The sequence below is a fragment of the Zavarzinia marina genome (assembly GCF_021568905.1).
Lineage (GTDB): Bacteria > Pseudomonadota > Alphaproteobacteria > Zavarziniales > Zavarziniaceae > Zavarzinia > Zavarzinia marina.
Map to the genome: position 1 here is coordinate 1,125,721 of NZ_JAKGSB010000001.1, position 55,677 is coordinate 1,181,397.

Genomic DNA, 55,677 nt, shown 5'->3' on the forward strand with positions numbered 1-55,677 from the left:
CGACATTTCACTCTATTCGGGCATGAAGGGCCGGCACCGGCGTGAAGGGTGAATTCCATTTCGGCGAAGGCTTCGCGGTCTATGTCGCGCCGCCGACGAAGGTCGGCCGCACCGCCATGCCGCCCATCGGATCGCCGTGGCGCGGGACGTTTCGATCAGCCTGAGCCGTGAGAGCATCCATCACGAAACGGCAATCGCCTTTCGCGCGGTCGCCGGTGACGCCAGTCCGAGCGCCATGTTCGGCATGTCGCCGGGCACCGCCGCCCGATTTCCGCGGACGTCCTGAGCCCCGCATTCACCAGCGGGCGGTATCGCCCCCAATCACGCGAGCAGGCAGGGGCGACCCCAGAACGACATTCTCCACGCCGAGCGGCATCGCCAGCCGCTTTGCCGGGCCCCACCCGGTTTCCTCGACGGCCGGACCGAAATCCCCCTCTCCCACCCGGTCGAACGCCGGGCCGACCTCTTCGACCGGATGCGCCAGCAGGAGATGCGCCGTGCGGGCCAGCGACAGGCGTGCCTGCATCGCCCGTCCCTCCCGCCGACGGGCCGCGAGCGCCGTCAGGGCGGCGAAAGCCATGAGATAGCCGGTCGCATGATCGAGAGCCTGGACCGGCAGCGGGAACGGGCGATCTTTGGCGTAGTGCCGCATGCCGGCGTCGGCGATGCCGGTGCTCATCTGCATCAGACTGTCGAAACCGCGCCGCCCGGCCCAGGGCCCGGTCCAGCCATAGGCATCCAGCGTCACCTCGATCAGGCCGGGGCGAAGGGCCCGGCGCGCCGCGGCACCGAAACCGAGACCGTCGAGTGCACCGGGGCGATAGCCGTGGACCAGCAGATCGGCCCCCGCCAGCAGGCGGGCGAAGATGGCCCGATCGCCCTCGTCGCGGAGATCGAGCCGGACGCTGCGCTTGCCCAGCATCACTTCGAGCAGGGCCGCCGGCTCGTCCCAATCGGGTGGGTCGATGCGCAGCACGTCGGCGCCGAGACAGGCGAGGAAACGGGTCGCCACCGGTCCCGCCAGCACCCGCGTCAGGTCGAGGATGCGGACCCCCGAAAGTGGCCGAACCGGATCGACCGGCCCCTCGGGCATGGTGGCAGGGCCTGTATCGCGCCAGTCGATCAGGGGTTCCGCCGCCACGGCCTTGCCCTGCGGGCTTGCCGCCCAATCCGCCGGCGTTCGCATCGCCGCCGCGCAGCCGCCGGCCGCGACCACCGCCGTCTCGATTTCGGCCGCCGACCGGCGCGCGACCACGCGGGCCACAGCGTCCCTGTCGGCCCCGACCCCCAGCACGCCGAGGGCGGCGCGGCGGTGGTGGGGCGCGTTGGTATGGAGCCGGATCCAGCCGTCCGCCGCCCGATAGTCGCCCGCCACCGCGTCCCAGATGGGCGGCGGATCCCAGCCGAGCGGGAACAGCGACGCCTGGAACCAGAAGGAGGCCAGGCGCCGGTCGACCGTCACGGCCCGGGCCGCGCCGTCGAAGGCCGCCAGATAGTCGGCCACCCCGACCCCGGCCGCCGCCACCGACGCCGCCGCCAGATCGCTGACGGCAAAGGCCGAGGGCAATTCGCCGCGGCCGGCGAAGGTCACGGTTGCCTGGGGGCCCAGAATCTCGGTCAGGATCCGTCGGCTGCCCTGAAAGGTGGCGCTGTCGTCCATGATGTCCTCACATCAGCAATTGACCGTCGTCGACATTCACGATGGCGCCGGTCATGAAGCCGGATCGGGGATCGAGCATCAGGGAAATGATGCCGTCCAGATCCTCCACCTTGCCGACGCGGGCGCGGGGGAAGCGGGCGATGGATTTCTGGCCGGCTTCGGTCCTGAAGAATTCGCTGTTGATCTCGGTCTCAATATAGCCGGGACAGATGGCGTTCACATTGATGCCGTGGCGCGCCCATTCGATTGCCATGGTGCGCGTCATCTGCACCACCGCCGCCTTGGAGATGCAGTAGATCGACAGTTTCGGCAGCACGCGCAGCCCGGCGATGGAGGCGATGTTGACGATGCGTCCCTCGGTCTTTCGCTCGATGAAGCGGCGCGCCGCCGCCTGGGCCATGAAGTAGACCGCCTTCACGTTGGTGTTCATGATCCAGTCGTAATTCTCGACCGTCTCCTTCTCGATCGAGGTACCGCCGCCCACGCCCGAATTATTGACCAGACCGTAGAGCGGACCGAGGGCGCTTTCCGCCGCGTCGAGCGCCGGGGCGATGGCCGGAAGATCGGTAACGTCGAGCGGCACGGCGAAAGCCTCGATCCCCTTCGTCTTCAGGTCGGCCACCAGGGCGTCGAGCCGTTCGACGCGCCGGCCCGCGACCGAGACCCTGGCGCCCAGCCCGCCGAGGACATGGGCGAAACGATTGCCGAAACCCGACGTGGCCCCGGTGATGAAGATGTGGCGGCCCGAAAGCGGCTTATCGGAAAGCGGTTGGCCCTGCGTGGAATCAGTCATGTCTCCCCCCTGTTGTTGTGGCTTGCCGCCCGGCATAGCAAAGGCGACCATGCGCCCCAACGATAAAAGAAGGGAGAGAAACGAATGAGTCTCGAGGAATTGGCCGCCGTGCGCGCGGCGCTGGATGCCGCCCCGGACCGCACCGAGATGACGGTCGACGAGATCCGCGCCTTCTACGAGATGATCGCGCCGCCGGTGGCGGCCGACGACACGACCACGGTGGAGACGCTGGAGATCGCGGGCCGCGCGGCGGAATTCTCCGTGCCGCCGGGCGCCGATACCGGCGCGGCCATCCTCTATTTCCACGGCGGGGGCTATGCCATCGGCTCCCTCAACACCCATCGCGGCCTGGCGCGCGGCCTCGCCAAGGCAGCCCGGGTGGCGGCGCTGGCGATCGACTATCGTCTCGCACCCGAGAACCCTTTCCCGGCGGCGGTGGAGGATGCGGTCGCGGCCTATCGCCACCTGATCGCCATGGGCATTTCGCCCGCGCGCATCGCCTTCGCCGGGGATTCGGCAGGCGGCGGTCTGACCGTCGCGGCCATGCTGGCGGCCAGGGCGGCCGGCCTGCCCCTGCCCGGCGCCGGCTTCTGCATCTCGCCCTGGGTCGATCTCGCCAATGCCCTGCCCACGATCACGGGCAAGGAAGCGGAAGATCCCATCATCTCGAAGGAGGTGCTGGACAATTTCACCGCCCTCTATCTGGGCGGGCGCGACACGGCCGATCCCCTCGCCTCGCCCCTTCTCGGCGATCTTTCGGGCCTGCCGCCCATGCTGATTCATGTCGGCTCGGCCGAATGCCTGCTGGACGACGCGGTGCGTCTTGCGGGTAAGCTCGGGGCGGCGGGGGTCGAGGCGCGGCTGGAAGTCTGGCCGGCCATGATCCACGTCTGGCATTTCTTCGCGCCCATGCTGTCGGAAGGCCGCGACGCCATCGACAATGCCGGGCGCTGGATCGGGGAAAGGTTGCGACCATGAACCAGCCCATTTCGATCGAAATCGTCTCGGACGCCGTCTGCCCCTGGTGCTGGATCGGCAAGCGCCGGCTGGACCGGGCCATGGCGGCCCTGCCCGACATCGCGGTGGAACGCCTGTGGCGCCCCTTCATGCTGAACCCGGACATGCCGGCGGAAGGCATGCCGCGCGACGATTATCTGACCGCCAAATTCGGGGCGGAGAAACTGCCGCGCCTCTACGAGCCCCTGAAGGCGATCGGACAGGAAGAAGACCTGCCCTTCGATTTCGCCGCGATCGAGACCATGCCGTCCAGCCTGAACGCCCATCGCCTGACGCGCTGGGCCCATAGCGCGGGCGTCCAGGCCGACCTCGTCGAAATCCTGTTCCGCCGCTATTTCGCCGAGGGCGAGAACATCGGCGACGACGCCTCCCTGCTCGCCGCCGCCGACGAAGTCGGCATGGACATGGAGATCGTCGGCCAGCTCCTCGCCGGCGACGCCGACGTCGAGCGCATCCGGCGCGAGGATGCGCTGGCCCGCCAGATCGGCATCTCGGGCGTTCCCACCTTCATCATCCAGGGCAAATGGGCCCTGGTCGGCGCCCAGCCCGCCGAACAATGGGCCGAAATCCTCACCCGCGTCGCGGCGGGGGAGGATCTGGCGGGCGGCTGATAGCGGGCCGACACCGGCGTCTTCGGATCGAGACGGCTCCGGGCCGGCGGGCTGTCGCGCTTCGCTTCACCCGTCCAGGCACAAGGTCCGGGCGGCGTCAGGGCTTGCGGGTCCAGTCCTCGGTGCCGGCGACGTCGGCGCCGAAGGGGGCCCAGCGGCCCTTCAGGCCGCCGTCGGGCATGACGATATAGACCGCGATGGCGCTTTCCTTGGTTTCCGGGTCCTGCCAGGTGACCGCCAGCGTATCGCCCAGGCGGAGCCCGACGCCGAGCGACTTCTGGCCGCCGCTGGTCCATTCCAGGTGATAGACCTCGCCCACCAGCTTCACGCTGATCTCGGCGCCATAGGTGCCGCTTTCGCCCGGGTTCTGGCCGCGCACCGTATAGTCGCCGGTGGCGTCGAAATCGAGGGCGCGGGCTGCCGGCATGGCGGCCGCGAGGCTCAGCGCGATGCCGGCCGCGAGGGCCACGAGGCGGCGTTTGGGCCTGTTCCTGGTTTTGGATCCGGCGATCATCTCTCTCTCCCCTTGAAGGCCACGTTCAATCGTGGCCGCGTTCCTGGTCCAGACTGCGTTCGAGCACCACGAGGTCGAGTTCCAGCCGGGACAATTCGGCCGCCGCCGCCGAATCGGCATGGGCGGCGAATGCGGCGGCCACCTCGTCCAGCATCGCGCAGATTTTGGCAAGAGCAGGGTGGCGTGCCCCTTTCAAATCCCGCAGCCGCGCATCGTGTTCCGCGATGCGCAGCGCGAGGTCGAGCCAGAAGGTCAGCAGCCGGCGCGACTCCATGGCCCGCTCGGGATGCGGTTCGAGATCGGCGACCAGCAGCGCGGCGGCCCTCACCACCGTCTCGATCCGCTGCGCGACCATGGGCACCGCGGCGAAACCCAGGGCTTCGAGGCGGCGCAGCCGTTCCGTCGCCGAGACCAGGAGGTCATGGGCCGCCGTGCCGCTCTCAACGGCCGAGGGCGCGAGGGCGCGCCAGATCAGGCGTATGGCGCCGTAAGCCCCGCCCGCCGCGAGCAGCGCGAGCGGGACGCCGGCGTCGATCCCCAGATGGAACAGCAGGAAGGCGAGACCGCCGGCCGTGCCGGCGAGAACATGGCCGCCGGCGGTGCTGGCAAGAACGTGACCGAGACGCGTCATGACACCCCGAACCGCCCGCTCACGCCTTGGTCAGCCGGGCTTTCAGCTCGGTCTCGATCCGGGCGAGCTGGCCTTCCGCCGCCTGGCGCTTGCGCCGCCCCTCGGCCTGGATGCGCAGCACGTCGTCGATGGTGGCGATGAGATCCCTATTCACCTCCTGCAGGGTCTCGACGTCGACCAGGCCGCGCTCCGTCTCCTCGGCGATGCCGACGGTGCCTTCCTTCAGCATGCGGGCGTTCTTCCGCAGCATCTCGTTGGTGGTGTCGGTCACCGCGCGCTGGAGTTCCAGGGCGCCCCGGGCCCGCGCGATCGAAATGGCGATCACCATCTGGTTCTTCCAGATCGGGATGGTGTTCAGGATGGAGGACTGGATCTTCTCGACCAGGACCGTGTCGTTCGACTGGATCAGGCGAATCTGCGGCATGGTCTGCAGGGTGATGGTCTTCGACAGGCGCAGGTCGTGGAGCTTCTTCTCGAAGCGGTCGAGGGCCTGGCGCGCATCGCGCAGCTTCTGGGCATTGATCTGCGCCAGGGTCGGATCCGGATCGGCGGCGGCGGCCGAAAGCGCCGGCAGCAGGCTGTCGCGGGTTTCCGCCAGCACTTCCTCCCCCGCCCTGATGTGCAGGTTGAGGAACCTGAAATTCTCGAGGTTCCGTTCGAACAGCATGTCGAGCATGACGACGTCGCGCATCAGCCCGTCCTTCGCTTCCTCCAGCTTCAGGACGATGCGGTCGATCTGGCCCGAGACCGCCTCGTACCGCCCGAGGAACTTGCCGATCTCCGCCTTGGCGGAGCCGAACAGGCGGTCGAGGAAGCCGGGCTTCCGCGACAGGGCTTCGGCGTCCAGCCCCCTCACCTTCATGAGAAGATCGGACAGGGTCTCGCCCACCATGCCCGAATCCTTGGCCATCACCGTTTTCAGGATACCGTCTGCGAAATCGGCGATGCCGTTCTGGACTTTGTTGCCGAACTGGAGCACGGCGGCACTGTCGGTCAGGTCGAGAGACGCCTTGATGCCCGCGACCGTCGCCGCCTCGCCGGGATCGAGGGCCGCGTCGGGCGATGTGCTCGCCGCCAGCGCGGCCTCGGCCTTCTCGATCACTTCGGACGTCTTTCTTCCCGGCGCCGGATCGGACATGCGCACTCTCCCTCGACTGACCCCGCCATCATGCGGGCGCGTCCGGCCGCAACTCAAGCGGCGGCGAAACGGGACGGTCCGTCCGGCCCGGTCGGCCGCCCATCCTCGGCGGCAAGGCCGGCGTCGACCAGCAGGCGGAGGAAACGGGCGAAATGGCGCGCGGCCGAGGGGCGATGGGCGCCTTCCAGCCAATTCTGCTCGAGGAAGGCGAGGATCCCCGGCTGGCCCAATTCGACTTCCCACAGCACTCCGAGCAGGGAAGCCAGGGTCTCTTCCCTCTCGCGGGTGGCGAAATCGGTGCTGGCGGCGGCGTCCGCCTCGGCCACGCGGCCGGTCTCGGGCCCGGCACCCAGGCCGAAGTCTAGGGTATGGCGGCGTTCCGGCGGCGCGACCAGATAATGGGTCACTTCATGGACGATCACGCTCGCCTCCGAGCGGGCGCGGAGCACGCGACCGTCCCAGGAGAAGGCGGCCTGGGGTTCCTCGTCCAGGGTCTCGATCCCGAAGGCATGGGCAAGGCCGACCGCCTGGGCCCGGTGTTCCGGCGTATCGACGCCCGCGACGATCGACGCGGCACTTTCGATGATGCGCGCGAAAGCCGCGCGGGCCCAGGGCGCCTCACGCGCGAGATGGGCATCGAAGGCGGCGGCCAGCGCCGGCACCTGGCCCGGATCGACTTCGGTCAGAATCATGCTGCGTGCTTATGCCATGGCGCCATGCAAGTGCAAGTCTGGTCGCCGTCGCAGTCGCCGCCTATCTTGTCGCGGCACAGAATGACGGGAGGAACCATGGCGCTGCCGGCCCAAGCCGTAATGACCACGGAAGAAGTTCAAAGCTTTCTCGACAAGGTCTTCGAACAGGCGATGCACATCAGGATCGAGGCGATCGGCCCCGGCACCTCGCGCTGCCGCCTGCCCTTCGACGCGCGCCACTTGCGCCCGGGCGGCACCGTGTCGGGCCCGTCCATGTTCCAGCTCGCGGATTGCGCGCTCTATGCCATGATTCTCGGCACCCTCGGTCCCGTGGCGCTGGCGGTGACGACCAATCTGAACATCAACTTCCTGCGCAAGCCCGGCCCCCGCGACCTCTTCGGCGAATGCCGGTCGCTGAAGTTCGGCAGCCGCCTGGTGGTGGGTGAAGTCGCGCTCTATTCCGACGGCGACCCCGAAATGGTCGCCCATGCGACCGGAACCTATTCGATCCCGCCGCGCTGAATTCGGGATCAGCGGAACAACCGCAGCAGGGCCCAGGCCCCGACCACGATACCGGCGATGACCACGATGCCCTCGGTGGTCTGGGCCTGGTCAACACCGTATTTGAAGAGGCCGTAGAAGTCCGGCACGTCGAGCGCATGGACCTGGATACGGCTGGTCAGGGCGGCAAGAAATTCAATGCTCTGCGCCATCGTCGGCTCCCGATTCCCGAGCACGCGGCCAAGGGTAATAGGCCCTTCCGCAATGCGCCAGCGGTTGTTCTCCCATTCGCCGAGGGCGAGGATTCCCCTGCGTCAACTTTGCTCATACCAAGGTCGAATGGCATCCAAAGAAGAATCGGCTTCATATGCGGGCACGCCGATGGGCGAAGCGATCTCTCCTCCGCTTGCTTAGTCGGAATGGCCGCAGCGCAACGTCTGGTGGTGCCCGCCCGGTTCAACCACGGGTTTCCGTCAGGACGCGGCCTCACTCGATAGCCCGCCGTTCACCCTGGCCCTCGAACGGCGGGCTTTTTTTTGGCGGTTATGTACTTTGCAAACTGGCCGCCCCTCGCGCCGCGCATTCCACATCCCATATATGGACTAAACCGATCCCGCCCGCCGGCGTGCCGCGCCGGTCCCTTGGAGATGCGCCATGCCCGCCGCCCGTGCCGCCGACCGGCTCACCGTCTGTCCCCATTGCGCCACCGTCAACCGCCTGCCGAGCGACAGGCCGGCCGCCGAGGGCCGCTGCGGCCATTGCAAGGGCGCGCTGTTCGACGGCCATCCGGCGGATGTCGCCGGCGCCGCCTTCGAACGCCACTTGGCGCGCAGCGCCCATCCGGTGGTGGTCGACGTCTGGGCGCCCTGGTGCGGGCCGTGCCGCATGATGGCGCCGGCCTTCGAGGCGGCGGCGCGCGAACTCGAACCCGAGGTCCGCCTGATCAAGCTGAACAGCGAGGCGGAGCCGGAAATCGCCGGCCGCCTCGGCATCCGCAGCATTCCGACCATGATGATCTTCGCCGGCGGCAAGCGCGTGGCCCAGGTTTCCGGCGCCATGTCGGCCGATCAGATCGTCGCCTGGATCCGGCGCGAGGCCGCCCGCGCCGCCTGAGCCGACGGCCGCCGTCAGTCGTGGTGGTGCTGGGCGGGCGCCGACGCCTCCGCCTCGTCCAGGGGCACCACCACCAGGCGGCCGTGGCGCACGCCGCGCTCCGCCGTCAGGTGGTCGGCGAAATGGCGGATTTCGCCCGCCTTGCCGCGCAGCAGAGCGACCTCCAGGCATTGATCGCTGTTCAGATGGACATGGGTCGTCGCCAGCGACATGTCGTGGTGATCGTGATGGGCATGGGTCAGGCGGTTGGCGAGGTCCCGGCGGTCGTGATCGAAGACATAGACCAGGGCGGCGACGCAGGCGCGATCCCCGTCCGCCGCCGGTCCGGCCGCGCCCTCGCTGCTTTCGGCGAGGCCGGCGCGCAGGAGGTCGCGCACCGCTTCCGAGCGGGTGGCATATTGCCGCGTCGACATGAAGCGGTCGATTTCTTCGATCAGGCCGTCGTCGAGCGTGATCGTGACACGTTGCATCGGCTGCGCCTCCGGCTCTCGCCCGCGGGAACATCGGGCAGGACGACAGACTAGGGGGCCGCCGGGCCGCCGTCGAGAGACCCCATCCCGAGAGACCCTGCTTCTGGCGGCCGCCGCTTTGTGGCAGGATCGCGCCATGGCCCGCCCCGTCCCCCTACCGCCTGTCGACAGGATGCGCCGCCGCCGGCGCACATGGGGCGTCGCCCTGCTGCTGTTCGGTGCCCTCGTCGCCCGGCCCGCCGCCGCCCAGTATCAGGAACGGCCGGAAGACGGCGAGGCGCGGGCGCGCTACAATCTCGAGCCGCCGGTCGACCCCCTGGCCAATCTGCGCGCCTATTGTCGCGACCGCGTGCCCAACGGGTGGTGGTGCGATGACCCGGTGCGTCTCAGCTATGGCTTCCGCCTCCTGGTGACCATTCCCGAGGGATGGCGGGGCAACCCGTCGGGTGCCATGCTGGATTTCTGCCCCCAGCGCAGCGACCCCGTGTGGAAGGATGTCCCCCGCATCGAATTCCAGTCGCGCAACGGCAAGACCAAGCACCTGGGCGCGCCGATCACCTGCTGGCCCCCGTGATATGGCCCAATTCCCCGCTTTCGGGACCGATTCGGCCGCGCCGGTGCTTGACCGAATCCGTATAAGCGGGCCCACTTGGCCGAGAGCACAGGGGGTAGTCTCGGTATGATGTTTTGCGCGGCACGCAGGGGGCGTTGCCCATGATCGTCTGGACCCACGGTCTGATCAATCGCCTGGTCCGGCTCGGTGATCTCGTCGCGCTGACGGCGGCATCGGCATTCTCCTGGACCCTGGCCTGGCCCGAGCCGGTTCCCCTCAACATCCTCCAGAGCCTGTTCCTGCTCGCCCTGGTCCTGGCGCTGTTCAATCGCGCCGTCATGGAAATGAACGCCTATCGGGTGGAGCATTACCGCAACGCCGTCCGCACCATGGTGGAACCCCTGGTCGCGCTGGCGCTGTCGACACTGGCCGCCGCCTTCCTGATCGTCATCTTCATGCCGGCGGCCTTCGCGCAGCCGGCACCGTTCCTGGCCTGGGAAATGTGGATGGCGCTGTTCCTCTTCGGCCATCGCATGATCGCCCGCGTGCTGGTCGCCCGCGCCTTTCGCAACGCCCTCCTGCGCCGCCGGGTGGCGATCATCGGTGTCATCGACCGCACCAACGAGATGGTCCAGAGCCTGATCGACCCGAGCCAGCACAATACCTACGAACTGGTCGGCATCTACGACGACCGGGGCCCCGACCGCCGGCCCGAGACGGTGGCCGGCGTCGCGGTGACGGGCACGGTGGACGACCTGCGCGAGGCGGTACGCGACGGCCGGGTCGACATGGTGGTCATCGCCCTGCCCTGGACCGCCGCGATCCGCATCCAGCAGATGCTGGAACGCCTGCAGGGCTTTTCCGCCGACGTGCTCATCCCCTTCGAAGGCGACGATTTCCGCCTGAACTTCTCGAACGTCGTGCGCGTCGCGGGCATGCCCTCCCTTCAGGTCGCGCATCGGCCGCTGAAGGGCAGCCAGGGGCTTCTCAAGATCGCCGAAGACAAGGCGGTCGCCGCCCTCGGCCTGCTGCTGGCGTCGCCCCTGCTGCTCGCGGTCGCGATCGCGATCAAGCTCGATTCGCCGGGGCCGGTGCTGTTCCGCCAGCCGCGCGTCGGCTTCAACAACAAGAATTTCGACTGCTTCAAGTTCCGTACCATGACCGTCGATCCCAATGACGACGGCACGCGCGGCACCACGCGGGACAATCCGCGCATCACCCGCATCGGCAAGTTCCTGCGCCGGTCCAGCATCGACGAACTGCCGCAGCTCATGAACGTGCTGCGCGGTGACATGTCGATCGTCGGCCCCCGGCCCCATGTGCCGAACATGCTGATCGGCAATCACACCTATCTCGAGGCCGTGCGCGAATACGCCTATCGCTGCCGTGTGAAGCCGGGGATTACGGGCTGGGCCCAGATCAACGGCGGGCGCGGCACCATCACCACGGTCGACAAGGCGAAGCGGGTCGTCGCCTACGACATCTTCTACATCGAGAACTGGTCGCTCTGGCTCGACATCAAGATCATGGTGCGCACCCTGGTCGCCGGCATGTTCGGCAAGGACGCCTACTGACCGGGCCCATCCTGCCGCGGCCCGGGATCAGGGGCGGCGCGGCAATTGGCCCTGCGGATGGACGGCGACCAGATTGCCCCAGGCGTCGGGCAGGCTGTCCACCTTGTCGAGGCGGCCATCCATGGTCCAGCGGAAGATCTCGTAACCCAGCGCGACCAGGGCGCCGAAGGCATCGTCGGTGGCATCGCCCTTGCGCTCGAGCAGGCTGGTGTTGATCTCGAACAGGACGATCGGCTTGAAGCGTTCGATGGTCTGCCGGCCGCCGGCGATCAGCATCGGCTCCGCCCCCTCGACGTCCATCTTGACGCAGGCGAGGCTCTGGAAGCCGAATTCGGCCGCCACCGCGTCGAGCGTGGTCAGCGCCACCTTCTCGCTCTCGGTGTCCGAACCGTCGGTCAGCAGGGAGAAGGCCTGGGGATCATTGCCGATCTCGATGTGGTGCAGCACCGCCTCGCCCTCGCTGTCGGAAAGCGCCTTCTTCAGCGGCCGCACCTGGGTGAATTCGGGGTTCAGCGCCAGATTGGCGGTGAGCGCGGCAAAGGCCACGGCGCCCGGCTCCACCGCGACGACGATGCCCTGCTGCCCGACCAGGGGCGCGCCGCGCAGCGTGTAGATGCCGATATTGGCGCCGGCGTCGACGAACGTGTCGCCCGGGCCGAGCAGGCGGTCGAGGAAATGGAGCTCCGGCTCCGTCCAGTCGCGCATCAGGAAGGCCGAGACCGAGGTATAGCGCAGATCCGGCGGCACCCGCAGCCGGCCGCCGCCGGGTGCGATGCGAAATACCGGGCTCTTGCGGAACAGCACGCAGAAGAACCAAACGCCGGCCCGGAACAGGGTGCCCAACGGATCGGCGCGGAACCCCGGATGGGTCAGCAGCTTCCTGATGCGACGAAGCATGATCTCTCCTTGCGGTCCATGGACCCGGTCAGGTCGGCTGCGGCACCGTCCGGCGCGCCTGATCCCGGCGCAACTGGTCCTGGCGCAGCTGGTCCTGGCGCAGCCTGTAGAGGTAGATGGACAGGGCGGTGGCCGTCGCCGGCTCGCCCGGTGTGAACATGATCGAATAGACGACGGTGATGAGGATACAGTAAAGGACCATGTCGTGGAGCGCGAGGAGCAGCGGATCGCCCGTGCCGGCGTTCTTGTGGGTCACCCGCAGCGAGACCACGGAGGTCGCGATGATCAGCGCCGAGCCGATGGCGCCATATTCGAACAGCACGCCCGGCCAGCCCAGGTCCGCCAGATAGAAGTGCTTGTAACCGAAGAGGTCGAACATGGTCACGGTGCTGAAGCGCGTGATCGAGCCGATGCCGAAGATGAGGCGCAGGGGATCGGCGATCAGATAGTCGACCGCGAGCGCCATGGAATTCTGCCGCACCGTCAGCGAACCGCCGAAGGTATTGGTGAAGCCCTCGGTCAGGGCGCCGGAGACGATGACGAAGACGAGGGTCGCGGCAAGCGCGAGCCCTGTGGTCCAGGCGAGGCCGCGCAACCCCTTCGGCAGGCCCCCGACCACGCCGAGCCCCATGACCAGGAAGGCGCAGCCGATCGCCGTGCGCTGCTTGAAGATCCAGACGTCGAGCAGCAGGCAGGCGAAGGCGACCCCCAGCAGCCAGCGCCGGCGCGCGTGGGCCATGGCATAGCGCACGCAGAGGAACAGGAACATGTTGCCGAAGAACATCGGCATGAAGATGCGGAATCCCCGCTCCTCGTCGAGGACGAAGAGCTTGCTCGAGATCATGTCGTTGGCGTACCAGCCGGCCGGCACCACGAGCCAGAGCAGCAGCATGATCACGAAGGTGGCGATGCCGAGACCGAAGAGCAGCCGCTCCACCGTGGCGCGCGACGGCCGCAGCAGGAGAAGCAGCGCCGAGAACGAGAAATAATAGGTCATCGGCAGGGCCTTGGCGGTGGTCGCCAGGGCATCGAACACGCCGTTGCCGAGATTGATCATGGAGAGCAGCGGCGTCACCGCCAGCACATAGGCCAGCATGAAAAGGAACAGCGGCGTCGCCGGCAGGCGCGCCCTCGAGAGCGCGATCAGGACCAGCGGCGCGGTCAGCCCCGGCCAGCCCTTGGACAGGAAATAGAGCGGCGCCACGTCGAAGATGTAGTGGAAGGTCTGCCCGAACATGGGCAGCACCACGAGCAGCACCAGGGTCTTGCCCAGACTGTCCACCGCCGCGCGCGGGCCCTCCAGGGTCCCGGGAATCGGGATTTCGGGCGTTTCCATGTCGGGAGCGCGGGCCGGCTGTGCCCGGTGCGGCCGCAGGACGCGGCCGCGCCGATAGCCGTCCGGAACCGCGCGCTCGCTCATGCCCCCCGGCCGGGACCGTCGAGGGCGCGCACCGCGTGGCCGCGCAGGCCCAGCCGGGTCTTCACCGCGATCCACAGCATGGGCGCCGAATCATAGAAGATGCGGCGGATCTGGCGGCGCGGGTTGATGACAAGCCGGTGCAGCCATTCGAGGGTCAGGCGCTGCATCCAGAGCGGCGCCCGGTCGACGAGGCCGGTGGCGAAGTGGAGCGAACTGCCGATGCACAGCCCGGTGCCGACCGCCCCGCCCCGCTCCAGGGTCTCGAGCGCGATCAGTTCCGACTGCGGATAGCCGCAGGCGATGAAGACGTAGCGCGCCGGATGAGCGACGATGAAGTCGACGCAGGCGGCCCGCGCGCCGGGATCCTTCAGCAGCCCCATGGGCGGCTGGAACTGATGCAGGGCGGCAAAACGGAACTGGCGGCGCAGCTCCGTGGCGAGGACGTCGTCGCCGCCGATCACCGAGATCGTGTCGTCCGCGCCGATGTGGTGTTTCAGCAGGTCGACGGTCAGATCGCTGCCGCAGGTCACCGGCATGTCGCGGCGACCGAACAGCACGCTGCCGATCAGGCGCAGCACGCGGCTGTCGTTGGTGCGCAACCAGGCCTTCAGATGGGCCCGGCGCAGGCCCGGGATGACACCCCGGTCCATCCAGACGACATGCTGCGCGTTGGACGTGCTGACATAGGCGAAGGGAGCGTCCGGGGCCCGCGCCACGATGGCGGCGGCGCTTGCCGCCACGTCCAGCGGCATCAGGTTCAGGCCCAGGAAGTCGTAGGTCGGATAGGGCGTCGTATCGGTCGTCATAGGGGGGGCAATGTCCGGCCGGTACCCGTCGTGTAGGTACGGTTGATGGTGTAGTCGAAGCTGGGGTCGAGCGGCAGCACGTTGTCGATGTATTGCTCCACCCAATGGCCGACCTCGCCCGCCAGGCTGCGTGGCACGAAGATCACGTCCCCGGCGAAAACCTTGACGTCGTCGCGCGGATCGAGGCGCTGGATGAAATTCTGCAGGTCGACGGTACGCATCATCGGCTTGCCCTGGGGATCGCGGCGGATCAGGACGACTTCGTCCGCCCGCGCCTCTTCACGGAAACCGCCGGCATTGACCACGGCTTCCAGCATGCTGACCGGCCCGTAGATACCGTAGACCCCGGGCACCGACACCATACCGCCGATGAAGATGCGGGACGAGGCATACTTGGTGACCTGGACCGACACGATGGGTTCCGCCAGATAGCGTGCGGAGGCGACGCGGATCTTGTCCTCCGCCTCCTTCGGCGTCAGGCCGCCCACCTCGATCTGGCCCGTGGCGCGCAGGCCGACGTTGCCGTCGGGGCTGACCACCAGGGATTCGTCCATGTCGGGCGTGACAAGATATTTCACATCCAGCTCGTCGCCGGGGCCGATGCGATAGACCGGCTTGGCATCCACCCAGGGGGTGAACATGGCGGGCGCCTGCATGTCTTCCTGGATGTAGATCTCCTGGCCGGTGCAGCCGGCCAGCAGCCACAGGCCGGCCATAAGGACCGGCAGGGACGGGCGGCGGCGGAAGCGGATCAGAGCCATTTGTAGATCCTGGACGGAATGTGGAACCTGCGCCCCGTCATGACGAAGCCGAGAAGATCGCCGCCGGCGTCGAGCACCGCCTCCCGCGTCCAGGTCGCCGCCGGGCTGCGGGTGACTTCGGCCCGCATCATCAGAACCGTGGCATCGACCACGGCGGCGACCCGGCGGCCGGTATGGCTGCGTGCCAGGGTGGACGAGACGACCAGCACGATACCGAAATTGTCGCGCAGGTCGGCGATGTTTTCGACCGCTTCGCGCAGCGAACAGCGCATGTCGAACACGGCGCCGTGCAGGGGATCGATCAGGTGATAGACGCCGGGACGCCCCGGCACGGCGGCGAATTTATTGCCGCCCACCTCGCCTTCCGGCTCCACAGCGCCGCGCACGCCGAGACCGCGGGCGACCGTCGAACCATCCGACAGGTCGACCAGAAGGGCGCGCAGCCCGCGCCGGTCGGCGCATTCGGCGAGCAGCCCGGCGATCACGGCGATGTCGCCGTCGTCGGCGCTGATCGGCAGCATCTGCACGGTGTTCATGCCGCGGTCGCCGATCCGCGTGTCGAGGATCTGCGAGGCGAGGAAGCTGAGTTCCTCGTCCGAGGCGCGGTCGCCGGGCTTCGGCTTGCCCATCATGAAGCTGGCGAGCGCGGGCAGGTCGAGGCGCTTCTCCGCCTCGCTCGGCAGCAGGAAGACCTGGCGGTTCCAATTGGCGGCGAGCCCGCCCGCGAGGCCCATCATGATCGAGCCGAAGATGCTGGCGGCGAGGAAGCTCCAGGCCATGGTGGTGCCGGTCACGGGCACGTCCGGCAGTTCGACCACGCGGACGTTCGACGAGCGTTCCTGGGCCGCCTTCTCGTCCATCTTCACCGCCTCGGTGCGCAGCGCATATTCCTTGTAGATGTCTTCCTGAACGGTGCGCGAGCGTTCGAGCTGATGGAGGATGAGCTGGGCCTCGCGCAGCATGTCGATGCGCGCGATCGCCTCCTGGTGCAGGCGCTCCAGCTCGATGATCTGGTTGTTCAGCGCGTCGCGCTCCACCCGCAGTTCAAAGAGGCGCGACTGCATGTAGTCGAGGGTCGGGTTGCGAACCTCGCGCTGGGAGTAGTATTGCGGCGCCGCCTTGGCCGCGATCGAGGCCTTCAGCCGGTCGATCTTGTCCTGCACCAATTTGGTGCCCGGATAGTTGGGACCGTAGTTCTGCCGCAGGCTGAGCAGATCCTGCTCCAGCTTGGTCAGCAGGTTCTTGTCCTCGTCGTTGGTGATCTCGTTGGTGATCTCGCGGAAATCGAACAGTTTTTCCGGAAGCTGCGTGATGCGCTCCTGGGTCTGGTCCGCCTGGGTGCTGACGGTGGCCAGTCTTTCCTGTGCCTGGCGCTTTCGCTGCAGCAGGATGTCGGCCTGATTGACCGCCATGTTGATGTCCTGGTCGATGTCCAGGATGCCGTAGCGCTGCTTGGTGTCGCGGATCTGCTCGTCGATCTCCTGCAGGTCGGTGCTGAAGCGCGCCATTTCCTCGGTCAGGAGGGGCGAGCGCGGCACGTCGTAGACGCTGCGCCGGTGCTCCTGATAGGCGGTGATGACGGCGGTCGCCATTTCCGCCGACAGGCGGGGATCGACGTGGCGATAGGTGACGCGGACGATGCTGCTCTCCTCGCGCACCTCCGCCTTCAGATCCTTGCGCAGCAGTTCGACGGCGCGCTGCTGGCGCTCGTCCACCGGCACGGGCGGCAGCAGGCCGAACAGCCGGCGCTTGGCCACTTCCGGATAGAGAACCTCATAGCCGACCTTGCGCAGCGCGCGTTTCAGTACGCCGTCCGACATCACGATCTCGGCCTCGGACTGCACGAGATTCAGGCCCTCGACCGAGACCACGGCCGGCCCGGTGGTGCCGACGCCGTCGCTGCCGCTGTGCTCGCGCGAGACCAGGACGAGAAGAAGGCCGGTCGAATTATAGTATTTCTTGGCCGTGATCGCCGCGGCGCCGCCGATCAGCAGGGGCACGAGCGCGGCGACGACGATGGTGCGCCAACTGTAGAAGGCAAAGATCAGCAGGTCGCGCAGGGTATAGCCTGCGCGGACAGACGCCGTCGGCCCCGATCGCCCATCATGGCCCATGGTTGCCGCCGCTGCCGGCATCATTCCCCTGTCTTCAATGCGCTAGCCCACAGTGGCTAAAGTACGATCACAACTCAAGGGGCTAACGTCCATTCGGGGAAAGGCACATTGTCCTTTCGCGGGATCGTGTTCCCTATCGGAGCCCGATCCCCATCGGGGCTCCCCTACTGGAAACCTAGGGCGAGCTGCAGCGAACCGGCGAGGAAGCCGGTGATGGCGCCGAGCACGAAGAAGATCCATTCATCCTCCTGAAACGCCGGGCGCAGCAGATCCTGGAACTCCTCGGCCGAGAGGGCGCGCGTGCGTTCGGCCAGGAATTTGGACAGGAACTTGGCGCGGTCCTTGTTGAAGGCTTCCTCCTCGAGGGGGTCGAGGGCCATCGCCGTCGACTTCTTGGCGATCGAGCTCTTCAGGCCGGCATAGCCGTCCGGCCCCATGGCGAGTTGCAGGGTGGTGCGCACCACTGGCGCCTCCAGCATGGGCGAGAGATGCTTCTTGATCAGGAGGCCGGTCTTGTGGGCCTGCCTGCCGACCAGGATTTCCCGCGTGATGCGGCCGATGGTCAGCATTTCGGTCGCGGCCAGATCGGCGAATTTGTCGGCGATCTCGTTCTGGCGGCGCAGGAACACGCCCTGGAAGCGCCAGGGCCCGAAGCGGACCGGGTGCAGCGGCCGGAACACCATGGACAGCGCGATCCAATTGGTCAGGAAGCCGAGCACGGCTGCATAGGCCGGCAGCATCCAATGGGCCGGGATGAAATAGAACAGGATCATCTGCAGGACGCCGAAGGCGAGCCCGATGAAGAAGCTGACACGGATGACGAAGGCCAGTTCCTTGTTGCCGACCTCCATGAACATGCGCACCACCAGGTGGCGGTCGGCCTCCACCTGATTGCCGATCATCTCGCGCACGTCGACCAGATCCTCGGCATTGTCGATGATGTCGTCCATCAGCTTGCCCATGACCTTGGACAATTGACTGCGCGCATGGTTGTAGACGCGGTTGCGCACCACGCGCGGCAGATTGGCCCAAAGGACCGGGCTCTGCTCGGACATCAGATCGTCGACGTAATCCTCGATCCGGACCTCGACCGCCTTGGCGACATGTTCGGAAATGCGCTCCGGCTCCATCTTGCGCATGAAGTCGCTGAGGGTGCCGATCTTGGCCAGCGTCTTGTCGACGAGGATGTTCGACATCTTGCGCGCCTTGCGCGGCACGATGCCCTGCCAGCCGAGGAAGGGGTCGAGAACGCCGACGAAATGCACCGGATAGAAGACCATCTGCATGGCCATCCAGACATGGGCCCAGGTCACGACGGCGGCGACGATCGGGATGCTGATGAACCCCCAGAAATCGGGCCGGCTGGTCAGCTCGGCCCAGAAATCAACACCCCCCATCCACGGCTCTCCCCTTCGATTGCCGATCTGCGCCGGCAGGTGTCGGATTATTCAGGCTGCACACGCCCCGAGGAAGCGGGAAACCGCCGTATTCGGGGCCAAATACCATCACGGCGCGTCCCGTCAGACCGCCGCGGCGACGAGGCCGACCGCGAGCACGAGGCCGATCACCAGGGAATGCATCAGCGGCAGTTCCCGGCGCAGGACCCGGCGCTGGACCTCCAGGAAGGCGCCCGGCTCCAGCGCCTCGAAACGGTCGGTCACCCAGGTGCGCAGGCGCCCGGCACAGCGCACCGACAGTTCGGGATCGCGCGACGCCTCGGACAGGAGCGCGACGAGTTCGTCGGTCGCGGCCTCGACCATGCCGCGCATGGCGCGCTGGGGAATCACGAGGTCCAGCAGGGGGCGGCCCGGCAGACGCGAGAAGATCGCGCCGACGCGGCGCTCGATGATCGCGCGGACGGCGATGCCCGGACGCCCGTGGATCAATTCGTCGATCACGACATCGAGGCGGAAGGCTTCGTCGGCGACGGTGTCGGCGTAGAAATCGGTGATCTGGCGCCGTTCGAACAGAAGCGGCGTGACGCAGCGTTCGGGCAGGCGTGCCAGGGACGGCGGCGGCGCCAGGAACAGCCAGCGCAAGGCGGCGGCCGAGGCGGCGAAGGCGAGGACGGCGCCCGCCACGAGCCCGCCGATCCCCGGCGCGCAGACGACGACGAGAACGGCGGGCAGCGCCAGCACCGGCATCAGGATGCGGAGCGAGCGAAACGCCGGCACGGTGACCGTGCCGATCATCCGGGCGAGATCGGTCGGACGGGCACCGAAATAGCGGGTCTGCATGGCCGGCACATCCAGCAGGTCGCCGATGGCGTCGATGATTTCCACCACCGCGCGATCGACGGCCTTCGGCACGCTGCGCGCCAGATAATCCTCGAACTGAACCTTGGCCGCGCCCGGCAGGCCGCGCCACAGGACGCCGAGCTGCTTCTGCGCCACGCGGTCCAGCAGGGCGACGCGCTCGCGCTCGAAAAGGCGGTTGACGGTCTCGGCGATGTCCTCGGGACCGAGGGCCTGGGCGATGTCGGGCAACGGGCCGACCACGTCGAGAGTCAGGACGCCGATGCGCCCCCCGATCTCGCCGCTGCGCGTGGCGACCAGCGGCGCCACATGGCCCGAGGCCCGGATGGCGCGCGGCACGGACAGGCCGGTCAGCAGAAAGCGGGCGCTGACGACGGGAACCGCCGCCATGGCGGCGGTGGCGAGCAGGATGAGAACGATCGCGATCACGGATACCCCGCCGCGCCCCGCCACCGCGAGACGCCGATGCCATCGGCGCCGTCCTGCATGTCGCCTCCCCTCTTGCCGCCTCCCCGCCGGCGGCTCCGGCCGCCCTTCCCCCGGATCGGCTTTGCCAGGTCCCGGGTCGTCAGGCGACGGTCGCGAAAAGACGCCAGTCCTTGTCGCCCGTCAAGTTATATCGAATCCTTGGTGAATGATCGGTTAACCTAGTTCACAATAGGCGGATAACAGTCCGGCGCGTTCGATTCCACGCGTCAGGAAGCTAAGGGCTCAACGGTCGACCGTGTTCGCCAGTCGGGAAGCCGTACCCGTTGCGGAAAGTTTGTTCGACGATATGCCAGACCAATTGGACAAGACCACGAAGCGCAAGAGCGCCGCGAAAATGCCGACCGGCCGCGAGGAGCGGACCCGCGCCCTGCGTCAGGCCATCATCGAATCGGCCGCCAGCGAATTTGCCGCCCAGGGCTATGGCGGCGCCTCGTTGCGCTCGATCGCCTCGCGCACGGGAATCGAACTCGGCCACCTCGGCTATCATTTCTCGACCAAGATGGAACTGTGGCAGGCGGCCGTCACCCATATCTTCGAAGCCATCCCGAAGGCATCGGAAATTCCGCTGGCCGAGGACGAGGACGAAGCCCGGTCCTCCATCGCCCGCATGGCCATGGACTACGCCGCCTATACCGAGGCTCATCCCGAACATATCCACATCGTGTTCAGCGAGTCCGCGGCCGGCGGCGAACGGCTCGACTGGCTGGCGGACCATTTCCTGAACGACGTCGTGCGCGGCCTGCGCGGCCACATCGAGAGAGCGAGCAAGCTGGGCGTGCTCGCGGCGACGGATGCGTCGATCGTCCTGGCGGCTCTGGTCGGCGTCTCGGCGATCAACTTCGCGTTGCCGAAACTTCGTGACATACTCTTGGGCGGCGGTGTTACACTTGAAACGCTGAACAATTTTCTGGATACGCTTTCAGCGTCATCCATGACGGACGAACCGCCCAAATCCGGCGATTGAGTTCGATATTGCACCCATAGTGCATATTTTGACGAATGACATAATATAATCTGCGGGTTAGCTTCCTTCTCGCGTGTGAGCCCTTATGCACGCTGTTCGGGGAGCCATCCGCCGAACTGACTTTCGGGCGCCGGGGCCCCTTCTGCCGCCCCGGCGCCCGCTTTTTTCTCGAAATCCGACGATCCCCGCCCCGGCACCGAGAACCGCCCGTTCAGGCGGCGCGCTTCCGTTCGGCCCGGCGCGAACGGCGGCGGCCGCCCAAGCAAAACGGGCGGCCCGAGGGCCGCCCGTAAAGTGGTTCGCGAGAACCGCCAGGGATCAGGGCAGAAGACCGCCCAGCAGACCGCCCAGGCCGGGGATCTGTTCGATCTGATCGGTGATGTCCGACGGATCGGTGCCGCCGCTGAGACCCTGCAGGATCGTGTTCAGGGCGTCGGTCAGCGGGGTCAGCGCCGAATCCTCGGTACCGGCCAGCGCCTGCACCACTTCGGTCAGGGCGCCGAGGGCACCGTCCTCGTCGGTCAGCATGGCGAGCTGGTCGGTCAGCGCCGCGAGCGCACCATCGTCCGGATCGACCAGCGTGTTCACGAGATCGGTGATCGGATCGAGCAGGGTGTCGTCGGTGATGCCTTCCAGCGTGTCCTGAACCGTGCAGATCAGGTCGGTGCAGGGCACCTCGTCCTCACCGTCGGGATCGTCGCCCAGGTCGCCGAACGGATCACCACCGTTCAGGGCGCCGCCGGCGCGGCTGATCTGACGCAGACCGAAGCCGATCGGATCGCTGAGGAAGAAGTTCGGACGCAGCAGACGGCGATGGATGTCCATCAGGCTCGGCTCTTCGCCGTACTGCTTGGTACGGTCGGCCCCCAGCAGGGAGGAACCGCTGCCGAAGTAGAAGCGGACGCCGCCGTAGCCGGTGGCGCCGGCCTCGTCGAAGGCGCCGGTGGCGAAGAGCGCCATGCCGGGAATGTCGGTCAGCAGGGTCTCGAGCTGGATGTCGCCGCCGAGGCCGACCTCGTCCGAATACACCAGGCCGCCGCCCAGGCGCAGGTTCGGATTCGGATAGATCGCGATGCCGCCACGGCCGTAGAATTCGTCCGGCACCACCTCGCCCATGGTGTAACCCACCGTGGCCTCGAGGGTGATGTTGTCGATGTAGAACTCGGAAATGCCCGACACCGCGTACTGGCTGTAACCTTCGAGGTAATAGCCGGCACCGACGACGCCGATGAGATAGGATTCGGGATCGCGGGCGAAGAGCTGGGCCGCGCCGCCCGCGAAGCCCACTTCGTCGGCGACGAAACCGGCGATGCCGTCGATCTGCAGGCCGACGCTGTCGCCGAGCGGAATGGTGAGGCTGGGCGCGCCGCCGTAGAGGCCGCCGTTCTCGTCACCGCCGCCGAAGATGCTGAGCTGGAAATTCGTCTCGGCGACGGCCTTGCCGTAGCCGAACTGATCGTCCGAAACCGGCATGGCCTCCTGCGCGGAGACGAAGGACGTCGCCGCGATCACGGATGCCAAGGCGGCGGATGAAAGAAATGCATTCATCTTCATGATGTCGATTGCCCCTTATGCTCTAAAGTCCCCCAGTCGCCGGTCAAGGTGGGCGCCGCCTGAACTCCTTGCAGACGCGCACGATGCAGGCACGCAAGATGCAGGCATTCGCGGCGCAGCGACGGATCACGTACGGAGCCGACCCGCAACACGCCCACGACGACCGTTCCGGCGCGGCGTGGCGGCGGGTGGATCCCCCTCCGACTCGACCACCACGGCCGAAAACGACATCTGTTAGAGACTTTGCTCGAAATCTTTACGAATTGAGCGGGAGTTTTACCCCGTTTTTAAATCTCTTGCGTTCATATTGGATAATATTACACGTCGATATGACCGCATCGACCCGGTTCCCGCGGAACGAAACTCGCCCTCCGATGTTAGTATCCGCCTGTTTCCGCCAATTCGTGCTGCAACGCACGCAAATTGACACATTCCTTCAAATCGAAGTTACCCCAATCCGGACACAATATCCGGGGCGGGAGCGTTCTCCCCCCACCCCGGCCCGCCGATCAGCCGCCACCGGCCATGCGCGCGATCAGTGAACCGAGGCGCGCGATGCCTTCGTCGATCTGTCGAGGGCTCGAAAGGGAGAACGACAGGCGCAGCCGATCATCCCGCCGTCCCTCGCCGTAGAAGGCGCCGCCCGGCACGAAGGCGACCCGGCATTCCGCGACGGCACGGGCCAGGACCTCGGCACCGTTCAGGCCCGCGGGCAGGCCGACCCAGACGAACATCCCGCCCTCCGGCCGGGTCCAGGAGACGCCCGGCGGCATATGGCGTTCGAGCGCCGCCAGCATGGCGTCGCGGCGCACGCGATAGACGGCGCGGTTCGAGGCGACCTGGGCGGCGTAGCATTCCTCGGCCACGCGATGCATGACCATCTGGTTGATGGTCGCGCAATGGAGATCGGCCGCCTGCTTGGCGAGGACGAGCTTGGCGATCGCCGCCGAGGCGCCGCAGACCCAGCCGATCCGCAGCGCCGGCGCCAGTGTCTTCGAAAAGGTCCCGCAATAGAGCGTGCGGCAATGCTCGATCCCGCCCCGGCGCGCCGCCTCGATCGCGAGGATGGGCGGCACGGCTTCGCCGTCGTAGCGCAGCGCCTGATAGGCCGCGTCCTCGATCACCGGGACGTTCAGGGCATCGGCCAGGTCGAGCACGGCTTCCCGGGCCGAGAGGGGCACGGTCTCGCCCGACGGATTGGAAAAATCGGGCACCAGATAGGCGAGACCGACCCGCCCGCCCTTCGCCGCCGCCGCTTCGCGATAGCTGTCGGGCGTGCGGTTGCCGTCGAGGGCGAGCGTGTCGTAGCTCGGCTCATAGGCGCTGAAGGCCTGAAGCGCGCCCAGATAGGTCGGGGCCGTCACCAGGGCGGTATCCCCCGGCGAAAGGAACAGCTTGCCGATGAAGTCCAGGGCCTGCTGGGAACCGGCGGTGATCAGGATGTTGCTCTCGTCGCAGGCGACGCCCAGCGCGGCCATCTGGCCGGCGATCCAGCACCGCAGCGGCGAATAGCCTTCCGACACCGAATATTGCAGGGCCTGAGCCGACTTGACCGGATCCGCCATGATTTCGGCATAGGCGCGGCCGAAGGCTTCGGTCGGAAACTGGGCCGGATCCGGAATGCCGCCGGCATAGGAAATGATGTCCGGCTGGTCCAGCAGTTTCAGGAGTTCGCGAATTTCGGATGCATTCATGCGACTGGCGCGGGTCGCGAAACGATCTTGCCAGTTTTTTTCTTCCAAAGTCATTTCATTCCAACCTTTCGGGGGCTGGCTGCAAGAATGCGACTTTTCGATAATTAGGTCAATAGTGCTGTCGTAAAATCGACATGGCCGGCGGCGCCGTATCGGTTGATTAACCGCCCCACGCCCGCTATGCCCCTTGGCCGTCAAGCACATGCGGACCCGATGGCGGCACCTCTTCTCACTCTTCGCGACATTCACGTCGGTTATGGCGGACATCCCGTCATCGACGGCGCCGACCTGATCGTCGGCCCGGAGGACCGGATCTGCCTGGTCGGGCGGAACGGCTCCGGCAAGTCGACCCTGATGAAGATCGCCGCCGGCCTGGTCGAACCGGACCGGGGCAAGCGCATCCTGCAGTCCGGCACCACCGTCCGCTACCTGCCGCAGGAACCGGACCTGTCCGCCTTTCCGAGCGTCCTCGCCTATGTCGAGGCCGGGCTGGCGCCAGGCGACGACCATCACCGCGCCCTCAGCCTCCTGCAATCCCTCGGCATGACGGGCGACGAGGATCCGAAGGCGCTGTCCGGCGGCGAGATCCGCCGCGCCGCCCTGGCCCGCACCCTCGCCCCAGAACCCGACGTCCTGCTGCTCGACGAGCCGACCAACCACATGGACCTGCCGGCCATCGAATGGCTGGAGGCGGAATTGAAGCGCAGCCGCTCAGCCCTCGTCCTGATCAGCCACGACCGGACCTTCCTGACCGCCCTCTCCCGCGCCACGGTCTGGCTCGACCGAGGTGTGGCGCGGCGCACCGAGCGCGGCTTCGGCGCCTTCGAGGACTGGCGCGACGACGTCCTCGAACAGGAAGAGAAGGAACGCCACAAGCTCGACCGCAAGATCGTCGCCGAGGAAGACTGGGTGCGCCACGGCGTCTCGGGCCGGCGCAAGCGCAACATGCGCCGCCTGGGTCAGCTCCACGCCATGCGCAAGGACCGGCGCGAGGAGCGCAAGGCCGTCGGCACGGTGAAGATGACGGCGGGCGAAGGCGATGTCTCGGGCAAGCTGGTGATCGAGGCGCGCGACGTCTCCAAGGGTTTCGACGGCCGCGCCATCATCTCCCACCTGGACCTGCGCCTGCGCCGGGGCGACCGTCTCGGCATCGTCGGCCCGAATGGCGCCGGCAAGACCACACTGATCAACCTGCTGACCGGGGCGCTGGCCCCGGATTCGGGTGACATCCGCCTCGGCACCAATCTCGAAATGGTCACCCTCGACCAGAAGCGCGAATCCCTGGCGCCCACCACGACCCTGCAGGATGCCCTGACCGGCGGCGGCAGCGACCGGGTGGAGGTGGCCGGCAGCTACAAGCATGTGATCGGCTATATGAAGGACTTCCTGTTCGGGCCGGAACAGGCGCGGACGCCGCTGGGCGTGCTGTCGGGCGGCGAGCGCGGCCGGGTGATGCTGGCGCGTGCCCTGGCCAAGCAGTCGAACCTCCTCGTGCTCGACGAGCCGACCAACGACCTCGACCTCGAGACCCTGGATCTGCTCGAGGAAATCCTGGCCGATTACGGCGGCACCGTCCTCGTCGTCAGCCACGACCGCGACTTCCTCGACCGGGTCGCCACCTCGGTGCTGGCCTATGAGGGCCCGGGGCGATGGACCGAATATGCCGGCGGCTACAGCGACATGGTGGCCCAGCGCGGCCACGGCGTCGAAGCCCGGGAAGACGATACGCCCACGGCACCGAAGGCCGGCCCGAACACGGCGGAGGCGGCGCCGCGCGCGGCCCAGAAGCGCAAGCTCTCCTTCAAGGAGAAACATGCGCTGGAGACCCTGCCCGCCCGGATCGAGGCGCTGGAGGCGGAAATCGCCGATCTCCAGGCCAGGCTCGCCGATGCCGACCTCTTCGCCCGCGACCCCGGCGCCTTCCAGAAGACGGCCGACCGTCTTGCCGCGGCCGAGGCTGAGCGCGCGCGCGCCGAGGAAGACTGGCTGAACCTCGAACTGCTGCGCGAAGAGCTGGAAGGCTGACGCGATCTCGACCACTGCGGGGCGATAGTTTGCATTGCGGTGCAGAACGCACTATGCGCAAGGCGTCGGTCGCCCCACTATCATCCCACTGAACCGGAGTATGCGATGAGCAACGCCGCCATGGCCAAGCCGAACGGTGAGCAGGGACAAGAGCCCGAGACCGCCGCCAACGGCAAGCGCCAGTTCTGGGCTTTGACGCTGGGCAGCGTGGGCGTCGTCTATGGCGACATCGGCACCAGCCCGCTCTACGCGTTCCGCGAAGCCCTCGCGCATACAGCCAGCCGGGAGGCGATCACCGAGCCCATGGTGCTCGGCGTGCTGTCGCTGATCCTGTGGTCGCTGATCCTGATCGTCAGCATCAAATATGTCGCCATCGTGCTCCGCGCCGACAACAACGGCGAAGGCGGCGCCCTGTCGCTGATGGCGCTCGCGCGTCGCGCCATGGCCAAGCGCAGCTCCATCGTGCTCGGCCTCGGCATCCTCGGCGCCGCGCTGTTCTACGGCGACGCGGTCATCACCCCGGCGATCTCCGTGCTGTCCTCGGTCGAGGGCCTGAAGCTGGTGACGCCGATCTTCGATCCTTACGTCGTGCCCATCACCATGGGCATCATCCTGGGCCTGTTCCTGGTGCAGAGCCGGGGCACCGCCAAGGTGGCGAAATTCTTCGGGCCGATCACGGCGGTCTGGTTCGTCGCCCTGGCCGTCACCGGCGCCAGCCACATCGCGGACGAGCCGACCGTGCTGCTCGCCTTCAATCCGGTCTATGCGGTCGAATTCCTGATCGAGCATCAGGTGGTCGGCTTCATCGCGCTGGGCTCCGTGCTGCTGGCCGCGACGGGCGCCGAATCCCTCTATGCCGACCTCGGCCATTTCGGCCGCAAGCCGATCCAGGTCGCATGGATGGGGCTGGTCTTCCCGTCGCTCACCCTGAACTACCTGGGCCAGGGCGCCCTCGTCCTGTCGAACCCCGAGGCGGCGGAGAATCCCTTCTTCCTGCTGGCGCCGGACTGGGCGCTGGTGCCGATGGTGCTGCTGGCGACGGCGGCGACCACCATCGCCTCCCAGGCGGTGATCACCGGTGCGTTCTCCCTGACCCGGCAGGCGATCCAGCTCGGCATCATGCCGCGCATGGAGATTCGCCATACCTCGGGCGAGCATGCGGGCCAGATCTATCTGCCGCGCATCAACCGGCTGATGATGATCGCCGTCATCATCCTGGTGCTGGCGTTCCAGGAGAGCGGGCGCCTGGCGGCGGCCTATGGCATCGCCATCACCGGCTGCATGGTCGTCACCTCCATGCTGCTGTTCATCGTCATGCGCTGGCGCTGGCGGATCCCGCTGGTCGCGGCGATCCTGATCATGACCCCCTTCGTCGCGGTCGAACTCGCCTTCATGACCGCCAATCTGCTGAAAGTGCTGGAAGGCGGCTGGGTGCCGCTGGTGATGGCGCTCAGCCTGATCGTGGTCATGCGCACCTGGGTGACGGGCACCCGCATCCTGGCCGAGAAATCGCGCCGCGACAGCCTGCCCCTGCTGGACGTCGTCGCCATGCTGGAGAAGAAGCTGCCGCATCTGGTGCCCGGAACGGCGATGTTCCTGACCTCGACGCCGAACGTCGCCCCGGTCGCGCTGATGCACAATCTGAAGCACAACAAGGTGCTGCACGAGCAGAACGTGATCGTCACCATCGAGGTGGCGCAGGAACCCTATGTCGATCCGGAGTCCCGGGTCTCGGTCCAGTCCCTCAGCCCGCACATGATGCTGATGCGCGTCTCCTACGGCTATATGGAGAGCCCGAACCTGCCGAAGGCCCTGGCGGCGGCGCGCAAGCTCGGCCTCAAGTACGACATCATGTCGACCTCCTTCTTCCTCGGCCGGCGCTCGCTCCGCCCCAGCATGAAGAGCGGGCTGCGGCCGTTCCAGAACCGGCTCTACATGTCGCTGGCGCGCAATGCCTCGGACGCCACAGAATTCTTCCAGATCCCGTCCGACCGCGTGATCGAGCTGGGCACCCAGATGACCATCTGACATGGCGCGCGCGATCGCCATCGACAGCGCCCGGAACGAACGCTTCCGGACCTGGGAGCAATTGCTGGAGGGCAAGGGCATCCGAAAGCACGGTGCCTTCCTGCTGGCCGGGCGCAAGACGGTACCGGAGGCCCTGGCGGCCATGCCCGGCCGTTTCAGCGCGGTGCTCGCGCCCGACGAGGAGACGCTTGCCGCCCTCGAGCCCCTGCTGCCGGACAGCGTGACCCGGCATCTCCTGGCGCCGCCCCTGTTCGAGCGCCTGGACGTGGCGGGCACGCGCCTGCCGATCCTGGTCGGGCGGGTGCCGGACATGCCCCCGGCCGACCTGCGCCTGCCGCCCCAGGGGCTGGAACTGGTCTGCGCCCTGGGCGATCCCAGCAATCTCGGTGCCCTGCTGCGTTCCGCCGCCGCCTTCGGCGCGCGCCGCATCCTGCTGCTGCCGGACGCCGCGCACCCGTTCCATCCGAAGAGTCTTCGTGCCGGGGCAAATGCCGCCCTGACCCTCGATTTCGCGCGGGTGAGCGGCTGGGCGGCAGTCGCCGGTGCCGCCGGGCCGCTCTTCGCCCTCGACGGCGGCGGGGCGGATCTGACGCGCTTCGACTGGCCGGCCGATCTTCGCCTCGTCCTCGGGGAGGAGGGTCAGGGCCTGCCGGCGGATCTGGCGGCGACCCGCCTCGCCATTCCGACCACCGGCGTGGTCGAATCCCTGAACGCCACGGTCGCCGCCGCCATCGCCCTCCAGGCCTGGTTCAGTCGCCGATCCGCCGGCTGATCACGGCGCCCGGCGGCACGCGATCGGCGAGATTGCGGCGCATCCGGTAGAGCAGGCGCAACACCCCGAACGCGACCACCAGCGGCACCAGGCCGAAGAGGACGCCCAGCAGGGCCCGCCCCGGCCAGGCCGCGAGCCGCGCCGCGCCCGCCCCGTCCGGCGTCGCGGCGACGGTCGCGCCGATTTCGAGGGGCGGCGGCGGTGCCGCCTGCCCCGGCTTCAGGACGGCGCCGGCAAGGCCGCGCAGGGGCAGGGCCGCGCCGCCATCCGCCATGCGCACCTCGACCGCCGGGATCAGCAGGGCGATGCCGTCGCCATCGCCGGTCACCGCCAGACGGTCCCAGCCGGCCGCCGTCACCACCGCATCGCCGGTCGCGCCGACGAGCCGGTCGATCAGGGGCGTCGGGCCCACGCCGGCCCAGGCCGTCACGACCCGGATGCCGCCCGCCGCCAATACGACGGCGAGCACCAGCATGTATCCGTGAACGACGCCACGCAGCAGCGGCGATCCCTTGCGTCCCTCCCGCCTGGGCGCGAAGCCGGCCACCACCGCGACCAGGCCGACCGGCAGCAGGCAGAGACCGACGATGCCGATCGCCATGCCGCCGCCCATGAAGAAGAGATCCGGATCCGCGCGATAGGCGATATGGGGATCGTCCGGTGCCAGGCGGACGGTCATCCGGCCGCTCTCGACCTGGGCGGCGACGGTATCGGCCGCGCCGGCGAGATCCCGCACCCAGTCGAAGCCGCGCACCGCCGTCTCCACCGTCTCGCCGCCGACGGCATAGCGGACGGTGATGCCGAGATCGGTGGTGAAGTAATTCGCCTTCTGCCGGGTCCGGGTCACATCGACGGCGACGACGTCGGCACGCACCGCCGGTCCCAGCAGGGCCGACGCCGGGGCCGTCGCCGGCCCCGCCCGCAGGCCGTGCAGGAACATCCAGCCGAGGAACAGGGCGACGCCCGAGATCAGCAGTGGAATCAAGGTCATCAATCGGATCACGGGGGCCCTCTTCCGTCATTCGCCGCCGGGGCGGCCGGTATGTGCCAGCACAACGTCATCGGTCTGCCATGCAAGGCTGGTGCTTGCGGGCGGCGCCGACATCGGCCAAACCACTTCGGGCATTCTATCCGCTTCGAGACTCGAAGGATGTGAACATGAGCACGGCGCCGATTCCCTTCATCGACCTGAAGACCCAGCGGGCGCGCCTCGGCGCCGCGGTCGACGAGGCCATCCTCAAGGTCGTCAATCACGGCGCCTACATCATGGGGCCCGAGGTCGCGGCGCTGGAACAGGATCTGGCGGACTTCTGCGGCGCCAAGCACGTGCTCTCCTGCGCCAACGGCACCGATGCGCTGGGCCTCGTCCTGATGGCCAAGGGGGTCGGGCCGGGCGACGCGGTCTTCGTGCCCGCCTTCACCTTCGTCGCGACGGCCGAGGTGGTGGCCTGGGTCGGGGCGACGCCAGTCTTCGTCGACGTGCGCGAGGACGATTTCAACATGGACCCGGCCCATCTGGCCGCCTCCATCCGCTGGGCCCGCGACAACGACCTGCGCCCCGTGGGCGTGATCCCCGTCGACCTGTTCGGCCAGCCCGCCGATTATCCCGCGATCATGCCGGTCGCCGAGGCGGAAGGGCTGTGGGTGATGTCCGACGCGGCGCAGAGCTTCGGCGCCAAGCTGAACAACCGCGCCGTCGGCACCTATGGCATCGCCACCTCGACCAGCTTCTTCCCGGCGAAGCCGCTCGGCTGCTATGGCGACGGCGGCGCCGTCTTCACCGACGACGACGATCTGATAGAGGTTCTGCGCTCGCTGCGCGTCCACGGCCAGGGCACGGACAAATACGAGAACGTCCGCATCGGCATCAACGGTCGCCTCGACACCATCCAGGCCGCCGTGCTGATCGAGAAACTGAAGATCTTCCCGGACGAGATCGAGGCGCGCGACCATGTCGCCCAGCGTTACAATGCGGGCCTCGCCGACGTCGCGACCGTGCCGCGCGTGCGTTCCGGCGCCACCAGCGTCTGGGCTCAATATACCCTGATCCTCGAGAACCGCGAGCGCGTGGCCGCCGCCTGCCGCGCCGCCAACATCCCGACCGCGATCTATTATCCGATTCCGCTGAGCCATCAGCAGGGTTACAAGCATTTCCCGACCGGGCCGGGCGGCGTGCCGGTGTCCGAGCGCCTGTCGGCCGGTGTCCTGAGCCTGCCCATGCATCCCTATCTGGCGCCCGAGGTCCAGGACCGCATCATCGAGGTCGTGCGCGCCGCCGTCTGAGACAATTCCGGCTTTCGGGAAAAATCCGCTTTCGGGAAAAATCCGCTTTAGGGGAAAATCCGCTTTAGGGGATAGCCCCGCCCCGACGGCCCTGGCCGCCCCCTGCGGCCAGTCCCGTCCGACACGGGGCATTGCATCGGAACGGGATTTCACCGTCTCGGGCACCGGACCGCGCTTTTCCGGGCCCCCCGGCACCGGAAGAGTATCGTCGCGGCGATGCCCTCGCCAGGCGAAAGGGCACGTCGAAGACGGCGCCTGCCGTCGGCCGGTACCATAATCCCGAGGCCCCGGGCGTCCTATCCCCGGAACAGGGGGATGACCCGGGAAGGTCTCAGACCAGGCCGCGCTTCGCGGCTTCCAGCGCCGCCTCGGCACGCGACGAGACATGTAGCTTGCGATAGAGCGTCTTCACGTAGCCGGCCACCGTATGGACCGTGAGACCCAGCACTTCCGCCGCCTCGGCGACGCGCAGGCCCCGGCCGATCAGCTGCAGCACGTCGATCTCGCGCGGGGTCAGGGTGATCCCGTCCGGCTGCGGCGCATCGGCGCCCTGCCCCCTGAAATGGCCGAGCATGCGCCGGGCGATGGAAGGCGACAGCGGCGGTTCCCCGTCATCGATGCGGCGAAGAAAGCGGCCGATCTGGTCGAGGTCGCGGTCCTTCAGCAGATAGCCCTGGGCGCCGGCGCCCAGGGCCTCGAACAGATGGCCGTCGTCCTCGAAGATCGTGGCGACGATGGCGATCGCCCGCGGCCGTTCGGCGGCGAGAAGGCGGATGATGTCGATGCCGCTGCCGTCGGGCAGGGCAAGGTCGACCAGGGCGATCGCCGCCCGCTCCGGCGGCAGTTCGGCCATGATCCAGGCCCGGGCGCCCGCGACATCCGCGAAGGCATGAACCTCGATCCCGGGAAACGTTTCCCGCAGCGCCGCGACGAGGGCGGCACGGGTCCCGGGCAGGTCCTCCACCACGAAGGCCAGCCGCTGTTCGGCGGACCCGCTCACGATCGCGCCACCGGCCGCAGGGGCATCTCGAAGGCGACGACGAAGCCTCGCTCGACCGGCGGATAATGCACCCGGCCGCCGACCTGCCCGACCCGCTCCTCGATGTTGCGAAGGCCGTTGCCGCCGCCGATGGGCCCGCTGACGCCGACGCCGTCGTCCGCGACGGAAACCTCGAGCCGGCCGTCGACGACGGAGACGCCAATCGACACGCGGCACGCGCCGGCGTGCCGGATGACGTTGCTCACCGCTTCCCGGAGGGCCGAGACGAAGTGCCGGTGAACCCGGTGGTCGACGGTCTCGGCGTCCAGGCGGCCGTCGATCGCCAGCGGCCAGTCGAGGGCGAGACCCGCCGCCGCCAGCCGCTCCGCCGTCTCGTGCCGCAGATCGGCGACCACGGTCGCCAGCGGCTGGCGATCGCCGGCCAGGGCCCGGGCGATGGACCGGACGTCCGAAATCGCGTCGCGCAACAGCTTGCGCATGCCGTCGGCATCCGGCTGCTGCAGGGCCGAGAGCAGGCGCGCCCCGACATCGTCGTGGAGATCGCGGGATATCCGGCGCCGTTCCTCGAGCGCGCCGCGTTCATGGGCGTCGCGGCTCGCGTCGGCATGGCTCATGAACTGCGACAATTGCCGCGCGAGACCGAGGTCGCTCGGCGAGAACAGGGCGCGGCCGGCGTGGGGATAGCGCAGCACATAGGCGGGCGCGTCCGCCGTCGCCGGCAGGCGCAGGGCCCCCCCCTCCTCCACCAGGCGGGCGCGGGTCACCGGCACGCCGGCCGGCGCGATCTCGAGGGGATCGAACAATTCCCGCAGCAGGCTTTGCCAGCGCGCCGCGCGCTCGGCGGCCGAGGGATCGAAGGCGACGCCGACCACGGCCCGGAAGAGATCGGATTCCGCCATGCGCGGGCGGCCCGCCGTGCGCCGCCAGATCGCGTCGCGAAACGGTAGGTAGGCGAAGCAGACGGCGATCAGCGCGAGCCCCATCGCGGGCTTCGGCTCGAGATCGACGACATAGAGGAAGGCGGCGTCGAGCAGCAGCAGGGCGACGGAGGCGCCTGCGAAATAGAGCACCCTGAACGACCATTCGCCGGTCGCGAACAGGCGATAGCGCCGAAGCCCGAGCGCCAGCCCGACATAGATCAGCAGGAAGAAGCCGAAGGCGTAGCCCTGGGACATCGGCGGCTCCACCCCCGCCAGCAGCGGCGCGGCGATGATCAGGATGAAGGCGCCGGCGCCGATGGTGATGGTGAGGCCGAGCCAGCGCAGCGCCGCCCGATCGGCGGCGGCGCGTCGCGTGGCCCACCATTGGATCGCCACGCAGCACAGGATCAGGCCCATCTCGATCGCCATCGGCAGATAGCGCGCGGTGTTCTGATTGTCGATCAGGCGCAGCCGTTCCGACGCCACGGCGAGAATGATCAGCAGCGGCACCCAGGCGAGCGCCGGCGCCGAAACGAGGCGTCTTGGAAAGCGAAGAAAAAGCGCGATCGCCGCCCCGCCGAAGCCGAGGGCGCCGAGGAAATTGAACAGCGACAGGGTCTGGAACAGGCCCGCGGGCAGCGCCAGCTCCCGCGTGCTGTAGATGGCCGCGGCATGGGCGGAGAGCACCATGGCGAAACCGCTGGCGAAGAAGATGCGCGGCGCCGCGTCGCGCGGGCGAACGGCGAAGATCCAGCCGGAGATCAGCAGGGCGGCGACGCCGGTCACGAACTGGATCCAGAAATCGGCGGGCAGCGAGGACAAGGGCCGGCTGCGCGCCGGCGTCACCACGACGGTCGAACCGTCGCCGAGTTCGATTCCCACCCGGTCCGCCGCCAGAATCCGCGCCAACCGGTCCTGACGGGCCATGAAGGTGTCGAAATCGTCGTAGGATTCGAAGAAGTCCGGTTCCTGGATCAGGTCCGTCTCGACCGGCACCACGAAGAGACCGGCTTCCGGCACGAAGAGGCGCGTCACCTCGGCCCCGGCCGGAACAGCGTCCGGCCCGCCGTCGGCGATGGCCCGCACCATCACCGTGCCGCCCTCGCCGATCCCGAAGGAAAGGCCGAGCCAATGCCGGTTGGTGGCCGTCATCAGGGTGGCGATCATGACGAGCGCGCAGACGAGGATGACGCCGGCCATGAGGCTGGCGGGCGCGTGAGCCTCGCGCGGGCTGGCGTCGCCGGCGGGGGCTTCGGTCGGTTGCAGGTCGCCGGCGCGCTCGGCCGGCACGGTGCTGAACTTCATGCCACCGTCTTACCGCGAAATGCGGCCGACCGGCAGTCTACTATCGACGGATCGTCGGGGGTTATCACGCCGCGAGGGCGTCGCGTACCGTCGCCACCAATTCCTCGGAGGCGACGGGCTTGCCGAGCACGTGACGGGTCAGCGGCCGCAGCTCCGCCATGGCCTGGCCGGCATTGGCGCTGACCACCACGACCGGCACGCCCAGCGATTCGACCAGATGGCGGGTCGCGGTGACACCGTCCAGATCGCCCTTGAGGCGGATGTCCATGAGCGCCAGATCCGGGCGTTCGGCCTCGGCGAGCCGCATGGCCGACAGCGCGTCGTCAACCGGCCCGATCACCTCGAAGCCGGCGTCGGTCAGCACGGCATCGAGGTAGAAGGCGATGAACGCCTCGTCCTCGACCACCAATATCCGCCGCATCGTCTCTTGCCTGCTCATCTCGAAGCCCATCCGTCGCCGCCCGTTCACCGCCGTGTTTCCACGTCACCCGGAAGTCGAATGCGGGCCGGGCGCCGTTGTTCCCCGCGGCTCGCGCCCGCCCCCCATGTGTTGCATGCAAGCCTCACATCGGTGGCGGCGCGGGCGCTTCGGCGCCGCCCGTGGCCCCGCGATTGAGATGGCCGGCGATGATCCGCAGCGCCGCCGCATGGCGATTCGCCACCGTATTGCGGTGGCAGCCGATCAGGCGCGCCAGGCGGGCGACGGAAACCCCGCTGGCGAGCGCCCAGGCGATCCGGCGCTGCGGCTCGCTGAGAAGGCCGAGCCAGCCGATCGTCGTCTCCAGCCGGTCGATGGCGCCGGGGCTGGGCGGGCCGAGGCGAACGGAAGGGCCGGCGGCGGCATAGGCGGTGGCGGCATCGCGCACCACGTCCGGCCAGGCGGAGCGCAGGCCGAGGCGGAATCGCGCCTCCCCGTCCGGCAGGCGGCGCAACGTGTCGGCGGCTTCCCGGAGGCGATCCACAACCATTTCGTTCGTCCACATCGCCTTCCCTCCGTCATGCGATTATCGACGAAACGATACCACCGATAATGAACAAAACAAGAACATTTTGCCCAAATCGGGCAATTGATGTAAAGTCCGAGGATACATTCCGGGAGCAACACCGTGAACAATCGCTTGGCCGAATTGCGCCGGCACGCCGGCCTGACCCAGGACCAGCTGGCGGAACGCGCGGGTACCGGCCGCTCGCAGATCGTCAAGCTGGAGCGGGGGGAGCGGCGCCTCACCATCGACTGGATGCTGCGCCTTGCCGGCCCGCTCGGCTGCGATCCGAAGGACCTGCTGCCGGCCGATCCCGCATCGGTGGCGTCGGCGCCGACCTTGGCCGAAGTGGCGCCCCCCCTCCTGCCCTGGGCGCTGGGCCCCGGGGGCCAGCCGGCGCGCGACCTGCCGGTCTGCGGCGCCGCGCGGGGCGGCGCCAATGCCCTCTTCGTCGATCAGGGCCAGGCCCTCGAACATGTCTTCCGGCCGGCGCAGCTGACCGGCGTCGCCAATGCCTTCGCGGTCTATGCCGTGGGCGATTCCATGGAACCCAAGTTCCAGGCCGGCGACCTCCTGTTCATCAACCCGAACCTGCCGCCCGTGCGCGGCTGTTTCGTCGTGGTCGAGTTGGGCGATCACGAAGCCTATGTGAAACAGTTCCTGCGCCAGTCCGACCAGGATCTGTGGCTGAAGGAATTCACCCCCGAACCCCGCGAATTCGCCATCGAAACCGCGCGCGTGAAGGCGATCTACCGCGTCGTCGGCAGTTGGGAGGGGCGCTGAACGGCTTTCAGGTTGCGCGGTCGCCCCCACGCGATATCAATTCCCCGAAACACCTCGGGATTGAATTCATGAAACACCCGTTCGCCGTCCTCGTCGCCATCACCACGCTGCTCGCCGGCTGCGCCCCGACGCCGCCCTTACCGCCCGCGACCGTGTCCACCATTTCGACGATCGCCGTCGTCATCGCGCCGAAGAGCACGGTACGGGTATCCCATCGCGGGATCACGGTCTTCGGCAATGACGGCACCAGTTACGACGCGAAGGAATGGGGCATCGACGAGATGAAGGTCGCGGCGCTGCGCCGCAACCTAGAACCGCGCTTCAAGCTGGTGGTCATCCCCGCACCGGCAATCGACGAGGACGACATGCTGTCCGATTCCTACAGTGGCCGGGTCGAGTCGATCGTCGTCCCGGCCATGGCCGGCAGCGGTGTGAAGGCGGACGCCATTCTCTTTTTCAACCTCTATAAGTCCGTCGCATTCCCCGATATCGGATGGCAGTTCTCAGGCTGCGGCATCTACGACATCTCCCGTCCATTCGCCGACGAGTCCCTCGCAAGGGCCTATTGCGTCGGCGACATCCACATCATCGACCCTGTGACGATGAAAGATATGGCGAACGGTAGCCTGAGCGCCGGAGACGGCACCCATGCAGCCGTCGAGGTCATTTCAAATCTCGGTTTCGAGAGCGTTCACCTGACGCCCGGACAGATCGAGAAGGCCAAGGCTGCGATCGCCGCCGCCCTGGACCATTACGTCCCCATCGCCCTGCACAAGACCGGGCTCATCCCCTGATCAGGCGCCGTAGCCGACGATGCCCTTGATCTCCAGGAAGTCATGGATGCCCCAGTCGGCATATTCGCGGCCGTTGCCGGACTGTTTGTAGCCGCCGAAGGGAGCGTGCGTGTCCCAGTCCGGGTAGTTGATGTTCACCGTGCCGGCGCGCAGTTCGCGGGCGACGGCGCGGGCATGATCGAGATCGCCAGAGGCGACATAGGCGGCAAGGCCATAGACCGTGTCGTTGGCCATTTCGATCGCCTCGGCCTCGCTCTCATAGGGCAGGATCGAGAGCACGGGGCCGAAAATCTCCTCGCGCGAGATGGTCATGTCGTGGCGGACGTTGCCGAACACCGTCGGCTTCACGAAATAGCCCCGGTTCAGGCCGTCCGGCCGCCCCGTGCCGCCGGCCACCAGGGTCGCGCCCTCGTCGATGCCCGATTGGATCAGGCGCTGCACCTTGTCGAACTGGACCTGGGAGACCAGAGGGCCGAGCACCGTATCCTCCGCCAGCGGATCGCCCACCTTGTGGGTGAGCGCCGCCGCCCGGGCGATGATCATGGCGTCGTCGTGACGATCGGCCGGCACGAACATGCGGGTCGGCGCGTCGCAGGACTGGCCGGTATTGCCGAAACAGCCGGCGACGCCGGCGCTGACCGCCGCCTCGAAATCCGCGTCGGGCAGGATGATGTTGGCCGATTTTCCGCCCAGTTCCTGGGCGACGCGCTTCACGGTGACCGCCGCCGACTGGGCGACGATGATGCCGGCCCTGGTCGAGCCCGTGAAGGAGACCATGTCGACGCCCGGGTGTTCGGCGATCACCTGGCCGACGTCGGGCCCGGTGCCCTGGACCATGTTGAACACACCCGCCGGCACGCCCGCCTCATCCATGATCTCGGCGAAGATCGTGCCCGAGATCGGCGCGATCTCCGACGGTTTCAGGACCATGGTGCAGCCTGTGGCGATGGCCGGCGCCACCTTGCAGACGATCTGGTTGAGGGGCCAGTTCCAGGGTGTGATCATGCCGACCACGCCGATCGGCTCCATCACGATCCGGGTCGAGCCTCGGGGATATTCGAAGCTGAAATCCGCCAGCGCCGCGATCGTCGCCTCCAGATGCACGCGGCCGGCCCAGACTTGCGCTTCCCGCGCGAAGGAGAGCGGCGCGCCCATCTCTTCCATCACTGCCCGCGCCAGATCCTCCGACCGCGCATTGTAGACGTCGAGGATCCGTTTCAGGAGGGCGAGACGATCCGCCTGCGAGACCCTGGAAAACGCCGGGAACGCCGCCCGCGCCGCCGCCACCGCAAGGTCCACGTCCGCCGCCGCGCCCACCGAAATCCGCGTATAGACCTCTTCCGTCGCCGGATTGACGACGTCGAGCACCGCGGGCGCCACGGGATCGACGAAGGCGCCACCGATATAGAATTTCAGGTGATTGGACATGACGGGTTCCTTACGCGACGGGCCGGAAAAGGCGCATCAGCTTCCGCCCGTTGCGATGGGGATTCAAGATACGGCTTGGCCGAACATCGGTCGCGGCGACCTCGGCGCGGCTCCTTATTTCAGACCCGCGACCTTCTTCAACGCTTCGTCGATCCGGCGCTGCCAGCCCGGCCCATCCGCCTTGAAGTGATCGAGCACGTCTTGCGACAGGCGTATGGTGGTCTGCACTTTGGGCCGGTCCGATTTCGGGCGCCCGGGCATGCGCTTGATGCTTTCCGCCAGGTCGGGGAAGACTTCGGCGAAAGAGCGGGCTTTGGCAATATCGGCCGCAGTCCATTCGGGATTGTCGCAGACATCGTCCCAATCCTGCTTGGTGAACCCGTGACCGGGCTCGAATTCGGTCATCCGCTTCTTAGTCATGACAGAAGCTTCCTTTCCTTCACGCTCGCCGGCCGCATGGAGATGATCGAGATCCCCTGGGCGCCGAGGCGCGCAAACACCACCGAAATCGTTCCATCCGCAAGCCGTCCGATCGCCATGAACCGGCCGTTCCGGGCTGGGCGAACAAGGGCAGTCTCGAAAAAGACGCCATCGACCAAAGCCTCGAAATCCAGGCCGTGCTTAGCGATATTGGCTTCCCTTTTTGCGTCGTCATAGGTGATGAGCACGCGATTTCACCGCCAGAGAGGAATTCTATCCGCAATAAAAATCGTAGCTACATAAATCATGGCGCCGGAAGCTCGCCCGGTAGGCCTGCATCGGTCGACAGGCCACGGTGCCCCCCCCCTCACGCGACGTCGCGGGATCGCCGCTCCACCGGCACCCATTTCTCGACCATGCCGGACAGATTGTCGACCGCGCCGGGAACCAGGGCCCGGGCGAGAAAGCGTTTGCGGTCCACCCAGCCGGGCAGGTCCAGCCGGCTGCAGGGTTCGCGCTTGAAGCCGAACTTCACGTAATAATCGTAGTCGCCCACCAGGATGACGATGCGGTGGCCGCGCCGCTGCGCCTCGGCCAGGCCGTGCCACATGAGGGCGGCGCCGATCCCTTCCGCCCGGCGGGTGGGATCGACCGCCAGGGGCCCCAGCAGGATCGCCTCCGTCGTGCCGCCGATCAGGATCGGCCAGAAACGCAGGGTGCCGACCAAGGTCTGGCGGTCATAGGCGACGAAGCTCAATTCGTCGATCGGCGGCACGTCCTCGCGGAACTTGTAGACGGTCTTGGCGAAGCGCTCGGCACCGAAGGCGGTGTCGATCAGGGTTTCGATGGCGGGGCCGTCTTCCGGCCGTTCCTGCATCAGGGTGGTCATGGCTGTCGTCTTCTGGTGTCTGGCGGGATCGGGGGTGGCGAACCGCGGCCGTCGGGGGCGCCGGGGCCCCGCCCCTCACCCGCGAACGAACGGACGCGACTTCGCTATCCGGCACGGGGTGCCGGGCGAAATCGGGCGTCGTCGTCGCAAGCAGACTTCAGTCATGACACAGACCTATCACATCGAAGGCGCCGGCCCAATGGCGATCGCAGGCGGAACGGACCGGCGGGCAGCGGGCATTGCCTGAGGGCAACACATCGGCCAAGCTTCGGTTCCCGCCGTCGGCGACATCGGACCGCGACGCGACCAGAAGCCGGCAACGGCCCATCAGGGGAGAAAACATGATCAGTGTCGAGGATTACGCCGCGCAGGATGCGCTCGGTCTTGCCCGGCTCGTCGCCGAGGGCGAGGTGACGCCGGGACAATTGCTGGAACGCGCGCTGGAACGGGTGAACAGCCTCAACCCCGCCATCAATGCCGTCACCCAGCTGAACGAGCGCGACGCAAGGCGCCAGATCGAGCGCGGCCTGCCCCAGGGCCCCTTCACCGGCGTGCCCATGCTGATCAAGGACATGAACGCCCATGTCGCCGGCTGGCCCCTGACCAACGGCAGCCGGCTCTACGAGGGTTTCGTCTGCGATCACGACAGCGTGCTGATCGAACGCTATCGCCAGGCCGGCTTCGTGCTCTTCGGGCGCACCACCTCGCCCGAACTGGGCCTGACCTCGACCACCGAGAACCGGCTGACCGGCCAGACCCGCAATCCCTATGATCCCGAACGGACCTCCGGCGGCTCGTCGGGTGGGGCGGCGGCGGCCGTCGCGGCCGGCATCATCCCGCTCGCCCATGCCTCGGACGGGGGCGGTTCCATCCGCATTCCGGCCGCCTGCTGCGGCTTGTTCGGCCTGAAGCCCAGCCGCGCCCGCATCTCCATGGCGCCCGACGCGGCCGAGGGCTGGGGCGGCATGTCGACGGTCCATGCCGTCGCCCGCACGGTCCGCGATTCCGCCGCCCTGCTCGATGCGACCGCCGCCCCGGTGGCCGGCGATCCCTATGCCGCGCCGGCGCCGAGCCGGCCCTTTCTGTCGGAAGTGGGTGCCCCGGTGGAGAGGCTGCGCATCGCCCTCTGCCTCGAGGCGGCGAACCCGACGGCGCTGGGTGCCCCCGCCCTCGACGCCATCGCCGAGACCCGCGCCCTCCTCGCCGATCTCGGCCACGAGGTGGTGGAGGTCGAAGCCCTGCCGCTCGACGGTCCGGCGCTCGCCGCCGCCCAGCAGGCGGTGATCGGCGCCAATGTCGCCCGCGTGGTCGACCAGCGTCTCGCCGTCCTCGGCCGGGATGCGGCCGGCGACCTGATCGAGACCGTGACCGCCATGCTGGCGGACGGCGGCCGCGGCCTGCCCGCGCCGCTCTATCTCGACGGGCTGGCGGCGGTCCATGGCGCCGGCCGGGCCATGGCCCGCTTCCTCGACGACGGCGGCTTCGACCTGCTGCTGACGCCGATACTGCCCGACAGCCCGCCGCCCCTCGGCACCCTGTCCCTGTCGCCGGACGACATCGCCGACTATATCGCGGCGATCCGGCGCTATACCGCCTTCACCGGCCTGCAGAACATGACCGGCCAGCCGGCCATGTCGGTGCCCATGGGCCTCGACGCCCTGGGCCTGCCGCGCGCCGTGCAGTTCACCGCCCGCTTCGGCGACGAAGCCCGCCTGTTCCGCCTCGCGGCGCAGCTCGAGACGGCGGCGCCCTGGGCCGGGCTTCGGCCGCCGGCGGCCTAGGAAAAGCCCAGGAGCAATTGCAGCGTGCCGGCCGCGAGGCCGGTGACGGCGCCCAGCACCAGGAGGATCCATTCGTCCTCCTGGAAGGCGGGGCGCAACATGTCCTGGAATTCCTCGGTCGGCAGGGCGCGGATCTTTTCCGCCAGCCGGGCCTGAAGCACCTTGGCGCGGTCCTTGTTGAAGCGTTCGTCCTCCATGGGATCGAGGGCGAAATCGGCCGATTTGTCGGCCACCGTGTCGCGCATCGCCGCGAACCCCTCGGTGCCGAGGGTGATCTGCATGGTGGCGCGGGTGACCGGGGATTCGAGGATCGGCATCAGGCGCCGCTTCACGATGCTGCGGGTACGGCTGGAATATTTGCCGGTGATGATCTCGCGCGTGATGCGGCCGATGGTCAGGAGTTCGTTGGCCGAAAGCTCGGCGAATTTCTCGGCGACCTCGTCCTGGCGCTTCAGGAACACGCCCTGGATCCGGAACGGCCCGACCTTCACCGGATGCAGCGGCCGGAACACCATGGCGAGGGCGATCCAGTTGGTCAGCAGGCCGAGGGTGGCGGCATAGGCCGGCAGCAGCCAATGGGCCGGAACGAAATAGAACAGGATCATCTGGAGGAAGCCGAAACCGAGACCGATCCAGAAGCTGATGTCGACGATGAACTTGAATTCCTTGTGGCCGACCTCCTGGAACATGCGCACCATCAGGGCGCGGTCGCCGGCCATCTGGCGCACCACCATCTCCCTGATGTCGACCAGATTGTCGACGTCGGCCATGATCTCCATCATCATTTCGAGCATGACGTCGGGCAGGCGGCTGCGGATGTGGTCGTAGACCCGGCGGCGCACGCCACGCGGCAGGTTCTGCCAGAAGACGCGGTTGCGCTCCTCCATCACCTCGTCGACGATTTCCTCGATCCGGCGCTCGATCGCATTGGCGACATAGGCGGCGATCAGCTCGGGGTTCATCTCGTTCAGGAAGTCGCCGACGGTGCCGAGCTTGGTCAGGGTCTTGTCGACCACGATGCCCGCCATCTTCTCGGCCTTGCGCGGGATGATGCCCTGCCAGCCGAGCCAGAGCGGGCGATAGCCGAGAAATTCGATCGGATAGAACACCATCTGGATCGCCATCCAGACATGGCCCCAGGTGACGATGGCGGCGACGATGGGAATGGAGACGATACCCCAGAAATCCGGGTGCGCGTGGAGCGTCCGGAGACCGGCCACCAGTTCGTCCATGAATGTTCCCCTCTCCCCCCAGCCGTCAGGCTCTTCTTACCCTTACCGTGTTTTTTCCGGAGGCTAGGGGCTTCGATGGCCGCTCACAAGCGGCCGGATGCCCCGATCCGGGAAATTCTCGAAACCGCCCCGTCAGGGATAGAGGTGAGGTTTTCGCCACAGGCCGAGGAAACTGAGGATCGCGCGGCGCCCGGCGTCACTGTTCAGCACGGCATGGCCGTCCTCGGGCGGCAGCACCAGGGAACGGGCGTTGGGGCGCCCCGTCATATAGGCGCCGCAGTCACCGCTCTGGCCGACCGCGGCCGGGCCGGAATACCAGGGATCGCCGCGGGAGACGATGCTGAGCACGGGTTCGCGCGGTGCCGAGGCGAGGCCGGCGACGATGGGCGCGCCATGACAGGTCCAGGCCGCGATGATCCGCCCCCGGAAGGCGTCGCCGCGAAAGAGCGCCGCCGTCACGCCGCCCTCGCTGCCGCCCATCACGAACAGATCCTCGGGGTCGATCCAGGGGATCAGGCGGATGTTGTGGAGCGCGAAGGAAAGCTCGGTCGTCCGGAAGTCGTAGACGAATTGGTTGAGGCCGCCCCGGCCGGTCGCCGGGTCGCATTGCAGGGGCCGGAACACCCGCGCCATGGAATTCGGCGCGATCACCATATAACCCGCCGCCGCCAGATAGCGGAGCACGGCGGTATCGCCGATCCCGGTGCAGCCGTGCAGATAGATGATCGTGGTCGGCGGCCGCGCGTAACGCGGCGGATCATCCAGCACCTCCACCATGTGGCGCATGGTGACGGCGCCGTCCACCGTCGCCGGCGGCAGCACCACCAGCGCCTCGTACCATGTGCGTTCGATGTCGGAAAGGCTGCGCAAGTCGATCTTGCCGGGTTTGCCGCGTGAACTGCTGCACGCCGCGAGGACGAGCGCGACCAGGATGACCGCGGCGCCGCGCAGCACGGCGTCCCACCCGGCCGGATGTCCGCGCATCGCCCCGGCGCCCTGCCCGCTCATGCAGCGCCCCTTCCCGCCGCGCCCCTTCCCGCCGCGACGGGGCCCGCCACGCAGGGTTCCGCGGCGCCGGGCGGGCGCGCCAGCCCGCCGCCCGCGACCCACCAGCCGGGATGGGAGACGCGCAGCGTCTCGGCGGCGGCGGACGCGGTCGCGGCATCGGCGCAAAGGCCGAAACAGGTCGCCCCGGAACCGCTCATCCGGGCGAGCAACACGCCGGGACACGCCGAAAGCGCCGTCAGAACGCCGGCGATCGTCGGGCAGGCGGCGATCGCCGGCGCTTCCAGATCATTGCGCCGCCGGCCCAGGGCCGCCACCAGTTCGGTTACCGTCGCCGGCGTGCCCTCCAGCCGGTCGGCGGGACCGAACCGGCCGCCCAGGCCCTGGAACACCGCCGGTGTCGAAAGCGCCACGCCGGGATTGGCCAGCACGATGCCGATCGCGGGCAGGCTTCCGGCAAGCGGGCTCAGACTTTCGCCGATCCCGGCCATCAGGGCCGGACGCCCGGCCAGGCAGACTGGCACGTCGGCGCCGAGCGACGCAGCCAGGGCGGCCAGGGCGGCGGGCGACGGCGCCCTGCCCCAAAGGCGGGTCAGGGCGCGGAGCGTGGCCGCCGCATCGGCGGAGCCGCCGCCGATGCCCGAGGCCACCGGCAGGGTCTTTTCGAGGGTGAGCACGGCACCGAGACCGGGGTCCCCGAGCGCATGGCGCAGGGCCCGCGCCGCGCGCAGGACCAGATTGTCCTCGGCGGCGCCGTCGAGGGCGCCGGCGGCGGGCCCCGTCACCTCGAGGGAGAGCGTGCCGGCGGGTGCCGAGCGGGCGGTCACGCGGTCGCCGACCTCGGCGAAGACGACCAGGGATTCCAGCAGATGATAGCCATCGGCGCGCCGGCCGGTCACGTGAAGGTAGAGGTTCACCTTGGCCGGCGCCTGCTCGACGACGATGCTCGTCACGGCCTCAGTCGCTCCCGGGGACGAGGTTTTCCGGCGGCAGGCCCTTTTCGAGCTTGGCCTCGATACGGTCCTGCTGCTCGGGATCCGGCTTGAGCGCCAGCGCCGTCCGCCACTGGAATTCCGCCTCGCGCCGGCGCCCGACCGCCCAATAGGCGTCGCCCAGGTGGTCGTTGATGGTCGGATCGCCCGGCTTCAGCTCGATCGCCTTCTCGAGTTCGACCACCGCCTCCTCGAAGCGTCCCTGGCGGAAATAGACCCAGCCCAGGCTGTCGACGATGTAACCGTCCTGGGGCCGGTCGTCGACCGCCTTCCTCAGCATGGCCTCGGCCTTGGCGAGATGGCGGCCCTGCTCCACCCAGGAATAGGCGAGATAATTGAGCACGGCGGGCTGGTCCGGCCGCAGTTCCAGGGCGCGCTGGAGATCGGCTTCCGCCGCCTCCCACCGCTTCAGACGTTCGTTACAGATCCCGCGCGAGAAATAGAGGCTCCAGTGGCTGGCCGCCGTGGCCTCGCCGCGTTCGGCGATGGCTTCGATGGCGGCGTCATAGGCGGCCACGGCCTCTTCGAAACGCTCGCCCTGGCGCAGGATGTCGCCCTTGGCGGCCATCGCCTCGACCCTGGCGTCCCTGCCTTTGGCGGCGCGGGCGTCCAGAAGCGCGAGGGCGTCGTCGGTCCGCTCCATGTCCGCCAGCAGGAGGGCGCGGCGCACGTCCGCCACCGGGCGCAGCGGCGAATCTTCCGACAGCGCGCGGAAGAGTTCGGCCGCCGACACCTGGTCGCCGACGTCGTCGAAGGTATCGGCCAGCAGGACCTGGGCTTCCGGGAATTCGGGACGCGCCATGAGCGCGAGACGCAGATAGACCAGCATCGGCTCGTTCGCGCCTTCCTGGGCCAGAAGGCTGGCGATGCCGAACATGGCTTCGGCCACGCCCTCGGCCGGCGTGCCGACCGGCATGGGCGCGCGCTCGCCCCGGTCGAGCCGCTCGAGGGTGGCGGCGACGATCCTGTTGTTGCCATCCGCCAGCGCCGCCTTGTAGAGGGCGCGGGCGGCGGCATCCTGGCCCAGGCTCTCGAACAGGGCGCCTTCGGCCAGGATCGCGCGCATCCAGCCGCCGTTCATCGACTGGCGCAAGGCCGCGAAAGCCTCGACCGCGAGGCTCGCTTCGTGGGAAGCGGCCGCGACCAGCGCCGTATGATAGAGCCGCAACGGCCGCACGCCGCCATTGTCGCCGAGCCTGGCCAATGCCGCTATGGCACCATCGACGTCGCCGAGGCCCTGGAGCGCCCAGGCCGACATGATCGGCCCGACGATGTCGAGCGCCGAATTGGCCGGCAAGGCGGCGAGATGCTTCTTCGCCGCCTCGTAGCGCCCGGTGCGGATTTCGGAGATGACGACGATCAGCGGCGCGATCGGATCGTCGCGTTCCAGCCGGGCGATCACTTCGGCATGGGTGGTCGCGTCCAGGTAATTGCCCACCAGCAGGGCCGCCATCATGCTCTGGCGGCGCAGGTCGGTATTGCCCGGATCGAGACGCAGCACGTCCTCGTAGAAACGGTGCGACGCCATGGCGTCCTGGACGCCGCCCGCGTAGCGCGCCGAGAGATAGCCGCCGGCGACGGTGCGGACCTTGATGCCCCTCAATTCGTCGGCATGGCCGAGTGCCGGCGGTTGGGCCGCCACGGCGCAGGCGGCGACCATCAGGGCCCCGGCCGTGATGGCGGCGAAGCCGCGACCGAACCGCGACAGGGCGGCGGCGCGCGGAACCGGGAGAGAATCGGGCCGGAGGGCGCCCGTCGAACGGATAGTCATGGGCGCCAATCTAGAGCCGCGCCGCGCGGCCAACAACACTTGGATGCCCCGCGTCGTCTCGCGAAACGGGGGGATCCGAAAAAGAACCGGCGCCGCCCCGACAGGACGGCGCCGGCCTGGCGCTCGACGTCGACCCGGCGGGCCCGCGTCACATGTTCGGGTAGTTGGGGCCGCCGCCGCCTTCCGGCACCACCCAGTTGATGTTCTGAGTCGGATCCTTGATGTCGCAGGTCTTGCAGTGGACGCAGTTCTGCGCGTTGATCTGCAGGCGCGGCTCGCCCACGTCCTGGCCCACGATCTCATAGACGCCGGCCGGGCAGTAGCGCTGCTCCGGCGCGTCGTATTGCGCCAGGTTGATCGCGACCGGCACGCTCGGATCCTTGAGCGTCAGATGGACCGGCTGATCTTCCTCGTGGTTGGTGTTCGACAGGAACACCGAGGACAGGCGATCGAAGGTAATCTTGCCGTCGGGCTTCGGATATTCGATCTTCGGCGCGTCCTTGGCCTTCACCAGGCTGGTGTTGTCCGGGTGGTGCCCCAGCGTCCAGGGCAGCGGCATGCCGAGGTGGCTCATCCACATGTCGAAGCCGCCGTAGATCGTGCCGCGCACCGTGCCCCACTTCAGGGCCGGGCGCACGTTGCGCACCTTGAACAGTTCGTCATGGACCCAGGAGGTCGAGAACTTGTTGGCGTATTCGCTCAACTCGTCATGACCCTCGCGGCCGGCGTCGATCGCCTCGAAGGCGGCTTCGGCGGCCATCATGCCGGTCTTCATGGCATTGTGGCTGCCCTTGATGCGCGGCACGTTGACGAAGCCCGCCGAACAGCCGATGAGCACGCCGCCCGGGAAGGTCAGCTTGGGGATCGACTGATAGCCGCCCTCGTTGATGGCGCGGGCGCCGTAAGCGATGCGCTTGCCGCCCTCGAAGAACGGGCGAATGGCGTCATGGGTCTTGAAGCGCTGGAATTCCTCGAACGGCGAGAGATACGGGTTCCAGTAGTCGAGGGCGACGACATAGCCGACCGCGACCTGATTGTCCTCGAGGTGATAGAGGAAGGCACCGCCGGCGGTCTTCTTGTCCAGCGGCCAGCCCTGGGCGTGCAGGACCAGACCCTCGCGGTGCTTCTCGGGATCGATCTGCCACAGTTCCTTGATGCCGATGCCATAGGTCTGGGGCTGCTTGCCCTCGCGCAGGCCGTAATGCGCGATGATCTCCTTCGACAGGCTGCCGCGCACGCCTTCGGCGAAGAAGGTGTATTTGGCGTGCAGCTCGACGCCCGGGGTATAGGTGTCCTTGTGGCTGCCGTCGCGGGCGACGCCCATGTCGCCGGTGGCGACGCCCTTCACCGAGCCGTCCTCGTGATAGAGCACCTCGGCGGCGGCGAAGCCCGGATAGATCTCGACTCCCAGTTCCTCGGCCTGGGTCGCGAGCCAGCGGCAGACGTTGCCGAGGCTGACGATGTAGTTGCCCTCGTTGTGCATGAACGACGGCATCATGAAGCCCGGCAGGGTGATCGACTTCTTTTCGGTCAGGACCAGCCACTTGTCTTCGGTCACCGGCGTGTTCAGGGGCGCGCCGCGCTCCTGCCAATCCGGCAGCAGCTCGTTCAGCGCCTTCGGGTCGAGCACCGCGCCCGACAGGATGTGGGCGCCGACTTCCGAGCCCTTCTCGATGACGCAGACCGTATAGTCCTTGCCTTGCTCGGCGCAGAGCTGCTTGAACCTGATCGCCGCCGACAGGCCCGCCGGCCCCGCGCCGACGATGACCACGTCGAACTCCATCGCCTCGCGTTCCATGAAGTTCCTCCTAACCCCGCTGATCACAATATAAGTTGCTGGCCCGGCCTTTCGGCCCCGATGTGGTGAAGCGGGAACATAGCGTCAGTGGTATTGTCAATCCATGGATCAAATCACGGAATATGGCGCAATTCTCGAATGGTACCTCGCGGCCGGGGTCGACGAAGCCATCGGCGACGTCGCCGTCGACCGCTTCGAGAGTTCGCGCCGGCTGGCCGAACAGGCCGCCGCGAAAAACGCGCAAGTGCCTGTCGCCCCTACGTCATCGCCCGCTTTCGCGGCCCCCGTGGCGGCGCCGGGTCCGGGCGCTCGCGATCAGGAAAAAGAACGTGAAGTCAATTCGGCTTTGGTCGAAAATGCGCGTTCGATTGCCGCCGCCTGCGACGATATTGCCACGCTGGAAGCGGCGATTCGGGCCTTCGAGGGCTGCCCGCTGAAGGCCGGCGCCACCAATACGGTGATCGCGGATGGCGTGGCCGGGGCCGATCTGATGCTGATCGGCGAGGCCCCGGGGGCGGACGAGGACCGCCTGGGCCGCCCCTTCGTCGGCCGTGCCGGGCAATTGCTGGACCGCATGCTGGCCGCCATCGGCCGGGACCGGGCGCGCGACGCCTATATCGCCAACATCATCTTCTGGCGCCCGCCCGCCAACCGCAAGCCGGACCCGGTGGAGACCGCCACCTGCCTGCCCTTCGTCGAGCGCCTGATCGAACTGTCGAAACCGAAAGTGCTCGTCCTCCTCGGCGGCACGCCGGCGACCAGCCTGCTCGGCACCAACCAGGGCATCACCCGGCTGCGCGGGCACTGGCAGGACTGGAACGGCATTCCCGTGATGCCCACGCTGCATCCCGCCTATCTGCTGCGCCAGCCGCTCGCCAAGCGCGACTCCTGGCGCGATCTGCTCGCGGTGCGTCGGCGTCTGTCCGGCACGGATTGACACCGAGGTTTCGCCCCCTGCCGCAAGTCCCCGAATTGCTTGGAATTTAGACCTCACTGATCTAGGCTTCCGGCGGGCAAAAAGGGAATAGAGGGGGTTCATGTCGATCGAACGGCATCGTTCGACCGCCGACGCTGCGGTTCGTGCCCGGCCGGTGCCGGGCCGCGAGGCCGGATTCGGCCGTCGCGCCGGCCGCGTCGTCTCCGCCCTCGCCCTCGGTACCGCCGCCCTTCTCTGTTTCGCGCCCCATGCCGTCGCCGGCAATACCGCCGCCACGGCCGGCGTCGCCCAGGCCGACGGCGGACGTACGCTGCATGCCCTGTCGCGCGAGGATCTGCGCCATTATCGCGCGGCCTTCGCCGCCCAGGACCAGGGCGATTTCGCGGTGGCGGACCGGGAAATCGCGCAATTGACCGACTTCTCCCTGGTCGGCCATCTGATGCGCGAACGCTATCTCGACACCGAACGCTATCGCGCCTCGAAGCGGGAATTGGCCAATTGGCTCGCGGCCTACGACGACCTGCCCGGCCGCGACGAGATCGAGATGCTGGCCGCCCTCGGCAATCCGACCGGCGCGGGGGACGGTCGCGGCCTCTTCGTCAGTCCGGCCGCGGCGGCAACCACCTCCGCCTTCGCCGTCATGGCGGCCCCCCTGGACGCCATGCCGCTGGAGCCGCGCGGGCGGCCGAACGCCTATCGCGGCAGCCGCTCCGTCTCGCCTCGGATCGCCGCGGCGCTGCAGGCCAACAAGCCTGACAAGGCGATCAGCCTTCTCGAGGAGCCGCGCGTCGGCGGCCGCCTCGACGCGGTGGAGCGGGAATGGGCGCGCGACGAGATCGCCCGCCACCTCTACCGCCTGGGCGACGATCAGGCCGCCTACGAGATGGCGTCCGGCGTCGCCGACCGCTCCCGCGCCGAGATCCCCATGGCCGACTGGACCGCGGGCCTCGCCGCCTGGCGCCTGGGCGAGACGGCGCAGGCGGGCATCCATTTCGCCGCGCTGGCCGAATCCGAGAATGTCTCGGCCTGGGTCGTCTCCGCCGCCGCCTTCTGGGCCGCGCGCGCCGATCTGGTCGCCGGCCGGCCGGAGCGCGTGCTCGAACATCTGACCATCGCCGCCGATTATCCGAACACGTTCTACGGCCTGATGGCGACCCGCCTTCTCGGCCGCGACATCGCCGCGACGCCGCAACTCGACCAGATCGACGCCCGCAGCCTCAATGCGCTGGCCTTCGATCCGGCGGTGCAGCGGGCCGCCGGCCTCGCCGCCGTGGGCGAGATGGACCTCGCCTCCGCCGAACTCGGCATGCTGCGGAATTCCATGTCGCCGACCGAGACTTCCGGGATCGACGCCCTGGCGGTCCGCCTCGGCCTCGTCGATCCGGTCGGGCGCGGCGGGCGCTATCCGGTGCCGCCTTGGCGCCCCAGCCAGGGGCTGCGTATCGACCGCGCCCTCCTCTTCGCCTTCGCCAAGCAGGAATCCGGTTTCAACACCAGGGCGCGCAGCCCCGTCGGCGCCATCGGGCTGATGCAGTTGATGCCTTCGACCGCGCGCATCGTCGCCGACCGGCGCGGCATCGACCTCGGCCGCAAGCTGGAGCATCTGACCGACCCGGGCACCAACCTCAGCCTCGGCCAGGCCTATATCGAGATGCTGATGGCGAACGAAGGGGTGGGCAGCAACCTGTTCCTGGTCGCCGCCGCCTATAATGCCGGTCCGGGGGCCGCCATCGCCTGGCAGAAGACCGTCAAATACAACGGCGATCCCCTGCTCTTCATCGAAAGCATCCCGGCGGGCGAGACCCGTCTCTTCATCGAACGCATCCTGGCCAATTTCTGGATCTATCAGGCGCGCCTCGGCCAGACCCTGGAGACCCTGGACGCCGCCGCCGCCGGATCCTGGCCGATCTATGTCCCCCAGGACCGCGAGGCGATCCGGGTCAGCGAGAAGCGCAATGCCCGTTGACGAGAACCGGCCTTTTCGCCCGGTGCGCATCGCCGTCCTGACCATTTCCGACACCAGAACCCCGGCCGAGGACCGTTCGGGCGACACGCTGGTTCAGCGGCTGACCGAGGCGGGGCACGTGCTGGCGGCCCGCGACATCGTGACCGACGACCGCGCCCTGATCGAGGCGCGGCTGCGCGCCTTCGCCGCCGACCCGGCCGTCGAGGTGGTGATCACCACGGGCGGCACCGGCATCACGCGGCGCGACGTGACGCCGGAAGCCGTCCGCGCCGTCATCGACAAGGAGATCGAGGGCTTCGGGGAATTGTTCCGCTGGCTTTCCCACGCCAAGATCGGCACTTCCACCATCCAGTCCCGGGCGCTCGCCGGGATCGCCGGCACGACCCTGATCTTCGCCGTGCCCGGCTCCCCCTCCGCGTGCCGGGACGCCTGGGACGACATATTGAAGAGCCAGCTCGACAGCCGCTTCAGGCCCTGCAATTTCGTCGAGCTGATGGACAGGTTCTGATCCGCGCGCTTCATGCTAGGCTTCCCGCCCCGCAGCGAAGAGGACGTTCACGGCGCATGTGGTCGATACTGACGTCGACGAAGAGCTTCGAGGATCGCTGGATCGCCCATGCCGGCCTCAACGAGCGCGGCCTGCACGTCTGGCGCATGCGGACCGCCGCCCGCCTCGCGAGGCTGCGGGCCGCGCAATGGCGGGTGCCGGCCGATCCCGATACGCGGCGCCTGGCCGAGGACGGCTTCGTCGTCGTGCCCGATTTCCTGGCGCCGGACGATTTCGCCGCCGTCGCCCGCGAAGCACGCGCCGCCGTCGCCCGGAGCGAGGCGGAAACCCCGATCGAGAGCAACGAGGTCCGGGGCTTCTGCCCGCGCAAGACGGCGTCCTGGGGTTTCGACCGTTTCGACGGCGGCACCCTGAACCGCTTCGTCAGGATCGCACGGCAGGACTCGCCCGCGCTCCATGCCTTCGCCCGCAACCGCCGCCTCTCCGCCCTGACCCGGGCCCATCTGGGGGCACGCATTCCGCCCTCGGCGGTCAGCCTCTATCTGACCGTCAACGGCGACGAGGCGCGGAACCCGGACGACCAGCGCGTCCTGCACCGCGACACCTTCTTCAGCACCATCAAGTTCTGGTATTTCATCGACCCGGTCGGGCCGGACGACGGCCCCTTCGTCTTCGTGCCGCGCAGCCACCGGCTCACCCCCGAACGCCTGGCCTGGGAACAGATGCGGGCGCTGCGCGCCAGCGCCGCCAGCAAGCACGGCATCATCGGCACCGAAGGCGCCTTCCGCATCGATGAGACGGAACTGGCGTCGATGAAGCTGGGCGCGCCCCTGCCCGTCACCGTGCCCGGCAATGCCCTGGTGATGGCCGATACGCTGGGGTTCCATCGCCGGGGCGATTCCGTGCCCGGCACGAGGCGCCTGGCTCTTTACGGCAGTGTCCGGCCCTGGCCCTTCGGGCCCGTGGGGCGCTGACGCCGGCACGAATCATGTTCTCTTTTTGTTCCAACCATGCCATGATAGCTGCATGGAGAAGACCCCGCGATCGCCGAAACCCGTAACGCCACGCCGCGTCTTCGTGCCCGGCGAAGCGACGGAGGCTGGCATCGGCCGAAAGGACGGCTCCTCGGTCGCCGATGCCGGGGCCAGGGCCGGGCGCGGCGTGCTCTCCAACACGGGCGGGCGCTTCGAGCGCAGCGCCCTCACCGCCCTGGACGACGGCTGGGGCAGCCTGGACGAGCCGGCCCCCCGGATCGCGACCACGGTCACCACCGACAAGGCGAAGACGGTGATCGCCCGGAACGACAGCCCGGATATTTCCTTCGACCGCTCCATCAACGCCTATCGCGGCTGCGAGCACGGCTGCACCTATTGCTACGCCCGCCCGACCCACGCCTATATGGGCCTCTCCCCCGGCCTCGATTTCGAAACGAGGCTGTTCGCCAAGCCCGACGCCGCCGCCGTCCTCGAAAAGGAGCTGGGCGCCCGGGGCTATCGCTGCGCGCCGATCGCGCTTGGCACCAATACCGATCCCTATCAGCCGATCGAGAAGAAGCTGGCCATCACCCGCGCCATCCTCGAGGTGCTCGATCGCTGGAACCACCCGGTCACCATCGTCACGAAGTCCGCCCTGATCACCCGCGACGCTGATATCCTTGGGCGCATGGCGGCGCGCAATCTGGCCAAGGTGGCGATCTCGGTCACCACCCTCGACCGCCGTCTCGCCCGGCGGATGGAGCCCCGCGCCGCGACCCCCGAAAGGCGGCTGGAAGCGATCCGCGTCATGGCCCAGGCGGGCATTCCGACCGGCATCATGACCGCCCCCATCATCCCCGGCCTGACCGATCACGAGACCGAGGCGATCCTGGAGGCCGGGGCCGCCGCCGGTGCCCGGATCGCCGCCTATGTCCTCCTCCGCCTGCCGATGGAGGTGCGCGACCTGTTCCAGGAATGGCTGGCCGCCGCCCTGCCGGAAAGGGCCCCCCGGGTGATGGCCCTGGTGCGCGACATTCGCGGCGGCAAGCTGAATTCGGCCGAATTCGGCCTGCGCCAGCGCGGCCAGGGCCCCTATGCCGATCTGATCGCCAAGCGTTTCCGCCTCGCCTGCGCCCGTCTCGGCCTCGATACGACGCGCAGCAACGCCCTCGACACCACGCGCTTTCGCCCGCCGCTGGCCTCGGGCGGGCAGATGGCGCTGTTCGGCGATTGACCGCGCGGCATGGCGGCGCCATAAGCGCCGCCATGCCGCCCCGGACCGCCAGACCGAAAATCCTGCCCGACCTCTCGCGCGAAGCCGCCATCGGCGGGATCGTCTGCGGCGTCGATGAGGCGGGTCGCGGGCCCTGGGCCGGGCCTGTTTCCGCCGCCGCCGTGATCTGGCCGGCGGGGGTCACGGTGCCAGCCGGCATCACCGATTCCAAGAAACTCACGCCCGAGGCGCGGGAGCGGCTTTACGACGCCATCCTCGCCGCCGCCCCTGTCGGGATCGGCCTTGCCTCGGTCGAGGAGATCGACCGGCTGAACATCCTGCGCGCCACCATGCTCGCCATGAGGCGGGCGGTGGAGGCGCTGAGCCCGGCGCCGGCCCATGCCCTGGTCGATGGCAACCGATCGCCCGCGCTTCCCTGCGCGGTCACGACCCTCGTGAAGGGCGATGCCCTGTCGCTCTCCATCGCGGCGGCGTCGATCATCGCCAAGGTGCACCGCGACCGCATCATGGTCGCGGCCGAGGCGGAATTTCCGGGCTATGGCTTCGCCCGTCACAAGGGTTATGGCACGGCCGAACATTCGGAGGCCCTACAACGGCTTGGGCCCACGAGTTTCCACCGCACATCATTTAGTCCCATCAAAGCCTTGATTCAAAACGACTATTGACGTGATTCCCCGCCCGAATCAGGATGCCCGAAAGGTGATTCGGGGATTGGGCATGTCAAAGCAGATCAAGGACGCATTGCCGCTGGACCAGGTTCTGGTGGGCGATTGCATCGAGTTGATGCGGGGTCTTCCCGACAAGTCGGTGGACCTGGTGTTCGCCGATCCGCCCTATAACCTGATGCTGGACCGCGGCACCCGCGCAGGCCAGTTGCGCCGCCCCAACCAGTCTGTGGTCGACGGCGTCGACGACGCCTGGGACCGTTTCGCCGACGGCGGCAGCATCGCCGAATCCTATGCCGAATACGACCGCTTCACCCGCGCCTGGCTGACCGAGGCACGGCGCGTCCTGAAGGATACGGGCGCGATCTGGGTCATCGGCTCCTATCACAACATCTTCCGGGTCGGCACCGCGCTTCAGGACATCGGCTTCTGGATGCTGAACGACGTGGTGTGGCGGAAGACCAATCCCATGCCGAATTTTCGCGGCCGGCGTTTCACCAATGCCCATGAGACCCTGATCTGGGCGGCGCGGAACGAGGCGCAGAAGACCTATACCTTCAATTACGACGCCTTGAAGACCCTGAACGACGATCTCCAGATGCGCTCCGACTGGCTGCTGCCGATCTGCGCGGGGGGCGAGCGCCTGAAGGGCGACGATGGCGCCAAGGCCCATCCGACCCAGAAGCCGGAAGCCCTGCTCTATCGCGTCCTCGTCGGCTGCTCCCATCCGGGCGACGTGGTGCTGGATCCCTTCTTCGGCACCGGCACCACGGGCGCGGTCGCCAAGCGCCTGGGCCGGCGCTTCATCGGGCTGGAGCGTGAAGAGAAATATGCCGCCGTCGCCCGCGACCGGATCGGCGCCATCGAATCAGGCGACGACACCCCCCTCGCCGTCACCCGGTCGAAGCGCGAGGAACCGCGCATTCCCTTCGGCCAGGTGGTGGAACGCGGCCTGATCCGCCC

General features: G+C 68.0%; 53 protein-coding genes (2 of these 53 cut by a window edge). 22 read left to right on the forward strand and 31 right to left on the reverse strand.

Annotation, left to right across the window (positions count from 1 at the left end):
• Positions 1–52, forward strand: the end of a protein-coding gene (locus L2U69_RS05440) for a class I SAM-dependent methyltransferase (RefSeq protein WP_236105530.1). Its footprint begins 638 nt before the window's first position; only the last 52 of its 690 coding nucleotides appear in the window; the start codon falls outside the window, past its left edge; it ends in the stop codon at positions 50–52.
• A gap of 243 nt (positions 53–295) precedes the next feature.
• Here L2U69_RS05440 and L2U69_RS05445 read toward each other — a convergent pair whose 3' ends face one another.
• Together L2U69_RS05445 and L2U69_RS05450 are read right to left on the reverse strand one after the other, a co-directional pair.
• Positions 296–1,660 (reverse strand): CoA transferase, encoded by a 1,365-nt coding sequence (locus L2U69_RS05445; RefSeq protein ID WP_236105531.1) that lies wholly within the window; start codon positions 1,658–1,660, stop codon positions 296–298.
• 7 nt (positions 1,661–1,667) lie between these two features.
• Entirely contained in the window at positions 1,668–2,453 is a 786-nt protein-coding gene (locus L2U69_RS05450; RefSeq protein ID WP_236105532.1) for an SDR family NAD(P)-dependent oxidoreductase, read from the reverse strand.
• Between the two features lie 84 nt (positions 2,454–2,537).
• Here L2U69_RS05450 and L2U69_RS05455 point away from each other — a divergent pair, with 84 nt between their 5' ends.
• Entirely contained in the window at positions 2,538–3,431 is an 894-nt protein-coding gene (locus tag L2U69_RS05455) for an alpha/beta hydrolase (RefSeq protein WP_236105533.1), read from the forward strand.
• Positions 3,428–4,081: a DsbA family oxidoreductase gene (locus L2U69_RS05460; protein WP_236105534.1), complete on the forward strand. Its 654-nt coding sequence runs from the start codon at positions 3,428–3,430 to the stop codon at positions 4,079–4,081. Before L2U69_RS05455 ends, L2U69_RS05460 begins: the two co-directional genes overlap by 4 nt.
• A 97-nt stretch (positions 4,082–4,178) precedes the next feature.
• On the opposite strand, the gene L2U69_RS05465 is transcribed toward L2U69_RS05460, so the two are convergent.
• Genes L2U69_RS05465 through L2U69_RS05480 form a run of 4 tightly spaced genes read right to left on the reverse strand, consistent with a single transcriptional unit; the run spans position 4,179 to position 7,056 of the window.
• Complete coding sequence (locus L2U69_RS05465) at positions 4,179–4,595, reverse strand: hypothetical protein (RefSeq protein ID WP_236105535.1); 417 nt, start codon at positions 4,593–4,595, stop codon at positions 4,179–4,181.
• A gap of 25 nt (positions 4,596–4,620) precedes the next feature.
• A complete protein-coding gene (locus L2U69_RS05470; protein WP_236105536.1) occupies positions 4,621–5,226 on the reverse strand; it encodes a hypothetical protein in 606 nt (201 codons plus the stop codon).
• A gap of 19 nt (positions 5,227–5,245) precedes the next feature.
• Complete coding sequence (locus L2U69_RS05475; RefSeq protein ID WP_236105537.1) at positions 5,246–6,364, reverse strand: toxic anion resistance protein; 1,119 nt, start codon at positions 6,362–6,364, stop codon at positions 5,246–5,248.
• Positions 6,365–6,417: 53 nt separating this feature from the next.
• On the reverse strand, positions 6,418–7,056 hold the full coding sequence (locus L2U69_RS05480; protein WP_236105538.1) for a hypothetical protein: 639 nt from the start codon (positions 7,054–7,056) through the stop codon (positions 6,418–6,420).
• 120 nt (positions 7,057–7,176) lie between these two features.
• On the opposite strand from L2U69_RS05480, the gene L2U69_RS05485 reads away from it, so the two are divergent.
• Positions 7,177–7,578 (forward strand): PaaI family thioesterase, encoded by a 402-nt coding sequence (locus L2U69_RS05485; RefSeq protein WP_236105539.1) that lies wholly within the window; start codon positions 7,177–7,179, stop codon positions 7,576–7,578.
• An 8-nt stretch (positions 7,579–7,586) separates the two neighbouring features.
• Here the strand turns inward: L2U69_RS05485 and L2U69_RS05490 are convergent, their stop codons facing one another.
• Positions 7,587–7,769 carry a hypothetical protein gene (locus tag L2U69_RS05490; RefSeq protein ID WP_236105540.1) on the reverse strand — a complete coding sequence of 61 codons (183 nt, stop codon included), beginning with the start codon at positions 7,767–7,769 and terminating at the stop codon, positions 7,587–7,589.
• A gap of 442 nt (positions 7,770–8,211) precedes the next feature.
• Between L2U69_RS05490 and trxC the strand changes: the two genes are divergently transcribed.
• Positions 8,212–8,670 carry a thioredoxin TrxC gene (gene trxC, locus L2U69_RS05495; RefSeq protein WP_236105541.1) on the forward strand — a complete coding sequence of 153 codons (459 nt, stop codon included), beginning with the start codon at positions 8,212–8,214 and terminating at the stop codon, positions 8,668–8,670.
• A 14-nt stretch (positions 8,671–8,684) separates the two neighbouring features.
• On the opposite strand, the gene nikR is transcribed toward trxC, so the two are convergent.
• Positions 8,685–9,140: a nickel-responsive transcriptional regulator NikR gene (gene nikR, locus L2U69_RS05500; protein WP_236105542.1), complete on the reverse strand. Its 456-nt coding sequence runs from the start codon at positions 9,138–9,140 to the stop codon at positions 8,685–8,687.
• Positions 9,141–9,276: 136 nt separating this feature from the next.
• On the opposite strand from nikR, the gene L2U69_RS05505 reads away from it, so the two are divergent.
• Both L2U69_RS05505 and L2U69_RS05510 read left to right on the forward strand, forming a co-directional pair.
• Complete coding sequence (locus L2U69_RS05505) at positions 9,277–9,714, forward strand: hypothetical protein (protein WP_236105543.1); 438 nt, start codon at positions 9,277–9,279, stop codon at positions 9,712–9,714.
• Positions 9,715–9,854: 140 nt separating this feature from the next.
• The gene (locus L2U69_RS05510) at positions 9,855–11,267 is read left to right on the forward strand and encodes an undecaprenyl-phosphate glucose phosphotransferase (RefSeq protein WP_236105550.1); all 1,413 of its coding nucleotides are present in this window, start codon (positions 9,855–9,857) and stop codon (positions 11,265–11,267) included.
• 27 nt (positions 11,268–11,294) lie between these two features.
• Here L2U69_RS05510 and L2U69_RS05515 read toward each other — a convergent pair whose 3' ends face one another.
• From L2U69_RS05515 to L2U69_RS05545, 7 genes are all read right to left on the reverse strand, one after another.
• Entirely contained in the window at positions 11,295–12,164 is an 870-nt protein-coding gene (locus L2U69_RS05515) for an FkbM family methyltransferase (protein ID WP_236105552.1), read from the reverse strand.
• Positions 12,165–12,192: 28 nt separating this feature from the next.
• The gene (locus tag L2U69_RS05520; RefSeq protein WP_236105554.1) at positions 12,193–13,584 is read right to left on the reverse strand and encodes a hypothetical protein; all 1,392 of its coding nucleotides are present in this window, start codon (positions 13,582–13,584) and stop codon (positions 12,193–12,195) included.
• The gene (locus L2U69_RS05525) at positions 13,581–14,390 is read right to left on the reverse strand and encodes a WecB/TagA/CpsF family glycosyltransferase (protein WP_236105556.1); all 810 of its coding nucleotides are present in this window, start codon (positions 14,388–14,390) and stop codon (positions 13,581–13,583) included. Before L2U69_RS05525 ends, L2U69_RS05520 begins: the two co-directional genes overlap by 4 nt.
• A complete protein-coding gene (locus L2U69_RS05530) occupies positions 14,387–15,151 on the reverse strand; it encodes a polysaccharide biosynthesis/export family protein (RefSeq protein WP_236105557.1) in 765 nt (254 codons plus the stop codon). Before L2U69_RS05530 ends, L2U69_RS05525 begins: the two co-directional genes overlap by 4 nt.
• Positions 15,142–17,289, reverse strand: a complete 2,148-nt coding sequence (locus tag L2U69_RS05535; protein WP_236105559.1) for a GumC family protein — start codon at positions 17,287–17,289, stop codon at positions 15,142–15,144. Before L2U69_RS05535 ends, L2U69_RS05530 begins: the two co-directional genes overlap by 10 nt.
• A 140-nt stretch (positions 17,290–17,429) precedes the next feature.
• A complete protein-coding gene (locus tag L2U69_RS05540) occupies positions 17,430–18,662 on the reverse strand; it encodes a DUF445 domain-containing protein (RefSeq protein WP_236105561.1) in 1,233 nt (410 codons plus the stop codon).
• Positions 18,663–18,785: 123 nt separating this feature from the next.
• Positions 18,786–19,949 carry a hypothetical protein gene (locus L2U69_RS05545; protein WP_236105563.1) on the reverse strand — a complete coding sequence of 388 codons (1,164 nt, stop codon included), beginning with the start codon at positions 19,947–19,949 and terminating at the stop codon, positions 18,786–18,788.
• 295 nt (positions 19,950–20,244) lie between these two features.
• Here L2U69_RS05545 and L2U69_RS05550 point away from each other — a divergent pair, with 295 nt between their 5' ends.
• A complete protein-coding gene (locus tag L2U69_RS05550) occupies positions 20,245–20,973 on the forward strand; it encodes a TetR/AcrR family transcriptional regulator (protein ID WP_236105565.1) in 729 nt (242 codons plus the stop codon).
• 318 nt (positions 20,974–21,291) lie between these two features.
• Here the strand turns inward: L2U69_RS05550 and L2U69_RS05555 are convergent, their stop codons facing one another.
• Together L2U69_RS05555 and L2U69_RS05560 are read right to left on the reverse strand one after the other, a co-directional pair.
• Positions 21,292–22,527 (reverse strand): hypothetical protein, encoded by a 1,236-nt coding sequence (locus L2U69_RS05555; protein ID WP_236105567.1) that lies wholly within the window; start codon positions 22,525–22,527, stop codon positions 21,292–21,294.
• A gap of 509 nt (positions 22,528–23,036) precedes the next feature.
• Positions 23,037–24,221 (reverse strand): aminotransferase-like domain-containing protein, encoded by a 1,185-nt coding sequence (locus tag L2U69_RS05560; protein WP_236105569.1) that lies wholly within the window; start codon positions 24,219–24,221, stop codon positions 23,037–23,039.
• A gap of 213 nt (positions 24,222–24,434) precedes the next feature.
• Here L2U69_RS05560 and L2U69_RS05565 point away from each other — a divergent pair, with 213 nt between their 5' ends.
• The 3 genes from L2U69_RS05565 (at position 24,435) to L2U69_RS05575 (ending at position 29,046) form a co-directional block, all read left to right on the forward strand.
• Entirely contained in the window at positions 24,435–26,246 is a 1,812-nt protein-coding gene (locus tag L2U69_RS05565; RefSeq protein ID WP_236105577.1) for an ABC-F family ATP-binding cassette domain-containing protein, read from the forward strand.
• Positions 26,247–26,351: 105 nt separating this feature from the next.
• Positions 26,352–28,274 (forward strand): potassium transporter Kup, encoded by a 1,923-nt coding sequence (locus L2U69_RS05570; RefSeq protein ID WP_236105579.1) that lies wholly within the window; start codon positions 26,352–26,354, stop codon positions 28,272–28,274.
• Position 28,275: 1 nt separating this feature from the next.
• The gene (locus L2U69_RS05575) at positions 28,276–29,046 is read left to right on the forward strand and encodes a TrmH family RNA methyltransferase (protein WP_236105582.1); all 771 of its coding nucleotides are present in this window, start codon (positions 28,276–28,278) and stop codon (positions 29,044–29,046) included.
• Here L2U69_RS05575 and L2U69_RS05580 read toward each other — a convergent pair.
• Positions 29,024–30,037 carry a hypothetical protein gene (locus L2U69_RS05580; RefSeq protein WP_236105584.1) on the reverse strand — a complete coding sequence of 338 codons (1,014 nt, stop codon included), beginning with the start codon at positions 30,035–30,037 and terminating at the stop codon, positions 29,024–29,026. The two genes, L2U69_RS05575 and L2U69_RS05580, sit on opposite strands and share 23 nt — an antisense overlap.
• 167 nt (positions 30,038–30,204) lie before the next feature.
• On the opposite strand from L2U69_RS05580, the gene L2U69_RS05585 reads away from it, so the two are divergent.
• Positions 30,205–31,329, forward strand: a complete 1,125-nt coding sequence (locus L2U69_RS05585; protein ID WP_236105586.1) for a DegT/DnrJ/EryC1/StrS family aminotransferase — start codon at positions 30,205–30,207, stop codon at positions 31,327–31,329.
• A gap of 331 nt (positions 31,330–31,660) precedes the next feature.
• On the opposite strand, the gene L2U69_RS05590 is transcribed toward L2U69_RS05585, so the two are convergent.
• The 4 genes from L2U69_RS05590 to L2U69_RS05605 form a co-directional block, all read right to left on the reverse strand.
• A complete protein-coding gene (locus L2U69_RS05590; protein WP_236105588.1) occupies positions 31,661–32,329 on the reverse strand; it encodes a response regulator in 669 nt (222 codons plus the stop codon).
• Positions 32,326–34,554 (reverse strand): sensor histidine kinase, encoded by a 2,229-nt coding sequence (locus L2U69_RS05595; RefSeq protein WP_236105590.1) that lies wholly within the window; start codon positions 34,552–34,554, stop codon positions 32,326–32,328. The genes L2U69_RS05590 and L2U69_RS05595 overlap by 4 nt, the downstream gene beginning before the upstream one ends.
• A gap of 64 nt (positions 34,555–34,618) precedes the next feature.
• Entirely contained in the window at positions 34,619–34,993 is a 375-nt protein-coding gene (locus L2U69_RS05600) for a response regulator (protein ID WP_236105592.1), read from the reverse strand.
• A 124-nt stretch (positions 34,994–35,117) separates the two neighbouring features.
• Positions 35,118–35,522: a DUF6362 family protein gene (locus L2U69_RS05605; protein ID WP_236105594.1), complete on the reverse strand. Its 405-nt coding sequence runs from the start codon at positions 35,520–35,522 to the stop codon at positions 35,118–35,120.
• 138 nt (positions 35,523–35,660) lie between these two features.
• On the opposite strand from L2U69_RS05605, the gene L2U69_RS05610 reads away from it, so the two are divergent.
• Both L2U69_RS05610 and L2U69_RS05615 read left to right on the forward strand, forming a co-directional pair.
• Positions 35,661–36,320, forward strand: coding sequence for an XRE family transcriptional regulator (locus L2U69_RS05610; RefSeq protein ID WP_236105596.1), 660 nt, complete (start codon positions 35,661–35,663; stop codon positions 36,318–36,320).
• Positions 36,321–36,388: 68 nt separating this feature from the next.
• On the forward strand, positions 36,389–37,114 hold the full coding sequence (locus L2U69_RS05615) for a hypothetical protein (RefSeq protein WP_236105599.1): 726 nt from the start codon (positions 36,389–36,391) through the stop codon (positions 37,112–37,114).
• Here L2U69_RS05615 and L2U69_RS05620 read toward each other — a convergent pair whose 3' ends face one another.
• From L2U69_RS05620 to L2U69_RS05635, 4 genes are all read right to left on the reverse strand, one after another.
• Positions 37,115–38,542 carry an aldehyde dehydrogenase family protein gene (locus tag L2U69_RS05620; RefSeq protein ID WP_236105601.1) on the reverse strand — a complete coding sequence of 476 codons (1,428 nt, stop codon included), beginning with the start codon at positions 38,540–38,542 and terminating at the stop codon, positions 37,115–37,117.
• 114 nt (positions 38,543–38,656) lie between these two features.
• Positions 38,657–38,947, reverse strand: a complete 291-nt coding sequence (locus L2U69_RS05625; protein ID WP_236105603.1) for a BrnA antitoxin family protein — start codon at positions 38,945–38,947, stop codon at positions 38,657–38,659.
• Positions 38,948–38,958: 11 nt separating this feature from the next.
• On the reverse strand, positions 38,959–39,210 hold the full coding sequence (locus L2U69_RS05630; RefSeq protein ID WP_236105605.1) for a BrnT family toxin: 252 nt from the start codon (positions 39,208–39,210) through the stop codon (positions 38,959–38,961).
• Between the two features lie 119 nt (positions 39,211–39,329).
• The gene (locus L2U69_RS05635; protein WP_236105607.1) at positions 39,330–39,851 is read right to left on the reverse strand and encodes a GNAT family N-acetyltransferase; all 522 of its coding nucleotides are present in this window, start codon (positions 39,849–39,851) and stop codon (positions 39,330–39,332) included.
• A 341-nt stretch (positions 39,852–40,192) separates the two neighbouring features.
• Between L2U69_RS05635 and L2U69_RS05640 the strand changes: the two genes are divergently transcribed.
• Entirely contained in the window at positions 40,193–41,632 is a 1,440-nt protein-coding gene (locus tag L2U69_RS05640; protein WP_236105608.1) for an amidase, read from the forward strand.
• On the opposite strand, the gene L2U69_RS05645 is transcribed toward L2U69_RS05640, so the two are convergent.
• From L2U69_RS05645 to L2U69_RS05665, 5 genes are all read right to left on the reverse strand, one after another.
• Complete coding sequence (locus tag L2U69_RS05645; RefSeq protein WP_236105610.1) at positions 41,629–42,864, reverse strand: DUF445 domain-containing protein; 1,236 nt, start codon at positions 42,862–42,864, stop codon at positions 41,629–41,631. The two genes, L2U69_RS05640 and L2U69_RS05645, sit on opposite strands and share 4 nt — an antisense overlap.
• Before the next feature lie 132 nt (positions 42,865–42,996).
• A complete protein-coding gene (locus tag L2U69_RS05650; protein WP_236105612.1) occupies positions 42,997–43,872 on the reverse strand; it encodes a dienelactone hydrolase family protein in 876 nt (291 codons plus the stop codon).
• Positions 43,869–44,822, reverse strand: a complete 954-nt coding sequence (locus L2U69_RS05655; RefSeq protein ID WP_236105614.1) for a 4-(cytidine 5'-diphospho)-2-C-methyl-D-erythritol kinase — start codon at positions 44,820–44,822, stop codon at positions 43,869–43,871. Before L2U69_RS05655 ends, L2U69_RS05650 begins: the two co-directional genes overlap by 4 nt.
• 4 nt (positions 44,823–44,826) lie before the next feature.
• Positions 44,827–46,632: a tetratricopeptide repeat protein gene (locus L2U69_RS05660; protein ID WP_236105617.1), complete on the reverse strand. Its 1,806-nt coding sequence runs from the start codon at positions 46,630–46,632 to the stop codon at positions 44,827–44,829.
• A 148-nt stretch (positions 46,633–46,780) separates the two neighbouring features.
• Positions 46,781–48,430, reverse strand: coding sequence for an electron transfer flavoprotein-ubiquinone oxidoreductase (locus L2U69_RS05665; protein WP_236105620.1), 1,650 nt, complete (start codon positions 48,428–48,430; stop codon positions 46,781–46,783).
• A gap of 103 nt (positions 48,431–48,533) precedes the next feature.
• On the opposite strand from L2U69_RS05665, the gene L2U69_RS05670 reads away from it, so the two are divergent.
• The 7 genes from L2U69_RS05670 to L2U69_RS05700 all read left to right on the forward strand — a co-directional run.
• Positions 48,534–49,367, forward strand: coding sequence for a uracil-DNA glycosylase (locus L2U69_RS05670; protein ID WP_236105622.1), 834 nt, complete (start codon positions 48,534–48,536; stop codon positions 49,365–49,367).
• 100 nt (positions 49,368–49,467) lie between these two features.
• Positions 49,468–51,333, forward strand: coding sequence for a lytic transglycosylase domain-containing protein (locus tag L2U69_RS05675; protein ID WP_236105624.1), 1,866 nt, complete (start codon positions 49,468–49,470; stop codon positions 51,331–51,333).
• The gene (moaB, locus tag L2U69_RS05680; protein WP_236105626.1) at positions 51,323–51,841 is read left to right on the forward strand and encodes a molybdenum cofactor biosynthesis protein B; all 519 of its coding nucleotides are present in this window, start codon (positions 51,323–51,325) and stop codon (positions 51,839–51,841) included. Before L2U69_RS05675 ends, moaB begins: the two co-directional genes overlap by 11 nt.
• A 56-nt stretch (positions 51,842–51,897) precedes the next feature.
• Positions 51,898–52,815 carry a phytanoyl-CoA dioxygenase family protein gene (locus tag L2U69_RS05685; RefSeq protein WP_236105635.1) on the forward strand — a complete coding sequence of 306 codons (918 nt, stop codon included), beginning with the start codon at positions 51,898–51,900 and terminating at the stop codon, positions 52,813–52,815.
• Between the two features lie 52 nt (positions 52,816–52,867).
• Positions 52,868–54,049: a PA0069 family radical SAM protein gene (locus tag L2U69_RS05690; RefSeq protein ID WP_236105638.1), complete on the forward strand. Its 1,182-nt coding sequence runs from the start codon at positions 52,868–52,870 to the stop codon at positions 54,047–54,049.
• Between the two features lie 62 nt (positions 54,050–54,111).
• Positions 54,112–54,714, forward strand: a complete 603-nt coding sequence (locus L2U69_RS05695) for a ribonuclease HII (RefSeq protein ID WP_236105802.1) — start codon at positions 54,112–54,114, stop codon at positions 54,712–54,714.
• A 52-nt stretch (positions 54,715–54,766) separates the two neighbouring features.
• Positions 54,767–55,677: the 5' portion of a site-specific DNA-methyltransferase gene (locus L2U69_RS05700; protein WP_236105647.1), read on the forward strand. Its footprint extends 235 nt past the window's final position; only the first 911 of its 1,146 coding nucleotides appear in the window; it begins with the start codon at positions 54,767–54,769; the stop codon falls past the right edge of the window.

What these genes read in the sequence shown, in the direction of transcription:
- L2U69_RS05445 (WP_236105531.1), bottom strand. Translation starts at nt 1,660, where the DNA reads ATGGACGACAGCGCCACCTTTCAGGGCAGCCGACGGATCCTGACCGAG.
- L2U69_RS05450 (WP_236105532.1), bottom strand. Translation starts at nt 2,453, where the DNA reads ATGACTGATTCCACGCAGGGCCAACCGCTTTCCGATAAGCCGCTTTCG.
- L2U69_RS05455 (WP_236105533.1), top strand. Translation starts at nt 2,538, where the DNA reads ATGAGTCTCGAGGAATTGGCCGCCGTGCGCGCGGCGCTGGATGCCGCC.
- L2U69_RS05460 (WP_236105534.1), top strand. Translation starts at nt 3,428, where the DNA reads ATGAACCAGCCCATTTCGATCGAAATCGTCTCGGACGCCGTCTGCCCC.
- L2U69_RS05465 (WP_236105535.1), bottom strand. Translation starts at nt 4,595, where the DNA reads ATGATCGCCGGATCCAAAACCAGGAACAGGCCCAAACGCCGCCTCGTG.
- L2U69_RS05470 (WP_236105536.1), bottom strand. Translation starts at nt 5,226, where the DNA reads ATGACGCGTCTCGGTCACGTTCTTGCCAGCACCGCCGGCGGCCATGTT.
- L2U69_RS05475 (WP_236105537.1), bottom strand. Translation starts at nt 6,364, where the DNA reads ATGTCCGATCCGGCGCCGGGAAGAAAGACGTCCGAAGTGATCGAGAAG.
- L2U69_RS05480 (WP_236105538.1), bottom strand. Translation starts at nt 7,056, where the DNA reads ATGATTCTGACCGAAGTCGATCCGGGCCAGGTGCCGGCGCTGGCCGCC.
- L2U69_RS05485 (WP_236105539.1), top strand. Translation starts at nt 7,177, where the DNA reads ATGACCACGGAAGAAGTTCAAAGCTTTCTCGACAAGGTCTTCGAACAG.
- L2U69_RS05490 (WP_236105540.1), bottom strand. Translation starts at nt 7,769, where the DNA reads ATGGCGCAGAGCATTGAATTTCTTGCCGCCCTGACCAGCCGTATCCAG.
- trxC (WP_236105541.1), top strand. Translation starts at nt 8,212, where the DNA reads ATGCCCGCCGCCCGTGCCGCCGACCGGCTCACCGTCTGTCCCCATTGC.
- nikR (WP_236105542.1), bottom strand. Translation starts at nt 9,140, where the DNA reads ATGCAACGTGTCACGATCACGCTCGACGACGGCCTGATCGAAGAAATC.
- L2U69_RS05505 (WP_236105543.1), top strand. Translation starts at nt 9,277, where the DNA reads ATGGCCCGCCCCGTCCCCCTACCGCCTGTCGACAGGATGCGCCGCCGC.
- L2U69_RS05510 (WP_236105550.1), top strand. Translation starts at nt 9,855, where the DNA reads ATGATCGTCTGGACCCACGGTCTGATCAATCGCCTGGTCCGGCTCGGT.
- L2U69_RS05515 (WP_236105552.1), bottom strand. Translation starts at nt 12,164, where the DNA reads ATGCTTCGTCGCATCAGGAAGCTGCTGACCCATCCGGGGTTCCGCGCC.
- L2U69_RS05520 (WP_236105554.1), bottom strand. Translation starts at nt 13,584, where the DNA reads ATGAGCGAGCGCGCGGTTCCGGACGGCTATCGGCGCGGCCGCGTCCTG.
- L2U69_RS05525 (WP_236105556.1), bottom strand. Translation starts at nt 14,390, where the DNA reads ATGACGACCGATACGACGCCCTATCCGACCTACGACTTCCTGGGCCTG.
- L2U69_RS05530 (WP_236105557.1), bottom strand. Translation starts at nt 15,151, where the DNA reads ATGGCTCTGATCCGCTTCCGCCGCCGCCCGTCCCTGCCGGTCCTTATG.
- L2U69_RS05535 (WP_236105559.1), bottom strand. Translation starts at nt 17,289, where the DNA reads ATGATGCCGGCAGCGGCGGCAACCATGGGCCATGATGGGCGATCGGGG.
- L2U69_RS05540 (WP_236105561.1), bottom strand. Translation starts at nt 18,662, where the DNA reads ATGGGGGGTGTTGATTTCTGGGCCGAGCTGACCAGCCGGCCCGATTTC.
- L2U69_RS05555 (WP_236105567.1), bottom strand. Translation starts at nt 22,527, where the DNA reads ATGAAGATGAATGCATTTCTTTCATCCGCCGCCTTGGCATCCGTGATC.
- L2U69_RS05560 (WP_236105569.1), bottom strand. Translation starts at nt 24,221, where the DNA reads ATGAATGCATCCGAAATTCGCGAACTCCTGAAACTGCTGGACCAGCCG.
- L2U69_RS05565 (WP_236105577.1), top strand. Translation starts at nt 24,435, where the DNA reads ATGGCGGCACCTCTTCTCACTCTTCGCGACATTCACGTCGGTTATGGC.
- L2U69_RS05570 (WP_236105579.1), top strand. Translation starts at nt 26,352, where the DNA reads ATGAGCAACGCCGCCATGGCCAAGCCGAACGGTGAGCAGGGACAAGAG.
- L2U69_RS05575 (WP_236105582.1), top strand. Translation starts at nt 28,276, where the DNA reads ATGGCGCGCGCGATCGCCATCGACAGCGCCCGGAACGAACGCTTCCGG.
- L2U69_RS05580 (WP_236105584.1), bottom strand. Translation starts at nt 30,037, where the DNA reads ATGACCTTGATTCCACTGCTGATCTCGGGCGTCGCCCTGTTCCTCGGC.
- L2U69_RS05585 (WP_236105586.1), top strand. Translation starts at nt 30,205, where the DNA reads ATGAGCACGGCGCCGATTCCCTTCATCGACCTGAAGACCCAGCGGGCG.
- L2U69_RS05595 (WP_236105590.1), bottom strand. Translation starts at nt 34,554, where the DNA reads ATGAAGTTCAGCACCGTGCCGGCCGAGCGCGCCGGCGACCTGCAACCG.
- L2U69_RS05600 (WP_236105592.1), bottom strand. Translation starts at nt 34,993, where the DNA reads ATGAGCAGGCAAGAGACGATGCGGCGGATATTGGTGGTCGAGGACGAG.
- L2U69_RS05605 (WP_236105594.1), bottom strand. Translation starts at nt 35,522, where the DNA reads ATGGTTGTGGATCGCCTCCGGGAAGCCGCCGACACGTTGCGCCGCCTG.
- L2U69_RS05615 (WP_236105599.1), top strand. Translation starts at nt 36,389, where the DNA reads ATGAAACACCCGTTCGCCGTCCTCGTCGCCATCACCACGCTGCTCGCC.
- L2U69_RS05620 (WP_236105601.1), bottom strand. Translation starts at nt 38,542, where the DNA reads ATGTCCAATCACCTGAAATTCTATATCGGTGGCGCCTTCGTCGATCCC.
- L2U69_RS05625 (WP_236105603.1), bottom strand. Translation starts at nt 38,947, where the DNA reads ATGACCGAATTCGAGCCCGGTCACGGGTTCACCAAGCAGGATTGGGAC.
- L2U69_RS05635 (WP_236105607.1), bottom strand. Translation starts at nt 39,851, where the DNA reads ATGACCACCCTGATGCAGGAACGGCCGGAAGACGGCCCCGCCATCGAA.
- L2U69_RS05640 (WP_236105608.1), top strand. Translation starts at nt 40,193, where the DNA reads ATGATCAGTGTCGAGGATTACGCCGCGCAGGATGCGCTCGGTCTTGCC.
- L2U69_RS05645 (WP_236105610.1), bottom strand. Translation starts at nt 42,864, where the DNA reads ATGGACGAACTGGTGGCCGGTCTCCGGACGCTCCACGCGCACCCGGAT.
- L2U69_RS05650 (WP_236105612.1), bottom strand. Translation starts at nt 43,872, where the DNA reads ATGAGCGGGCAGGGCGCCGGGGCGATGCGCGGACATCCGGCCGGGTGG.
- L2U69_RS05660 (WP_236105617.1), bottom strand. Translation starts at nt 46,632, where the DNA reads ATGACTATCCGTTCGACGGGCGCCCTCCGGCCCGATTCTCTCCCGGTT.
- L2U69_RS05665 (WP_236105620.1), bottom strand. Translation starts at nt 48,430, where the DNA reads ATGGAACGCGAGGCGATGGAGTTCGACGTGGTCATCGTCGGCGCGGGG.
- L2U69_RS05670 (WP_236105622.1), top strand. Translation starts at nt 48,534, where the DNA reads ATGGATCAAATCACGGAATATGGCGCAATTCTCGAATGGTACCTCGCG.
- L2U69_RS05675 (WP_236105624.1), top strand. Translation starts at nt 49,468, where the DNA reads ATGTCGATCGAACGGCATCGTTCGACCGCCGACGCTGCGGTTCGTGCC.
- moaB (WP_236105626.1), top strand. Translation starts at nt 51,323, where the DNA reads ATGCCCGTTGACGAGAACCGGCCTTTTCGCCCGGTGCGCATCGCCGTC.
- L2U69_RS05685 (WP_236105635.1), top strand. Translation starts at nt 51,898, where the DNA reads ATGTGGTCGATACTGACGTCGACGAAGAGCTTCGAGGATCGCTGGATC.
- L2U69_RS05690 (WP_236105638.1), top strand. Translation starts at nt 52,868, where the DNA reads ATGGAGAAGACCCCGCGATCGCCGAAACCCGTAACGCCACGCCGCGTC.